General features: G+C 42.0%; 34 protein-coding genes and 2 tRNA genes. 6 read left to right on the forward strand and 30 right to left on the reverse strand.

Annotated features, from left to right (window positions below):
• The 25 genes from Q0Q74_RS08695 to purM form a co-directional block, all read right to left on the reverse strand.
• Positions 1-718 (reverse strand): hypothetical protein (locus Q0Q74_RS08695; RefSeq protein WP_294429997.1); only part of this gene is annotated, 718 nt, incomplete at its 3' end.
• Positions 719-1,003: 285 nt separating this feature from the next.
• Entirely contained in the window at positions 1,004-1,912 is a 909-nt protein-coding gene (locus Q0Q74_RS08700) for a helix-turn-helix transcriptional regulator (protein ID WP_294429998.1), read from the reverse strand.
• A gap of 43 nt (positions 1,913-1,955) precedes the next feature.
• Entirely contained in the window at positions 1,956-3,005 is a 1,050-nt protein-coding gene (locus Q0Q74_RS08705; protein WP_294429999.1) for an ABC transporter ATP-binding protein, read from the reverse strand.
• Between the two features lie 24 nt (positions 3,006-3,029).
• Positions 3,030-4,877 (reverse strand): adenylate/guanylate cyclase domain-containing protein, encoded by a 1,848-nt coding sequence (locus tag Q0Q74_RS08710; protein WP_294430001.1) that lies wholly within the window; start codon positions 4,875-4,877, stop codon positions 3,030-3,032.
• The gene (locus Q0Q74_RS08715; protein ID WP_294430003.1) at positions 4,877-6,979 is read right to left on the reverse strand and encodes a response regulator; all 2,103 of its coding nucleotides are present in this window, start codon (positions 6,977-6,979) and stop codon (positions 4,877-4,879) included. The genes Q0Q74_RS08710 and Q0Q74_RS08715 overlap by 1 nt, the downstream gene beginning before the upstream one ends.
• Complete coding sequence (locus Q0Q74_RS08720; RefSeq protein WP_294430006.1) at positions 6,980-7,837, reverse strand: CheR family methyltransferase; 858 nt, start codon at positions 7,835-7,837, stop codon at positions 6,980-6,982.
• Positions 7,834-8,820, reverse strand: coding sequence for a chemotaxis protein CheB (locus Q0Q74_RS08725; protein ID WP_294430007.1), 987 nt, complete (start codon positions 8,818-8,820; stop codon positions 7,834-7,836). The genes Q0Q74_RS08720 and Q0Q74_RS08725 overlap by 4 nt, the downstream gene beginning before the upstream one ends.
• A gap of 35 nt (positions 8,821-8,855) precedes the next feature.
• Complete coding sequence (locus tag Q0Q74_RS08730; protein WP_294430009.1) at positions 8,856-9,380, reverse strand: hypothetical protein; 525 nt, start codon at positions 9,378-9,380, stop codon at positions 8,856-8,858.
• On the reverse strand, positions 9,367-9,870 hold the full coding sequence (locus Q0Q74_RS08735) for a chemotaxis protein CheW (protein WP_294430010.1): 504 nt from the start codon (positions 9,868-9,870) through the stop codon (positions 9,367-9,369). Before Q0Q74_RS08735 ends, Q0Q74_RS08730 begins: the two co-directional genes overlap by 14 nt.
• Positions 9,867-11,678 (reverse strand): methyl-accepting chemotaxis protein, encoded by a 1,812-nt coding sequence (locus tag Q0Q74_RS08740; RefSeq protein WP_294430012.1) that lies wholly within the window; start codon positions 11,676-11,678, stop codon positions 9,867-9,869. The genes Q0Q74_RS08735 and Q0Q74_RS08740 overlap by 4 nt, the downstream gene beginning before the upstream one ends.
• 29 nt (positions 11,679-11,707) lie before the next feature.
• A complete protein-coding gene (locus Q0Q74_RS08745; RefSeq protein WP_294430013.1) occupies positions 11,708-13,435 on the reverse strand; it encodes a methyl-accepting chemotaxis protein in 1,728 nt (575 codons plus the stop codon).
• 82 nt (positions 13,436-13,517) lie between these two features.
• Positions 13,518-15,710, reverse strand: a complete 2,193-nt coding sequence (locus Q0Q74_RS08750; protein ID WP_294430015.1) for a dipeptide/oligopeptide/nickel ABC transporter permease/ATP-binding protein — start codon at positions 15,708-15,710, stop codon at positions 13,518-13,520.
• Positions 15,711-15,873: 163 nt separating this feature from the next.
• Complete coding sequence (locus tag Q0Q74_RS08755) at positions 15,874-17,469, reverse strand: AAA family ATPase (protein ID WP_294430017.1); 1,596 nt, start codon at positions 17,467-17,469, stop codon at positions 15,874-15,876.
• Positions 17,470-17,555: 86 nt separating this feature from the next.
• Entirely contained in the window at positions 17,556-18,611 is a 1,056-nt protein-coding gene (locus Q0Q74_RS08760; RefSeq protein ID WP_294430058.1) for an ABC transporter permease, read from the reverse strand.
• Between the two features lie 186 nt (positions 18,612-18,797).
• A complete protein-coding gene (locus Q0Q74_RS08765; RefSeq protein ID WP_294430018.1) occupies positions 18,798-19,520 on the reverse strand; it encodes a 1-acyl-sn-glycerol-3-phosphate acyltransferase in 723 nt (240 codons plus the stop codon).
• Between the two features lie 24 nt (positions 19,521-19,544).
• The gene (cimA, locus tag Q0Q74_RS08770) at positions 19,545-21,140 is read right to left on the reverse strand and encodes a citramalate synthase (RefSeq protein WP_294430020.1); all 1,596 of its coding nucleotides are present in this window, start codon (positions 21,138-21,140) and stop codon (positions 19,545-19,547) included.
• Between the two features lie 109 nt (positions 21,141-21,249).
• The gene (queD, locus tag Q0Q74_RS08775) at positions 21,250-21,636 is read right to left on the reverse strand and encodes a 6-carboxytetrahydropterin synthase QueD (protein ID WP_294430022.1); all 387 of its coding nucleotides are present in this window, start codon (positions 21,634-21,636) and stop codon (positions 21,250-21,252) included.
• A gap of 65 nt (positions 21,637-21,701) precedes the next feature.
• A complete protein-coding gene (locus tag Q0Q74_RS08780) occupies positions 21,702-23,867 on the reverse strand; it encodes an EAL domain-containing protein (RefSeq protein ID WP_294430025.1) in 2,166 nt (721 codons plus the stop codon).
• 116 nt (positions 23,868-23,983) lie between these two features.
• Entirely contained in the window at positions 23,984-24,418 is a 435-nt protein-coding gene (locus tag Q0Q74_RS08785; protein ID WP_294430026.1) for a response regulator, read from the reverse strand.
• Positions 24,419-24,445: 27 nt separating this feature from the next.
• A complete protein-coding gene (locus Q0Q74_RS08790) occupies positions 24,446-24,931 on the reverse strand; it encodes a chemotaxis protein CheX (protein WP_294430027.1) in 486 nt (161 codons plus the stop codon).
• A gap of 44 nt (positions 24,932-24,975) precedes the next feature.
• Positions 24,976-26,391 carry a CheR family methyltransferase gene (locus Q0Q74_RS08795; protein ID WP_294430028.1) on the reverse strand — a complete coding sequence of 472 codons (1,416 nt, stop codon included), beginning with the start codon at positions 26,389-26,391 and terminating at the stop codon, positions 24,976-24,978.
• A gap of 19 nt (positions 26,392-26,410) precedes the next feature.
• Positions 26,411-28,798, reverse strand: a complete 2,388-nt coding sequence (locus tag Q0Q74_RS08800) for a chemotaxis protein CheW (RefSeq protein ID WP_294430029.1) — start codon at positions 28,796-28,798, stop codon at positions 26,411-26,413.
• Positions 28,799-28,875: 77 nt separating this feature from the next.
• Positions 28,876-29,496, reverse strand: a complete 621-nt coding sequence (purN, locus tag Q0Q74_RS08805; RefSeq protein ID WP_294430031.1) for a phosphoribosylglycinamide formyltransferase — start codon at positions 29,494-29,496, stop codon at positions 28,876-28,878.
• Entirely contained in the window at positions 29,497-31,746 is a 2,250-nt protein-coding gene (locus tag Q0Q74_RS08810; RefSeq protein ID WP_294430033.1) for a hypothetical protein, read from the reverse strand.
• An 81-nt stretch (positions 31,747-31,827) separates the two neighbouring features.
• A complete protein-coding gene (purM, locus tag Q0Q74_RS08815) occupies positions 31,828-32,925 on the reverse strand; it encodes a phosphoribosylformylglycinamidine cyclo-ligase (RefSeq protein WP_294430036.1) in 1,098 nt (365 codons plus the stop codon).
• A 254-nt stretch (positions 32,926-33,179) separates the two neighbouring features.
• Between purM and Q0Q74_RS08820 the strand changes: the two genes are divergently transcribed.
• The 5 genes from Q0Q74_RS08820 (at position 33,180) to Q0Q74_RS08840 (ending at position 37,748) form a co-directional block, all read left to right on the forward strand.
• On the forward strand, positions 33,180-34,415 hold the full coding sequence (locus Q0Q74_RS08820) for a vWA domain-containing protein (RefSeq protein WP_294430038.1): 1,236 nt from the start codon (positions 33,180-33,182) through the stop codon (positions 34,413-34,415).
• A 49-nt stretch (positions 34,416-34,464) separates the two neighbouring features.
• The gene (locus tag Q0Q74_RS08825; RefSeq protein WP_294430041.1) at positions 34,465-34,947 is read left to right on the forward strand and encodes a hypothetical protein; all 483 of its coding nucleotides are present in this window, start codon (positions 34,465-34,467) and stop codon (positions 34,945-34,947) included.
• 57 nt (positions 34,948-35,004) lie between these two features.
• Entirely contained in the window at positions 35,005-35,451 is a 447-nt protein-coding gene (locus tag Q0Q74_RS08830; protein WP_294430043.1) for a hypothetical protein, read from the forward strand.
• 348 nt (positions 35,452-35,799) lie between these two features.
• Positions 35,800-36,675, forward strand: coding sequence for a hypothetical protein (locus tag Q0Q74_RS08835; RefSeq protein ID WP_294430045.1), 876 nt, complete (start codon positions 35,800-35,802; stop codon positions 36,673-36,675).
• Between the two features lie 59 nt (positions 36,676-36,734).
• The gene (locus Q0Q74_RS08840) at positions 36,735-37,748 is read left to right on the forward strand and encodes a hypothetical protein (RefSeq protein ID WP_294430048.1); all 1,014 of its coding nucleotides are present in this window, start codon (positions 36,735-36,737) and stop codon (positions 37,746-37,748) included.
• Between the two features lie 154 nt (positions 37,749-37,902).
• On the opposite strand, the gene Q0Q74_RS08845 is transcribed toward Q0Q74_RS08840, so the two are convergent.
• From Q0Q74_RS08845 to Q0Q74_RS08865, 5 genes are all read right to left on the reverse strand, one after another.
• Positions 37,903-38,712, reverse strand: a complete 810-nt coding sequence (locus Q0Q74_RS08845) for a hypothetical protein (protein WP_294430051.1) — start codon at positions 38,710-38,712, stop codon at positions 37,903-37,905.
• A gap of 139 nt (positions 38,713-38,851) precedes the next feature.
• On the reverse strand, positions 38,852-39,895 hold the full coding sequence (locus tag Q0Q74_RS08850) for an Rpn family recombination-promoting nuclease/putative transposase (protein WP_294430053.1): 1,044 nt from the start codon (positions 39,893-39,895) through the stop codon (positions 38,852-38,854).
• Between the two features lie 259 nt (positions 39,896-40,154).
• A tRNA-Asn gene (locus tag Q0Q74_RS08855) sits at positions 40,155-40,227 on the reverse strand.
• A 152-nt stretch (positions 40,228-40,379) separates the two neighbouring features.
• Positions 40,380-40,453, reverse strand: a tRNA-Asp gene (locus Q0Q74_RS08860).
• 67 nt (positions 40,454-40,520) lie between these two features.
• On the reverse strand, positions 40,521-42,872 hold the full coding sequence (locus tag Q0Q74_RS08865) for a glycoside hydrolase family 2 TIM barrel-domain containing protein (RefSeq protein WP_294430056.1): 2,352 nt from the start codon (positions 42,870-42,872) through the stop codon (positions 40,521-40,523).
• A gap of 140 nt (positions 42,873-43,012) precedes the next feature.
• Here Q0Q74_RS08865 and thrA point away from each other — a divergent pair.
• The coding region (gene thrA / locus Q0Q74_RS08870) for a bifunctional aspartate kinase/homoserine dehydrogenase I (RefSeq protein WP_367268341.1) at positions 43,013-45,438 on the forward strand (2,426 nt) is incomplete at its 3' end.

Below are 45,438 nucleotides of genomic sequence, written 5' to 3' on the forward strand. Positions count from 1 at the left end.
TCTTATTGATATGCAAGTAATTCCGTGAAAAGGGATTTCTTTTTAACAGAACATCGCCTTTTTCAATTTTCTTAATTTCTTTTTTTGAAAATTCAAGCATATTCTTTAGTTCAGAATAATATGGACTATCTCCGTACAGCAGACATTTTTCACATATAGCAAATCTGTCTGAATCTTCGTATTCCAGGCCGCACAACTTTTTAAGAATTACCGCACCTGATTCAAAGTCGCCACCTGAATTGCCACGTAAGTCAAAAATAATTTTGTCAAAGTCTGACATATTTAGATTCTCAAATTTTCTGACATTTTTCCATGAAATTTCTGAATCAAAATCACTGAAAGAAAAATAAAGCTCCCTTTCTTTTTCAAGTAAAAGCGGCTGTGTCTTACCTAGCGTTTTGAGTTCCTTTCTCCGAAGCAAGTATGTTTCGCCCAGAAAAGAGAATGATATATGATGGTCAGGGATATTTTCAAATGCACCGCATAAAATGCTAAAAAAATCATCGGAATTTAGAATCTTTACATTTCTATTTCTTAGTTCCTGAATTTTTTTATCGATGTCAAATCGCCCCGACTTCTGAATCGCCTCATAACTTATGCAGTAATATCTGAAAATTTCTTCAAGCGAATCTATATCTTCAAGATATTTCTTATGAGACAAATCAGCACCAAAAGCGAATGTTTGAATTAGGAAAAGCAGAAATATAAGTTTTTTCATCATAATATCCCTTTATCAACTTCTAAATCAAAGCAAAGTTTGTACACCAAATAGTTAAGAATTGTACAAACTTTGCGATTTAAAAATTAGCGGCTGTTTAAAAGTCTAGACGGACTTTCTGAACAGTACCCATTACATTAACATCCTGAATGTCCACTCCAAGAAATAGATTTATATAGATTCTAAGTCCACGGAATAAAACACACCATAGCGTTTTACGCAAATTTGGAGAAAAAAGGAAAAAACTTACAAAATTCTTCGAAATTTTTAATTAAATCTTACTTTTCAGAGGTCCAGCCCAAGGTTTTCTTTGCACCACTTTTTTCCGCTGACAATATCATCATATTTTTTCAGTTCTTCCATGATGATAAATGCGTGTTCCAAAAATTTTTTGCCTTCTTCCATTTTTCCAAGTTTCACCAACGCACAGCCCTTATTGAAGATATGATACGGAAACAGGTTGCCGGGGCTGTATTTTATGCATGAATCAATCGCGATTTCGCAGATTTCGAGTGCTTTTGCATCATTGTCCGAAAGTCCATACCAGTTTTCAAGATTGAAGAGAATCACATGGTAATTTTTGGCTTTTTCTTCTTCGCTTACGATTCCTTTTTCAAAATAAGAACGAAGGAATTCCATGATTGAAATTGCATTTTCTCCTTCGCCCAAAGCATATAATGTCCGCGAGATGTTGTTTAAAATCAGGATTTCGTTTCTTGTAAGCAGGCGGGCAAGAGGCAATCCTTTTACATCATAATTCTTAACTGTAAGCCTTAATGCAGAAACATATTGTTCCAAGGCCTTTTTGTCATCTGGAGTTTTTGAATTTTCTGACAAGGTTTTATAAAAAGTATAAAATTGCCGTTCAAAAACATCCATGTCTTTGTCACAATTTTTGTATTCTTCGAGCAAGCCCGCGATTTCAAAGTCAGCCCTGGCAACCATTTCATTTATTCTATACTCAAGGTTTTCGCGATAAAAATCCGCACGGCTCATCGGAATTCCGCTTGAAGGCGTGACCATCCCCATTCTGCTGAACAAAGCTTCAACAAGTTTCCGTCTAGGAAGCTGAGTTCCGCCCTCAATGCGTGAAAGTGTAGAAACAGCACACAAATCAAAACATATATCTTCTTGTGAAATGTTCAGGCGGGTGCGGTACTCCTTAAGAATTGTGCCGATGAGATAATTTTCCATATATTTAAAATTATACAATGGAAAAAATGATTAGTCCAATTTTCTACCCCAGGACACACCTTACCTTATGCCCAGTTGAAATCTCTTTCCATTCGGGGATTTGGGTGCGGCACTCAGGCTTTGCGCGCGGGCATCGGTGTGCGAACGGGCAGCCATGCAGACTTTCCAAAGTTGTTTTGACTTCACCGTTTGAGTTTGAAGAAGAATTGTCGCTTCCAGAGAAAAGTAATTTTGTATACGGATGTGCGGCGTTTTTGTACAAATCGCTTGCAGGAGCTTCTTCGACAAGAAGACCACGGTACATTACGCCGATTGTGTCACAGAAATAGCAGGATACACGCAAATCGTGTGCAATAAAGAGGAAGGAAATTCCTCGCTTTTCACGAATATCCTGTAAAAGATTGAGAATCTGGCTTTGAACCGAAACATCAAGCGCGCTCACAACCTCGTCACAGAACATGACTTGAGGCTTCATAATCAATGCCCGCGCGATTGAAATTCGCTGCCGCTGACCGCCACTGAATTCACTGGGGCGTTTTTCCAAATCGAGCGGGTCAAGGCCGACTTCTTCCATGATTTGAGCGGCCTCTTCATAGGCGGCTTTTTTGCCCGGCCAGATTGAAGAATACTTGTAGCTTGCGGTAAGGATATTGAAAACCGTGAGCCGCGGATTGAGCGAACGAGAGGGGTCTTGAAAGACATATTTGATTTTTTCACGATATTCGCGAAGCTGCTTTCGATTATACAGCAAAATGTTCTCTGCCGATGCGTTAGGGATAGTAGCACCGCCACAGGCGTTGCCGTCAGGCAATGGAGCGTCAGCGGAAGTGCGGATAGCCCGACCGTCGCTTTGCGACGGGAACGCCCTGTAATAAATCGCGCCACCATCGGCCTTGTACATTCTGACCAGCATTCGAGCCGTAGTCGTTTTGCCGCAACCGGACTCACCGACCAGGCCATAGGTTTTTCCGCGTTCGATTCCGAAAGAGACATCGTTCACGGCGTAAACAAATCGGTCGTTTTTGGCGAAGAATCCGGCATCGAGAGTGAATTTTTTTGTAAGGTGCTCGGCTTGAATTATGAAATCAGACATATTTTGATTATACCATATGAAAAATTACTTAGTGAAGAATGCAATCGCACCATCCCAGTTTTGTGGCGGATTTTTGATGAATTCCTCACATCGAGAAATCATGAGCCTTGAAGCCTTGTCGTTTGGCACTGCATTGAGCGACTTGGCAAAATAATTCTTTGCGAGATTCCAGATTCCCTGCTTGTACATGTCCATGCCCTTTATGTAAGCATCTTTGTACGCGGCAGGGAATTCTTCTTCGTTACGGTCAACGGCATAAATCTGGACGGCATTTGCCTTTCCTTTTACGCGGACATCATCAAGATGACGGAAACAGAACGAATTTTCACCGGCATTTTCACGAACACTGTCACTTACAAGAATCTGCGTGCCGTAAGTTTTTGTGAGGCCTTCGAGACGCGAAGCTAAGTTTACATTGTCACCGATGACCGAATAATCAGTTTTATCCTTTGAACCGATTGAACCGACGATTACATCTCCATAGTGAATTCCGATTCCAATATTGAACTTCATGCCTTCTGGAAGAATCAAATCGCCCAAGTCAATAGAAGCAAGTGCTTCACGCATTTCATAGGCGGCCGCGACTGCCCGGCGACAGTTGTTTTCGTAGCTTACAGGAGTGCCGAATTCGGCCATGATTGCATCACCGATGAATTTATCGATTGTACCGCCATGCTTTTTGATGATTTCAACCATCGTAGAAAAATAGCGGTTCAAAAAGGCAACGAGTACATCAGGCTTGTTTTTCTCGCTTATGTTTGTAAATGAGCGGATGTCGCTAAAAAGAATCGCTACGGCACGAGTTTCGCCGACACCGACCTTTTCATCTGCGTTGTCGGCCTGCAATACGAGGCTGTCAATAATCTGTTCTGGAACAAAGCGGCTGAATGCCCGGCGGATGCGCTGCTCAAAGAAAATCTTCTTTTTGGTGATGAGTGCCTTGTCAAAAATGACGGCCGTGTTTCTTACACATGAAAGGAAGAAATTTCGCTTTTCGGTCGTAATATTGCCTTCACTCACGATGTGAACAGTGCCGAATCGTTCGCTTTTGGAAACTGATTTTAAGGTTTCGCTCTCATAGCTTGAAAGCTGAACTTTTGTGCTGTAAAAACGGTCAAGTTCGGGATTGATTCCCAGTTTTTTTGGCACGATATTCACTGAATCATAATTTATCTGTACGCTATTAAAATCAACCTGACAGACTTTTAAGAAGTCAGTGATTTCCTTTTGGCCGATGTTGCCGGAACTGACATAATATCCATGCGGACCGTCATTTTCGAGAATATAGAGTGCGGCAAGAGGAACTTCACAAACTTCCGCAATCAGCAGAAGGAATGATTTTACGATTTCTTCAATGTCTTCGATGTAGTCAACAAGATTCATGAGCTTTGAGAACATCGCGGTCTTTCTGGATTCCCAATGCAAAAGCTCCGTGCTTTTAAGGAAAAGGAATGTGTCATCGAATTTACCCTGCTTTTCGCTCATAAAAGAGTTGTCGAGCTTTGGGGTCGTGATGTCTGCAAGAATTGTAACTTTTTGAAGGAATGAATCCTGATCGAGCCGTATAAAAGATGTAGCACCTGACTCAATCGCATAGATTTCATCAAGAGGTGCCGGGAAATTTGCATACATTCCGATTGCAAGGTCTTCAAAGCAATCCATTGAACGGATAATTCTTACGATTTCAAAACTTCTTGGGCTCTGAATGTCACAGTTTAACAGGAACAAATCCGGCTGAAATTCAAAAAGATAGTAGATGGCCTTTTTACCGTCAGAAACAAACTGAACCGAGTATTGCTTTTTGTCCAGAGTATCGGTGAAGATTTTCTTTAGTGTCGCAGAAGTTTCAAGTATAAGGATTCGTTTTTCCATTATGCCTCTCCTACAAGTTCTTTTATCGTGCTTATAAGTTTTCCTCGTTCAAAATCACCTTTTGAAATGATGGCACTTGCCTTCAGCTGTTCAAATTGCCGAATTACTTCCGGGCTTTGGTCCGCAGAAAGAATCACGACTGGTGAATTAGCGTACTGCTCCATACGGCGCAAATTGTCCAAAAGAACAAGGCCTGTCATTCGCGGCATATCCTTGTCTGTCAGAATAAGGTCGTAAGTACGAGATTTTGCCTTATCCAGACCGTCCAGACCATCATAAGCTGTATCAACAAGGAAACCTGCTCCTTCGAGAATTGATTTTTCAATCTGCCGGGTTGTGTCAGAATCATCGACCACAAGAATATGAGCAATGCGCTTCTGTGTTGCCGCTTCATACTTTTTGATGTCATAGCCGCGCAGTGATTTGAATTTCTTTAAGATGTCAGGCACATGAAGAATCGGAACGATGTCATAATGCTCGTCGAAAACAATTCCCTGCAAAATTGAGAAATTTTTGAAAGCTTTTGGCAGAGGTTTTACTACAAGAGAGACATACTGCTGAACTTCATCGACAATGATTCCGATTCGCTGTTCCATATATTCGGCAATCAAAATTGAATCCGCATCCTGATTGTAGAAGCCCTTTCGCTCACCAAAAAGCGTTGAAAGCGAGAAGCACGGAATAAGCTGACCTTCAAGCTTGATGTAGCTCTGGTTCTGAAGAGTGATATATTCACTTTTCTTTCTATATATAAGGTCAACAATATGCTGCGAGGGAATAAGATATTTGTCCATATTTGAGAATATGAACAATCCCTGCAAAGTTGAAAGAGAAAGCGGGAAATGAAGGATGAATGTGGTGCCCTTGCCTGCTTCACTTTCGATTTTAATGCGGCCCTTGATTTTTTCGACATTCGCCCACACGACATCAAGGCCAACTCCACGCCCCGAAAGCTCCGTCACCGTCTCCTTGGTCGAGAAGCCGGACTGGAACAAGAATTGAGAAAGTTCCCTGTCGCTCATCTTTTTGATTTCGTCAGCACGCTCCGGGTAGAGTTTATTTGCCTTATCACGAATTTTGTCGTAATCCAGCCCCCGACCGTCATCACTGATTCTAAGCTCAATATGCTTTGTTTCACGGGTACAGGTTATGCTTACGCAGCCTTCTTCGCTCTTTCCGGCGGCCTTTCGCTCTTCAGGACTTTCAAGACCGTGATCAAGTGCGTTTCTGATAAGGTGCATGAGAATGTCGCCCAGTTCTTCAAGAATCATCTTATCAATTGCAATGTCCGTCTGCGGAATGTTGCAGTGAACCTTTTTGCCCAAATTCATCGCCTCAAGAGCGATTGTGTTTTCAAGTGGTCGAAGAACGATGCTGATTGGAAGCATTCGCAAATCAAACACCTGCTCCTGAACATTGAAAATCGTGGTTTCAAGAGCGTAAATGTCGCTTTCAAACTGCTTGCGGATTTTTGACAGTTCATGGCTGCTTGTTTTTTCTTCAAACTGCCTTAACTCGTCCAGCTGATGCTTTAAGTGGAATTCGCGCGTAATCATTGAGTCAAACGCTGTGATAATGTCATTGACTCTGGAAAGTTTGATTCTGATTGATTGGATTTCACTTACATTTTCATTGAATTCGTCTTCGTCGTCTTCTTCCGCAAGATTTCCATTCAAACGGCGGATTTCATCAAGAAGCGCGTCTGTATCAATCAGCTCACCGGCGGCAAGTTTATCGCAATACTGAAGATAAATTTCAATGTTCTGCTCGTCAGTTCCTCTTTTTAAAATAGAAGCCGCACAGTCCGTGATTTTATCGGTTACAGCAAAAATCAGTTTTACAAGCCTTTCGCTGTTCTTAATCTGACCGTCTTTTACGCTTTTATAAATATCTTCGATTGCATGAGAAAGTTTCTCAATTGTTGAAAAACCGAGCATTCGTGAATTTCCCTTTATCGTGTGAAGATTACGAAGAAGATTCGTCATAATCTCAGGGTCATTCTGAGTCATTTTAAGATTTATGATGTCTTTGCGCGAAGCTTCAAGAAGCTCCTTTACTTCGCTTACATAACTTTCGGTAATATCAGACGAAACAGCCGCCATCTAAATTACCTCCTTTTTGTGAAAATAGAAAACATTTCCGTCAAAGACTTTCTCCAGTGACGGCGGTATGATGTCAGAATCAAGCTGAGCAATTTCACTGATTGAAACGAATAAAATTCCGCCCGCAGCAAGGCATTTTTCGGCAAGTGTTTTTAAAATTCTTGCCCTAAGTTCAGGACTGAAATAAATAAAGACATTGCGAAGAAAAATTATATTCTGATTTCTTGGAAGAAGCGTGCTGCACGCAGGGCTATCAATCAATGAAAGGTTGAGTTTTTGCGTTCGGATACAGCCCTTGATTTCATCATCAAATTCGATTGTACCGTCATCTTTTTTATACGGAGAAAGCAATGGCTGAAAAATAACACCGTCCACGGAACGCACAGAACTTGGAAGGAACGAGGCTTTTTCGCAATGCCTGAGCACAATGGAATTGATGTCACTTGCCGTAACCGAAACATTCAGCCCGCAGTATTTGGCCAAAAGTGCCAGGGAATAGGCTTCTTCGCCGTAAGAACAGGCCGCACTCCAGATTTTGATTCTGGAAGTTCCGAACATCGACCTCCACATCGGGAAAATTCTGTCTCTTAGAAGCATGAACTGCTTTTCTTCACGGAAGAAATATGTTTCGTTTACAGTGCTTTCATTTACAAATTCGGTGAAAAAAACATCATCTGAAAGTATGCTGTTTTTATAGCCTTGCACGGTAAGATTTCTGGCTGCAATGCGGCTTTCGATATAGGATTTTATGCCTTCACGATGGCTTGCACGCGGCACTATTCCTGTGCGGCTTTTTAAGATTGCGAGAATTGACTCAAATTCATCAGGCGTCAGTTTTATGGGCGTATTCTGAATCATTTTTTCACCAGTTCCAAGATTCGCTTTGAGATTTCGCGCCGTGGCAGAACTTCCCTTGCTCCACCAGCTTCAATTGCCGCTGCCGGCATTCCGAAAACAACACAAGTCGATTTATCCTCGACAATTGTCCAGCCGCCTCTGTCACAGATTTCCTTGCAGCCTTCCGCACCATCCGCACCCATTCCCGTCAAAAGAATTGCCAGACAGTCTTTTTTATAAAATTTTGCCGCTGACCTGAAAAGTTTATTCACGGCAGGTCTCAAAAAGCGTTCGGGTTCCTCGTCGGACAGTTTTAGAAGAGGATGCCCGTTTGCCTCGACATAATCAATTACAAGATGCTTATCGGCAGGAGCCATGTAAACGAATCCAGGTTTTGCTTCTTCACCATTCTGAGCGAGTTTTACATGAAAATTGTGACATACACTCGCAAACCATTCAGACATGGTTCTGTCAGCTCCGACTTCAAGATGCTGCGTATACAGAATTGGAAGAGGAAAATTTTCACCGAGAGACTGAAGCACCTGTGACACGGCAGAAGGGCCGCCTGTAGAAGCTCCAATGCACAGAATCTTAAATGAATCGCTAGGTTCTGAATCTGAAACGCATGTCTCGACGGATGAAACAGGGATTTTTTCGAATTTTTGTATAAGAGAATCAAAGAAAGAGCTGTTGTAGCCGTTAAGCCGTGGCTTTTCGATTGTATCTACCACGCCAGGGAAATTCTCAACTGGAGAGTTTGAATCGTTCATGAGGATAAACGGAATGTGCATCTGCTCAAAAATAAGACGCATATTTTCTGCTTCAACAGAATCGCTGGTATCGGCCCCGGAAATGATTACATCGGCCTTTTCATTAGTGACAAATTGAGCCACCTTTTTGCCATTTGAAAGAGACGCAATGACTTTTATTTCAGGATAATTCCTTAAATTTTGTTCGATAATGGCACGAACTATTGCAGAGCCATCCTCTATTACTACATTCATCCGTTTTCTCCCTTGTTTTGCCTCAAACTCCCGATTTACTCCGATTTTTGTAATAGTCCTGTCGAAAAGAATTTTCTCAACAGTTTGTCTGGCGATATAAGAATTTGCTTTCGCATAAGTTTTTTATTGTTTTCGTCAGGAATGAAACCAAGGGCGCAAATTCCACATTCAAGCATATCCTTTCTGAGCCCTTCAGGAAGCAGGCGCAAAGCAGAAATATCAATCTGACCGCTGGAAATTGAGCTGGTTACAGAAAGCGCAAAATTGCCGCTCATGGGGAAATTTGTCTCTGTAAATTCCTCGATTGCTTCTTTCATCCCGCTGGCGAAATCCTGAATCTTCATTACAAGAACGACATTGCAGTTTTCTTTGGCCTTGCATGAAAATTCGGTCTCTAAAAGCGAACCGATATGAATATGCGGCAAAGTTTCATCGTTGAACTCAATATATGGAAGATCCTTCCTGGCATCAATGTAAATTCCGAATTCAACATATTTGCTTTGAATGAGAAAATCTACGCTGTCGTATGCAATGCATGTGAAATAATTATGAGCTTCCAAGGTCTTTCCTTATGAGTAATTCAAAAGCGTCTGGATTCAAAACAGGAACTTCTTCACAGTTATAGCTCAGTATGCCCAAAAAGAATCCTTCCTCATCGTTTTCAGGAATTAAATTCAGTTCCTTTTCTTCAAGTTCTGCAAAAAAAAGAATGTCCGAAATGTGAATTGAAAGCTGATCATCAGTTCTTTTTAAAATCAAAAAGAGTGGTTCATCGGGAGCCTTTTTGTCATCAACATTAAGCAGACAGCGTGGATTAATCACTGTAAACGGGTCGCCGCGCCTGTTCAGAACGCCTTCAATATAATCAGGCATGAAAGGCAATTTATAAACAGAAACATCACGGATGATTTCAAGAACAGCATTCGACCTGACGGCATATTTTTTACCGGTAATTGAGAAAAACAACCAGGTCACCATGTGCTTTTCAACGACCTGCTCTTCTCCGGCTCCATTCTCCTGAGCAATCTGCTCGATTATTTCTTCGTTCATGCGTTCTCCTGGACTGCAGCGCGTTTTTCACCCTTTTTATCGCTCAATTCTTCGGCAATGTTTTTTAGGTTCTGAGATGACTGAGAAATATGCTCGGTTGCAGAACTGAAATTCTCTACACCGGAAGCAATCTGCTTCAAAGTAATAAGAATCTGCTCGCTCGCCGCCGCCTGCTGCTGAATGATTGTAGTGATTTTACCGGCACTGTCGGCTGTGCTTTCAGATGCATTTTTGATGCTCGTGAAGCGTTCCTCAAGATTCTTTGCGTTATCTACACCTTCCTGAATCTTTTCGGTACCGCTTTGGCTGGCAAGAATCAGGCTGTCCGAAGACTGCTGGATTTCAGTAATGCGCTCCTTGATTTCCTTGGTACCGTCGATGATACCGTCTGCAAGACGACGAATTTCTGTCGCAACGATGTGGAAGTTTCGGCCTGCTTCACCTGCACTTGAAGCCTCAAGTTCTGCATTGAATGCGATGATTTTTGCCTGGTCAGCGACCGAGTTAATCAATGTGACGATATCCCAGATATTTTCGATTTTATCGCCCAGAGAGCGGATGCCAGAAATCGTATTCATGTTCGTAGCGGCAATTTCCTGAAGCTGCTTTACATTTTCTTCAAGATATGCAACACCGTCAGATACATCACCGCTGGTTTTTGTGGCGGCTCCCGAAACATCCTTGATTTTCTGCGAAATATCTTCTGAAAGCGCAGTGTTGTCTTCCATTGTGGCAACAATTTCTTTTACTGCGGCACTCTGATCCTGAGCCGTAGCGGCAGTTTCTTTTGAAGAAACCGCAAGATTCTGAATCTCTTCAAGAATGCTGATTCCGACTTTCTTTTCATTGGAATGAAGCAGCTGAATTCTAAGGCAACTAAAGAATACAAGCACAACAAATACAATAACAACAAGACAGATTGAAGCCGGTCCAATTGCCCCCGCAAGGAATGAGGCAACGGTGTAATCTTTTGACATTACAAGAGTCCAGCCAATTTCCTCAAACGGCTCAAATCCAAACACCGTGTTATCAGTATCGATGAAAGACTCGCCGATTGCTTCAAGCTCATATTCGCGGTTTGCAAAAGCAGGGATGACTTCTGTAATCGGGGTTTTGTTTTCAAGGTGGCTCAATTCTGGGGAACCTGTTGTCTCAAGGGCATTATTGAAAATGTACATTGAATAGTTTTCTGGAAGGTCTGAATAAAGTGAATTTACGAATTCTGAAATTGGAATGCCCGTTCCGATAAGACCAAGAAAATCTCCGTTATAATTGCGGACAATGCAGTTTACCCACATGAAAGTCTGCTTCAAACCGATGTCATAATCTACATTGAAAACATAAGATTTATCGGTATCAATCAGACTTGTGTACCAGACGCTTGTAGGATCATCTTTATCAAGCGTGTAAAGATATTTATTATCTGAATAATATTTAAGGTCTGCGTCATTAATCATGAATGACAGTTTGCTCAAAAACGAATTCTGATAAGCAAGGACTTCCTCAAAAGCATCTTCCCGAACAGAACTGTCCGATGGATCTTCAAAATATTTTACGATTAACGGTGATTTTGCCATCTGCTGTGCAAGTACAAGCTGCTCGTTAAGCCCAAGCTCAAATTTCAGTTTCATATTTTTGCACAGCTGGGAAAGTTCTTTATGACTGGATTTTTCAAAATTCACCCTCGCCCTTTTGCCGATAAAAGCAAAACTGGCAGCAATCAATCCGGCAAGAATAAGAGCAAAAATGATTACCATGACAGGAAACGGCAGTTTTCGTGCCTCATTTTTGATTTTCAAGAATTTCATATTTTCCTCACTTTTCTAAATGGCTTTTTTTACTTACGAAGTTCTTCTGCAATTACCTGAAGTTTCTGAGATGCTTCGGAGATGTTTTCCGTAGCACCACGGAAGCGGTCAACGCCGGAAGCAATCTGCTTGAGAGTCAGAAGAATCTGCTCGCTCGCCACAGCCTGCTGCTGAATAATCGTAGTGATGTCGCCCGCGCTGTCAGCCGTAATTTCGGAAGCATTCTTGATGCTCGTGAAGCGTTCCTCAAGGTTCTTCGCATTTGAAACGCCCTCGCGGATTTTTTCGGTACCGCTTTCACTTGCAATGATGAGAGTGTCGGAAGATTGCTGAATTTCTGTGATTTTCTTTTTGATTTCTTTTGTGCCGTTGATGATTCCGTCAGCAAGACGACGGATTTCAGAAGCAACGATATGGAAGTTGCGTCCTGCTTCACCAGCTTTGCCAGCTTCAAGTTCCGCATTGAAAGCGATGATTTTTGCCTGGTCAGCGACCGAGTTAATCAAGGAAACGATATCCCAGATGTTTTCGATTTTATCACCCAAAGATTTGATTCCTTCGATTGTGTTCTGATTAGCAGTTGCAATTTCATGAAGCTGCCTTACATTCTGCTCCAGGAACGAAACGCCCTCCGCAACATCGCCGCTCGTTTTTTTGGCAACGCCAGATACATCCTGGATTTTTTTTGAAATATCTTCTGAAAGTTCCGTGTTGTCTTCCATTGTGGCAACGATTTCTTTGACGGCCGCACTCTGATCTTGTGCAGTAGAAGCATTTTCTTTGGAAGAAAGGGCAAGGTTATGAGTTTCATCAATAAGACGGATACTGGCAAGATGTTCCTTTTTTCTCATTCGGCTGATGATTAAAGCCGTAATCGTCATGATAACGATGAACAGGATAATGAAGGTAACTGTAAGCAGGATTTTTGTGGCTCTTGAGAAAGAATTTACATCCTTGATGCTCTTTCCAAGAACATAATACCATCCAGTTGTAGGAATCGGGTCAATTCGGAAAACATACTTGATACCGTCAACTTTACCGAAAACAAAGTCATTTTCAACTTCAAGCAGCTTTTCACCAAGTGCGCGGTACTTTCCGTTTTCAATTCTAAGGATATTATCTTCAGCAGTGTAGGTTTCGTGCATGAAAAAATCGCCGCGCGGAGAAAGAATGAAAGACCGGTCCAGCAAATCGCTTTTTACTTCGCCAACAAACATCTGAAGGTCTTCAACAGGGAAGTCAAAAGCAACTACGCCCTCAACCTCATCATCTTTTAAAATTGCCCGCGAAATTGTCATGACCAGACGACCAGAAAGCTCACTTTCATAGACATCTGAATAATAAGTTTCGCCGGAAATATCGACAGCCCCTGTATACCAGTTGCAGGATGTGGGGTCGTATCCATCAGGAATCTCGATATTCGGACCTTTGAAAATGGTTCCGTCAGTCTTGTAACCATAAAAGCCAGGAAGTTCCGGGTAAGCAAGCGACATCTTCTCGAAAACTTCATTTGTTCTTCTGTTGCTGTCATAAAAACCGTCATTGAAATACAATGCCAGAGATTCCGTCATTTTAGCAGGGCCTGCCAGCGTATTCTCAAAATTGAGTATACATTCCCTCATATTTGAATACATGAGCCTGTATGCCTGCTCTTCCGTAAAATTTGAAACAAGGCTTGCTACAACAATTGTTGTTATGATGAAGAACACCGCGACCGCAACACCAATAAGGGTCAGTGCTCTTTTTACAAATGTCATTTTTTTACAACTCCTGTGGAAATACTTTTGCCGACCATTATAACACAAGTTTGTAAAAAGTGAAAAGAATTCTTAATTTTTTTTAAGAAATTGTTTTGTAGCACTCGCAGGCGGGGGTTTTGCATTCTTCCTTTGCGTATTGGCATCTTGGGGCAAAAGGACAGCCTGGTTCAGGATGAGCGGGATCCGTTACACGACCTGGAATCGAAATCAGTTTTTCTGAAGTATAGTGAGTTCCGAATTTCGGACTTGAAGCAAGCAATGCCTTTGTGTAAGGATGCCGCGCATGGTGCATGATTTGCTCACTCGTGCCTTTTTCCATGATCAAGCCGCCGTACATTACAATCATGTTGTCAGAAAGAGAGGCGACAAGTTCAATGTTGTGACTGATGAATATAATAGAAAGATTTCGTGATTTTCGTAAATCAGCAAGCAGAGAGACGATTTGAGCCTGAATCGTGACATCAAGGGCCGTAGTCGGTTCATCGGCAATCAGAAGTTCGCAGCCTTGAGCAAGGGAAAGTGCGATAGAAATTCGCTGAAGCTGACCACCCGAAAACTGATGCGGGAAATTTTTGAGACGCTTGGCCGGATCAGGCAGACCGACTTCATTCAAAAGAGAGACCGTTTTTGCCTCTGCTTCTTCACGAGTGATTTCAGGATTTGAATTTCGGAAAGTTTCTAAAAAGACCGAACCAATGCTCTGAAGCGGATCAAAACTCCTGCCTGGTTCCTGGAAGATTAGCCCGATTTTTTTACCGCGATAAGAGCGGATTTCTTTTTGAGAAAGCGAGGTAAGTTCCACGCCGTCAAAAAAGATTTTGCCTTCAACGCTTGCATTTGACGGATGCAGGGCAGGAATTGCCGTAGTGGTGACAGATTTTCCAGAGCCAGATTCACCGACGATACCAAGAATTTCACCACGATTCATGCTGAATGAAACACCGCGCACAGACTGAATTACAGTCCTGCTCGAACCACGAAGCACCGTGAATGACACACGAAGATTTTCAATGGAAAGCCATGCCTTATTGTCAGTGGATTTACTATTCGAAGCGTTAGGGGGTGTAGCACCGCACGAAGTGCGTTCCGAAGCAGCTTGCTGCGTAGGAATGGAGCGACAGCGGAAGTGAATCGAGCACGACAACGGAAGTGCTCGCGAAAGACCCGACCGCCGCTTGTCGGCGGGAACGCCCTTATTTTTCCATGTCTTAAACACCACATGATACGGGTCGAAATAGTCGCGCAAAGCGTCACCGAGGAAATTGAATGCCAGCGTTACGCCCAAAAGCAAGTAAACCGGCGTTAAGAGCCACGGGAAGTTTTTGAGGTTTGAAAGCGTTGAAATGTCCCGGTTAATCATGCTGCCCCAGCTCACGGCGGGGTCGGAGATGCCAAGACCAAGGTAAGAAAGAGTGGTCTCGCTCATGATAAAGCCCGGAATCGCAAGGGTGGTCGAAACGATAAGAAGACTCGTAATCTGCGGAATTATGTGAGCAAAAATTATGACCGTGGAAGGGATTCCTTCAAGGCCCGCATCGAGGACAAATTCTTCTCGTTTGATTGAATGAACCATGCCGCGCAAAGTGCGTGCTGTGCCCGGCCATCCGACGAGGGAAAGAATCACCGTGATTATCATGTAGCTTGTGCCGGAATCCATTTTGCTGTTGAGAAGTGAGCGCAGGAAAAGAATCAGGTAAAGCCCCGGAATCAGCATGAAAAACTCTGAAAAACGCATGACCAGCCAGTCAGTTTTGCCGCCGTAATAACCAGCAAGGCCGCCGAGCAAAATCGCCAGAACCAGAGAAATTGCACTTGCCACAAAGCCGATTGTAAGCGAAATTCTGCTGCCATAGACCATGCGGCTGAACAAGTCGCGTCCAAGATTGTCCGAACCAAAAAGAAAGACTGGATAAAGCTCGCCAGTCTGTGCATCAGGGAGAGTTCCAAAAAGGTGCCGACTGGAAGAAATAAACCCGAAAAGCTTATATTCCTCACCCTTAACGAAAAATGCGATTTTATGATGAAATTCTTCGCCCCTGACCTTCGCATAACGCCATGTAATCGGATTCAAAACCCGGTATTCGCGTGCAACGATTCCGCGTGAAGTCAGCTCGATGTTTGAAGGATGAAAAGTGCCATCCTCAAAGGTGCGCGTGGGCGTATAAGGAGCCAAAAAAGGCGCAAAAATCATCGAAAGATACAGCAGTACAAGAAGCGTAATTGAAATGATTGCAAGAGGACGGGTTTTTAGATATTGAAAAAGGCGTTTCATAGTAAAATAGAACAGTTCGTAAACCGCACTTTCTTGAAAGTGAGGCAAGTCGAACAGTTTCATTATATCACATATTCGTGGTTTTCTCTAGCCGAAATTGATGATTGGGAATTGTTGCGGGAGAAAAGTTAATTGAGATTTTTTTTCTCCCTCTTAGCATGTTCTATTTCACAAATTTCTCAATCTTACAATCATGTTTTTTTGTGTCCTCATCGTAGCTGATTCCGACAAAAATAATTTCGCCGGAGTAATTCACGAGGCAGTCAAAATATTGCTTTTCCTTGATTTGATTGAGTGCAGTCTGAGCGGATTTATTGTGCTTAAGTTCCACAATCAATGCGGGAGAACCGGCTTTGAGCGGAATGTACACAATGTCCGCAAATCCTTTGCCAGCTGTCATCTCCTTTACGATTGTGTAATTGTTGATAGCGTAAATGAACGCAAGGTAAATCGCGCTTTGTAAAGAATCTTCATTGTTGTAGCTGCGGTTACTTGTGACATGAATGTGACTTACATCAAGGGCTGTGGCAACAGCCTTTTCATTGCAAGCGAGCGTTTCTTTGAGAAGATTTTTTGAAGATTCGATTATTTTGTTTGTCTCGGCATAGTCGGAATCTTTTTTTATTGCATGCTGCCATTCTTTGTAAATCTCACGGTTTGGGATATAGCACTGCTCTTCTTCCGCATCATAAGCAAGATAGCCAAGATGAATAAGAAATGTGAAAGCATCGTCCTTAGTATCGAATTCGGTCATGCTGTTTTTGTAAAGCTCGACATCTACATCAATTCTGGCACCACCTAGCATGGTGATTACATCATCCTTGATTCCATCAAAATTCATCTGAATCTTATCGGAAATAACCTCGTAAGTTGAGGTGTGACTCCAGTAAGAACGGAACTCGCCTGTTACCACAGCATTCACCACTGCTTGCGGATTGTAAATTTCAAAATCCCCAACTTTATAACCATCGTACCAGCTCTTGCACTCATCAAAACTGCAATCGTATTTCTCACAAAGTGCCTTGACCTCTTCAGTGGTAAAACCTGTAAATTCAGCGAATTTGCCAGCATGAAGCATATTGTACTCTTTGAAAGTGTTAAGCTTTGACTGAATTTTATCCTTTATAATAGGAAGAATTCCTGTAAGATATGCAAGAGAAATAGCAGGCTTAAGCTCGGCATTTTTGAAAAGTGAGTTAAGGAATGCGAGATAAATCTCAAATTCTTCTTGCGAAACCTGCTCGCGAACCATTACATCGTATTCGTCGATTATAATGATGAAAGTCTCGCCTTTTTCCTTGTAGATTTTCTGAATGAAACTCGCGATTGAATTGCTCTCTCCAAAATCCATGTCAGTAAATTGCTCGCGGAATTCCTCACAAACTTGATTTTGAACAAATGCAATTACATTTTCTTCTGACCGCTCTTTTGGAGCAACTGTTTTCCAAACAGACATACGAGCGTTTAAATCAATCTTAATTACATTGAATTTGTTGAGATTCTTTTCATAAGAGGCCGTCTTTGAAATCTTGAACCGGGAAAACAACTCCTTTGAATCAGCACCTTTTGAATAGTAGGCGGCAAGCATGTCCTCTGCGATTGATTTTCCGAAGCGACGAGGGCGACTGATACAGACAAATTTGAAAGTCGGGTCATCAAGATAGCGGTTCGTGACATCAATCAGCATAGTTTTGTCAACATAAAGCGACTTTGCCTCTGCGAGAAAATTGTCATTGTTCGGATTCAGGAAAATTCCCATGTGAAAATTATACCACAGACACAAAAGAATTTACAGATTTGCGCAAAAAAAATCCCCGCACCAAACAGCACGGGGAATTCTGTTATTTACCCTTCTTTGCCATATCTGACACGCGGGTCAACAATCGCAAGCAAGATGTCAGAAATTGTCATTCCGGCGAGAACAAGGGCTGAAATGAACATATTGTTTGCAAGGACAAGATTAACATCCTGCTGCATTACGGCATCGTACATAAGACGGCCAATTCCCGGATACGAGAAAATGATTTCAAGAACAAGGCTGCCGGAAAAAAGACCTGCAAGAAGATTCGCACTGCCCGTAATGTAAGGATTAAGCGTATTTCGGAACGCGTGATTTAAATAAACCCGCCGCTCAGAAATTCCTCGTGAACGAAGTGCCATGATGTAAGGCATGCCCATCTGATCGAGCATCGTTGAACGAATCATGCGCATGGTGCCGCCAATTCCGCCCAGAAAAGACGCAAATAATGGAAGAAAAACATGATAATTGTAACTGAATATGAATTTGATTGGGTTTTCAGAAATTGGGAAGTCAGGATATGCCGTCACCGGAAAAAGCCCTGTAATTGAAGCAAAAAGTTGAAGGAGAATCAGAAGAAGGATTCCAGGGAATGCATGGAAGAACAGGGCAAAAAATGTGGCCGCCAAATCCACGCGGGTACCGGCTTTGCTTGAAAAATAAACGCCAAGCAGAAAAGAAAAAATCGTGATGAACACGAGCGAAATTAAATTTAAGACCAGGGAATTAACAATACGGCTCTTAATAAGGAAAGAAACCGGTGCTTTTGAAATGAGTGAAACACCCAAATCATGATGAATAAAAACTCGTTTGAGCCAGCGGAAATACTGAATCGTAAAAGGCTTGTCCAGCCCCATTTCAGCCCTCATTTTTGCAATCTGCTCTTCAGAAAAAACATTGTCCCTTCCGGCACCGCCACCGTGAGATTCTGTCTGGCTCATGAGCTGCTGCTGCATCATCTGGTCAACGATGTCGCCGGGAGCAAGTTCCATGAGCGCAAAAAGACTCCATCCCAAAATGAAGAGAATCACAATCATTGTGACTATGCGTGCAAGTATAAAGGAAAGAAGAGGGAATTTGCTTTTAAAAACACGATAGGGCATGGAGAGGCTGCGAAGCAGGTGCGAAGCACTGAGCGTTAGCGAACCTCGGAACGCCCGACCCGACGAGGTGGTTGAGCCTGCCGAAACCTCCCGGCGGGAATCGCCCAACTGCTCACTGCCAATTGCTGTCTGTTCACTGCTATTTGGTAACTGCTCATTGCTCATTGCTATCCCCCGTTGCAAGTTTTAATTTTCTAATGGTTCGCAAACAATCTTTTCGACCATTGCAGGGATTTTTGCAAGTTCTTCTTTAGAAAGGCCTTCTGTTTCAATCGGGTCGTGAATTATGAGTTTGATGTGCTGGCCTTTTTTGACCCTTTTCTGCCCCTCGTAAATGCGCCAGGTTCCGTCAATCGTGACAGGAACAATCGGTGCTCCCGACATGAACGCGAGCTTAAAACTACCGGCCTTGAACTCATTGTGCGGACCGCCCTTGCTTCGGGTTCCTTCCGGAAAAATGACCTGCGAATAGCCCTTTTTTACGCCATCAGCCGCATCATGAATTGCCTGAACTGACTTGCGCGGACTTTTTCGCTCGATGAAAGTGCACTGAAGCAGCTTCATCCAGTCAGAAAGGAGCGGAACTTTGCCAAGCTCGGCTTTTGCAACAAAAGTCATCGGCTTGTTGATAAAACCAAAAAGAAGCGGAATGTCCATGTAGCCCTGATGATTGCCGATAAATACGACCGCACGGTCCTGAGGCACCTTTTCTTCACCGACAACCTCAACAGTGGCACGCATTACCTTTGTAAAAACGAACCTTGCCCACTGAGGAACGATGCCGAAAACAACTTCATCGCGCTTAGCAATGTCGCCCGCCTTGTCATATTTGAGCGCAAGACGACGGAGTTTATTCTTCGAAAGCATGTATAATGCGATTCTCAAAAATGAAAAAAATGTCGTGAACATAGAATTGCCCCCTTTTTGCCCGGCTTACATCAATTTGCCGAATTTTCGCTCCAAATCTTTAATCAGCTTGTACTCGAAAGAATCGACCAAGGCAAGATAAGAAGCTTCGATAACATCGCTTGAAACGCCCATCGTTGTCCAATGCTCGTCCCCATCGCTCGATTCAATCAAAACACGGACTCGTGAAGCCGTAGCAGATTTTCCGTCAAGAACGCGGACTTTATAATCAGTAAGATGAATCTGAGCCACATTCGGATAGAACTGCTCAAGTGCATTTCGCATCGCAACATCAAGAGCATTGACCGGACCATCACCATCGCCCGCAGTCACAACGACCTTTCCATCAACATCAATCTTGAACTGGGCAAAAGCGCTCTGATCATCAGCGAATCGCGGGAATTCGCCGCTCGTCTTGTAATAATGAAGATTGTAGAAAGGCTGGTACTTTCCGATTGCCTTTCGCACGAGAATCTCAAAGCTTGCATCCGCACCTTCAAACTGATAGCCTTCATGCTCCAAATCTTTGACCCGCTTAACGATTTCGGCGACGACAGGACTTGATTTATTGAGATTTTTGTCGAATTTCTGAACCTTCTCAACAATCATGCTCTTTCCAGCAACTTCGCTCATGAGGAACACGCGCTCATTACCGACGCTTTCTGGTGTGACATGCTCGTAAGCAAAAGGATTTTTGATTACCGCATCAATGTGCATTCCCGCCTTGTGGGCAAAAGCACTTGAACCGACATAAGGCATTCCAGACTCAAGCGCAATATTCGTGATTTCAGCAACGCGCTTGCAAATTGGAGTGAGATTCTGAATATTTTCAGCAGGAATACAAGCGCATTCCATTTTAAGCTGCAAATCTGCAATGATTGTAGAAAGATTAGCATTTCCAGTGCGCTCACCAAATCCGAGCAAAACGCCCTGAACATGAGTTGCACCTGCGTCAACCGCCATCAACGAATTGGCGACCGCACAGCCCGAATCGTTGTGCGTGTGGATTCCAATAGAAGCAACTTTTCCAAAGCGACCGCAAACATCCTTCGCCATGTTGTAGCACTGCATCGGAAGCATTCCGCCTTTTGTCTCACAAAGACACAAAGTTTTTGCACCGCCCTCAACAGCCGCTTCAAGACACTTCATCGCATATTCTGAATTTTCGTTATAACCAGTGAAAAAGTGCTCGGCATCGAAAATGACTTCCTTATTATTTGCGACAAGAAAAGCCACCGTCTCGCGAATCATTTCAAGGTTTTCTTCGAGAGTCGCGTGCAAAATCTCCGTGGCCTGAAAATCCCAGGTTTTACCGAAAATACACACGACTTCAGTTTCTGCAGCCAAAAGACTCTGCAAATTAGCGTCTTCAGAACACTTGATTCCCTTGCGCCTTGTTGAGCCGAATGCCACGATTTTTGAATGCTCAAGTTTAAGCTTCTTCGCCTCGGCAAAAAATTCCATGTCCTTAGGGTTTGAACCAGGATTTCCCGCCTCAATATAAGAAACGCCCAACTCGTCCAAAGCCTTAACAATATTAATTTTGTCCTGAACAGAATAAGAAATACCCTCACCCTGAGAGCCGTCACGCAAAGTCGAATCAAGAATCGAAATCTGTTTCATAAAAATCTCCATGGGGGCTACGGCTATCGCCGTCGGGTGTTCCGCCCTTCGCTAACGCTCATAGCCTTCGGCTACTTCGGGGCTCCATACCCTAGCCTTCGCATTTATTCTAATCAGGCATATATCTTGCCCTGTTAGTGTCTGTCTCAAAAACATCAACCGCGTACAAATATGCCGCTTCACCGTCTGTGCGTTTGAGCGATGGAATCAACTCAATAATTCCATTATAGATGTACACCGCAATCCTCTCTGCACTTGGATTCTGCTCAAAAAAAGCGATGTCATTAAGATTCGTGTGGTCAAGTTTTGCGCATACGGATTTCAACGCCTTTTTCAGCTCACCAAAATCCAAAAGCATTCCACCATCATCAAGATTTTTCCCCTGTACATGGGCATAGACTTTGTAATTATGGCCGTGAAGATTCTCGCACTTTCCGTGATAATCCCTCAAAAAATGAGCCGCTGCAAAATCAGTATTTACACGAACTTGAAACATTAGAAAAGTATAGCAGAAATCTCTGCCTCTGAAAACCACGCAAGCACGGGCATTAAAGCCGTATTTTAAGACGGAATATTGCCACTCACGCTAAGCACAACGACCACAAAAGCAGACACGCTTGTAACCGGGTTAACGGCAATCCGCCGTATGTAGACATGGAATTTTATGCCGGCCTTGAGCCTTTCTTCGATTACAATAGAATCATTATTCTTCATGCAGTTCCGAATGGCCTCAAGGAATGCTGAGCCGTTGTTTTCAAGTTTTTGGGCTATGCGCTCATTCTTTTCGTTACGGATTGGCTTAAAGTAAGTTTTTATGAATTCGCGGTAAGTTCTGTTTCCACGGATAATTCGAAGCTGCTCATTATCATATTCAAGAACTGCCATTGGAAGCGTATTAAAGAAATTTTTGAAGATTTCACCGCTGCCGTTTGCAAGCACCGACAAATCATTAAGATTTATTTTTCCGAGAATAGCAAAATATTCTGATTCCTCAGGGTTTTCAAATCCAATCTGAATTCCCTTGTCATATCGCTCAAAAACCTGTTCAGCCGGAATCGGCTTACAATAGAAGAATCCCTGTATTTTGGTGCATCCGACTTCCCTTAAAAATTCGACCTGTTCTGCAGTTTCAACGCCCTCGACAACCGTATCAATTCCAAGTCCAATCGCCATGCGGATAAGCTCAGTCAGAATGATTTTTGCCTTCAGGCCGTTTTCAAACTGACGCATGAATTTCATGTCGAATTTTATGAGGTCAAAATTGAAATCCTGCAAAACATCAAGAGAAGAATAGCCTGAACCAAAGTCATCCATCCAGACCTTAAAGCCAAGCGACTGGAAGCGTTCAACCTGCGACTTCATATAATCATAGTCACTTCCGATTACGCTTTCAGTGATTTCGATTGTAAGCTTTTCAGGCGGAATTTGTGCTTTTTCAACGCGTTTTTGAATTTCAGCAACGATGTCACAGGTATCAAAATCAGAGCGCGAAAGATTTACTGAAGTAGGCACGATGTACAGCCCTTTTTCAGCCTGTCTCTTCATTTTTTCAAGTATTTGTTCCGTGACAAACAAATCGAGCTTATAAATAAGATTTGCGTCTTCTAGAATCGGAATAAAATCCGCCGGATTCAAAAAGCCTTTTACCGGCTCAATCCAGCGCGAAAGAGCCTCTTCATCGCAAACTCGACCGTTTGCCGCACGAACTATTGGCTGATAGTAGACTTTAAGCCATTTTTCTTCGATTGCGCGGTCTAAATTATCGATGATATATTGCTTCATTTCAGATTTGTGAAGCATTGTCTCATTAAAATAGGTAAAACTTGAACGGTAATTCTGCATATTACTGTCACAAGCCATCATCGCCCTGTCACAGGCAACACTCACGTCAACCTTTTCATGGTTACTGCAATAAATTCCAGTCCTTACAGTAAGACTTCTGCCGTTATTTATCCTTTCAGTTTCCTCAAAGAGTTTTTTAAGCCGTTGCTCAAGGTTTCGTTCATAAGTGCAGACAGAAAATCTGTCCATTCCAAAACGACAGCAGTTGTCATTTGAAAAATGACTTGCCAGCAGTTTTGAGAAGCCCCTGATTAAACTGTTTCCTTCAGCAAAACCATATTTTGTATTAAAGAACTTCATGCCGTTCAAATCAAAGAACAACATTACAGGCGTGTCACCGTCTGCTTTAATTCTATCATATTCAGATTCAGCAATTTTGAAAAAATAAGTGATTGAAGGCAATCCTGTCAGATAGTCGTAATTTGCCTCATTATAAATATTGCTTTTGCGCAGAAGATTTGAATAAGAGCTTGTCAAAAGACCGACATTACCAGTTTCTTCTTCGTTATAATCACCTTCATCAAAATACCAGACGACTGCAAGCCTTACATCATTTTTATAGATATGCTTTCCGTATGCATGAATAATTCTATACTTTCCTTTTACTTTAGAGCGATAAATTACATCATAAGGCTCATCTTTTACAGCAAATCGGACAGCCACCTCAGAGATTCTTGCCACATCCTCAGGATGACAATCACGGTACATATCGTTGTCCATTACAGAATAAACTTCAGCCCTGTCATGAAAATCGAAAATCTCCATAAAGCCAGCCGAAATGACAAGAGCAACAACGCGATTATCTATGAACTGATAAACTGCAAAAGGAATACAACTGTTTTCCATTAAAGAGAATTCATGTTCAGTATATCTATATTTTTCCATGCAATTCCTACAATTATATAACAAAACGCGTAAACTCTAAAACAAGATTTTTACTGCCTTAAAGCTACGCGTTTTGTGAGAAATGATTAAAATCTCTTTACCGAAAATAATTCTGACTATTTCAAGGCCGCAGAGATTCGTTCAAGAACCTTTTTACGGTCAAGCGGTTTTACGATGTAGTTTTTTGCACCAAGAAGAAGAGATTTTTTTACAAGTTCTTCTTTACCCAAAGCCGAAACCATAACTACTCGTGCATTTTTATCAAAAGCGACAATCTGCTCAAGAGCTGTGATACCGTCCATGCGAGGCATAGTAATATCCATGGTTACCAAGTCAACATTCGGACAAAGTTCCTTGTATTTATCAACACCGTCTTTACCATCTACAGCTGTAGCAACGACCTCATATCCTTCACTTGTGAGAATCTGCCCGAGCTGTTTTGCGACGAACATAGAATCGTCTACAACAAGTACACGGATTTTTGAACCGTCAGCATTCATGCCCTCTGGCGGACGCTCATTGATTGAAGGAAAATCCTGTTTAGTTTTCATTTTGGCACTCCTTATCCCTATACAATATTACATGCGCTCGCGGATAGCGACGTTAACTTCAATTTTACCACATTCAGTAATAAGAGGAACGATAAGTGCCTCTACACTGTTTGCAGAACTGCCGCCCAAAGCAGCAATTTCCATTTTTTCACCGGCGAAAAGAGCAGGCGGCGTAAGGTCGAACTTGAATCCAAGTTCATGCAACTTTGTAACAGCCTGTGCCGTGATAAGATTTGCAAGCTCACTGATTGTAGCTTTTGCAAGATCGTCAAATTTGGTGAGTGTTTCACCGTTCATTGCAGAAGCAATATTCAAGGCAGTCTCAAAAGTCATATCGAAAAGAACACGACCTTCAACATCGCCAGCCAGACCGACAAGGGCAGCAACGCCCATTACAGGCATAGCCGTTGATTTGAGATACAAATCACCGCGTGTAACGGTTGCGCCACCAAGCACTTCTTTCAAAATCTGATATGAAGTTTCTACAAATGGGTTAATGTACTCTACTCTCATGAGTTTTTACTCCTGTTAATTATATATTATTTTAGACTTTTTTGCTACTTTTTGCCGAAAATAGTTACTGTTCCAACAGTCTTTGCAGACCAGTTTGGATTTTCTTCCAGAGATTCATTCTGCCCCAAGAACACGATTCCGTTTCCTTTGAGTTTTTCAGAGAAATCAGCAACAATTGTCTGCTGACTTGACTCCGGCAAGAATGACAGTACATCCCTTGCGAAGATTATATCACATGAAGGCAAATTGTTGGTGTTCGCACAATCATGATATTCGAACATAATGCTGTCGCGGATTTCCTGAGTGAAAGTAAAATCCCCGTTAGCTTTTTTCGTAATATATGGTGCATACCAGTCATTTGCGACTTCACCTGGAACAGCAAGAAGAGGTGCGTTAGAAATACTGAGCAAATCAACCTCATGTGCATAGATTCTGATTTTTGACTCAGGATAACGCTTTTTGAGAATACAGGCCAAAGAATAGGTTTCTGCACCTTTTCCACAGCCAGGATTCCATACAACAATCTGTTTTGCGGCATTATCAGGCAAAGCCTTGAAAATAGAATCCGCATAAGTTTTATCCCACCAGGTTCCACTGAACGGTGAGTAGAATTTTTTGAGGAACAAATCAGCATCTGCTGGATTTTGAAGCTGGGTCTTATTCTTGCCCCGTTCCTGCTCCCATTCCTTGTAGCGAACCTGCATCCATTTATCATTGAGGGCAGAAGCCGAGAACTTTCGCATTGAGGCAAGAGAATCAACTACAAAAGAATAGTCAACTTTCTCAACCTTTGGAGCGGCCGGTGCAGCGGCTTTAGCACCCTGCTTTTTTCCAGAAGCAGCTCCTGACGAATTTGCTATCCTGGCAGACATTTCCCTTACAACGGCATTTTCTGAAGATTTATTGTCAGCCTTTGAGCCGAAAATCTTTTCGATGTCAAGAAGGATGTACAGGCGGTTGTTAACTTCAACAACACCCTGAATATATTTGATATTTATGTCACCAAACAAAGGATGAGGCGGATTGATGCTGGATTTCTGAATTCCAACGACCTTGTCAATCTCATCAACGACAACACCGAAAGTAAGCTCGCCGATTGAAACGATGAGCATATTTTCAAGTGCGTCATATTCTCGTTCTGGCATTTCGATATTAAAGAACAAACGCAAATCAATAATCGGAATGATTTCACCACGAAGGTTGTAAACACCAAGAACGAAAGGCAGTGCATTTGGAACATAAGTAAAGCGACCTGCTTTTGCGATTTCCTTTACCTTCATGATGTCGATTGCATAGTCTTTTCCAGCAAGAGAGAATGTGACCATCTTGTAATCGACGACCACCATATTATCCTGCTTGACCGCAGCCGCAACATCAGAGCCTGCAATATTTACATTTCCAAGACTCTCTTTCAGAACTGAGTTGATAGAAGGTTTTTCTGCTGTATTTTCATTTGACATTGAATCTTCTCCTTACTCACTAGTCGCCATAACCCGCATCCTGTCGGGCTTCGATTTCCTGTCGGACTCCCAATTCAAGCAGCTGGCTCACATCAATAATGAGCGATACAGAGCCGTCACCCAAAATTGAAGCACCTGAAATTCCAGGAGACTGGGTGAACTGATCGCGGAGCGGTTTAATGACGACATCTTCTTCACCGATAAGATTATCAACCATAACACCGATTTTCTTATCCTGAGAACCGACAATAACAACAAAGCAATATTCGCCGTCTTCATTTGTACGAATGTTGAACAGGCGGCTCAAACGAAGCACGCTGATGACCTCATTGCGGACATTAAGTACTTCGTGATTGTCGATTGTGTTAATTTCAGATTTTTTAACCCGAACACTTTCAATAACGGAAGCGATTGGAATTGAGTAAACTTCGCGTCCTACACGAACAAGAAGACCCTGGATAATTGCAAGTGTGAGCGGCAAACGGATTGAGAACTTAGAGCCCTTTCCGTGTTCGCTCGTAACCTGAATTGTACCGTTGAGCTTTTCAATCATCGTTTTGACAACATCAAGACCAACGCCTCGTCCTGAAACATTCGTTATTTTTTCTGCAGTTGAGAATCCAGGAAGGAAGATAAGCTGTGCTGCTTCCTGATCAGTAAGAACTTTGCTCGGATGAATGAGCCCCTTACTGATAGCCTTTGCCTTAACCTTCTCAACATTAATACCGCCACCGTCATCAACAACATCAATTACAATGCTGTTTCCTTCGTTTGCAGCTTTGAGAAGAACAGTACCGGTTTCATCTTTGCCTGCATTTTTGCGTTCTTCCGGACCTTCAATTCCGTGGTCAACAGAATTTCGGACACAGTGCATGATTGGATCCATGAGATCGTCAACGACTGTTTTATCAAGTTCGGTATCTTCACCTTCAAGAATCAAATTAACTTTTTTGCCCAAATCTTTCTGCAAATCACGGACAACACGAGGGAAGCGGTCGAAAACCTGACTGATTGGAACCATTCGGATTTTCATTACGCCTTCCTGCAGTTCGCCTGTAATACGGCCAAGATTCTGCGTAGAAGAGTGGAATTTTGAGTTCAAATCCTTGAAACGGTTTTCAAATGCATCAAAGAAATTAGCAATATCACCGAAATCACTTGTAATATTGGCCTTGATGTCTTTGACAGCAACACCATTTTGGATTTCTTCAAGATACTGAGGAAGCTGCTCGAACATTCGGCGAACCTTCTCTTTATAAGAAGAATCAAGCGCCTGGAACTGGATGAGCATATCCGCGAACTGCTGCTGACTCTGGTTGAATGAAGCCTTTGTGATGACGGTTTCTGAAACAAGATTCAACAGGTTGTCGATTCGTTTTGAATCTACGCGGAGAATTGTACTCTGCTGTGCGTGACCAGTTGCCGGTGCAGCCTTTGCGGCAGGTTTTGGAGCTTCTTTTTTGGGAGCTTCAGCCGCCGGTGCTTCTGCTGCTTGTGGTGCCGGAGCCGCTGCTGTCTGAACAGGCTCTGGAGCAGGAGCGGCAACTGGTTCCGGTTGAGGAGCAGCAGGAACTTCTGATGCTGAAAGAGACTCTCTTGCAACAGCATTCTCAAGATTTTTAGCATCAACGCTCAGCGTTACATCGTCAAGGAAAGCCGTATCTTCAAGCTGTTCGGCTGTATTTGACGACGCGACGAAATATGTTACATCTTTGTGGAATTCATCTTCGTAAAGAGCATCAAAATCAGGAATCGTTTTAAGAACCGTACCGCATGCCTTGAGGGCAGCAAAAACCTGAATTCCGCCAACAGAATTCATAGGATTGCTTTCATCGAAAGTGACGGTAACAGACCACAACTGCTGACCTGCTTCGCATCCTTGTTTGAGTTCTGCAAGTTCATATTCAGAAAGTGCAACTGCAGGTGCGCTTTCTGCCGCAGCAGGAGCCGCCTTTGGAGCAGGACTTGCCGCAGGTGCAGGAGCTGCCGCAGCCTTTGGAGCCGCGCCGCCACCAGCAATCATGCCCTTAATTTTTTCGGTAATTTCATCTACGCTTTCACCATAAACAGCACCGTTCTTTCGTTCTTCAAGCATGGCTTTTATAACATCGAGGGCTGTCAAAAGCGTATCAACGATATCTTCTGTAACCTTAATTTTGTCGGAACGAACTTCATCAAGAAGGTCTTCCATGGTGTGTGCAAAGTGCGCAATCTCCGAAAATTCAACGGTCGCCGAATTTCCTTTGAGGGTATGTGCCGCACGGAAGATTTCATCGATAGCGTCATGATTATTAGGGTCGTTCTCGATAGCAAGAATATTGCTTTCGAGATTATCGACCATCATTTCAGATTCTGAGAAGTAGTCTTTTAACAATTCTTCATTGGTTGCGTCAAGATAATCACTCATATAATCTATTTTATCATCAAGATGTCCAAAGTCAAGAAAAAAAGATTATTTTAAAATAATTTTCCGACCGCATTTTCCTATGATTGAGTGGCTAAAAGGCAAACTCCTTCAATCATCGCCTTATGCTCTTCGGGCGCAATTCTTGCATAAAGGGTATCCGGAGTGTCACCGGGCAAAACGGGAACTTTTTTCTGAACAAGAATCTTTCCTGTATCGCATCCGGAATCGACAAGATGAACCGTGCATCCGCTTTCTTTTTCTCCGGCGGCAATAACTGCTTCATGGACATTGTGCCCCCACATCCCTACTCCGCCGAATTTTGGCAAAAGTGCAGGATGAAGATTGATGATTTTGCCCGAATATTCAGTGATGATTTTTCCACCGAGAACCGAAAGATAACCGGCAAGCACAATTGCTTCTATATTGTGCTCCTTACACAGTTCAAGGATTGCGTCACTGATTGCGATTCGTTTTTCATCACGGGTCGCCTGCTCAGCCTTTTCCTTTCCCAGAACAGAAAACGGACTTCGTATTTCAGCAGGAATTCCCGCATTTTTCGCGCGTTCGAGCGCATAGGCATTTTTTGTATTCGAGACGACAAGAGCAATCTCATATGGGCAGTCAGCATGAGCCTTTTCATAGTCAATCAAAGCCTGGAGATTCGTTCCACCGCCACTAACCAAAACTGCAATTTTCATTTATTTCACCTCGCTAAGAAATTTTATAAAATATCTGGCGACCTTATCATTTGGCCGGCCTTCAGAAAGTTTTTCAAATACCGCAAGTGCCTTTTCAGATTCACCTTTTTCAAGCAAAGCCACGGCCTGATTCCAGAAATTTGCGTAGTTCCACAATTTGTCATCGTCATCATCGCGGCTTCCAAGAATTTCATATAAATCGCTCGTTTCTTCAGGTTTTACGAATTTCAAAGGAATAGAACGAAGAATGTAAAAATCACGGATATAATCTGAAGCACTTCCGTTTACAAAGATTCCAGACGCATCACATTGAGAACCTGCCTTTTTAACTCTGAACGCATACTTCCATGAATCATCAAGAATTCTGAAAGATTTTCCTGCAGAAGAACCGATGCAGCCCGCAGAAATCTCAGCGGAATAAATTCCGACCCGGCTTAAAATCTTCTTTTCATTGTGATTTAAAATGAAAAACGCCGTATACAAATCATCACTCATTCCATCCGGTTTTGGAGAAGCAGAATAAAGTGAAATTTCCTGATTAAGCGCAAGGTCAATCTTTTTGATTTCAAAAGCAGTTTTTACGGCCTTGATGCAATGGTCTTCAAGCGGAACTGGCGAGCCGAAAATCGAAAGAATTCGGTCGTTTCGATAAGATTCAACAATTCCGCCGCCTTCAAGTATAAGCAGGGTGATTTTATCAAAATAATGATTCAAAAAAGCGCAAAGTTGATTTTCATTAAAAAGTTTCTTTATATCACGAAAACCGGCAATCGAAAGCGCAAGGATCGTAGCATCTGATTTGTGACCGTCGAGTGCAAAATCAGCAGGAGCTGAAATGATTTTTTTGAGGGAAGATTCCGAAATTCCCTGCTGAAAATGTGCGGCAAAAAAGTTTCTGTCCGAAGCATTCTTTTTGCGACACTTAATGTTCAAAATCAGAGAAAGAAGCACAAGCGATGAAAGCGGAACTGCAAGCCCTGCAAAAATACGGAAATAAAGGAACAGAAATACAAAAGCCGATACCGATAAAAGCAGCAATATAATAGAAAGAAACAGCATTATAAGGTTCCGTTTGATTCTATACGCAACAAGCACAAAAATCAGACAAAGAACAAGAGCCACCGCGAAAGAGAAAAACGGATGCAACAAATCAACAAAATCCGCGCTGAAAATCATGTTCGCAATCACATACGGCACAAGATTTTCCGGGAAATGCTTTTCTGACGGCGAAGGAATAAAATCAGTTTTTAGACCATAATCGGCTACAAGCAGACAGAACGAACCGGCAAGCTGCTCCCGAAGTTTAGCACGCCGCGTTTCAAGCTCCGAAAAAAGATTCCGGCACAGACCAAAAGAATCCTTTATGAACGACGATTCTTCTTCATCAGCCGCCGCCTCAAGCAAAATCCTTTCCTGCTTTCCAGACAAGTAATCCGCCATGAGGACATAAAATTTATTTTTAAGGGAAATTGATTTTCCAAAATCATCCTGACATTCAAGGGCTTCATCAAAAAGAGGGAGCGGATTTTCTGAATTCAACTCACCGAACAGGCCACGCTGAGAAATTATCTCAAGGCAGGAACGGAAATTCATTTCAAGTTCTGAAAAATCGTAAAGTTCATCAGCCTGAATCGACTTAAACTCGTGCCATGATTTTTTCGGAAACTTCAAGACAACAGAACCGTCTTCTGCACGCGGAATTTCAATTTTTCCAAGATTTATTGACGAATTCGTAATCTGAATTTCTGGAAGCTTCAGGCTTTGCAGGACACGGAAAAAAGTCAAATCAGCGTAATATCCATCATTTTTTTTATAAACAAGATGCCGCCGCTGTTTTGAAAGATACGGATTATATTCGGCCGGACTTTTTGTATCACTAAAATCTTTTAGAAAACGCTCCTTTATATTGAAGAAAAAACTTGTTTTTTGAGATTTTACATTGTTTTTTTCAACCAAAGAATCGATATTCTCAAAGTCTTTTTCAAAATCAGATTCACGGCTTACACCACTAGCCCCAAATTCACGCACAATGCGTTCAGCTTTTTCAACTGACAAAAAATCAATAAACGGAGAGTCTTTTGAAGGGGCTTCAAGTTTGACATTCACAAGAACAAGCGGAACCGAAGGCTCGCGCTCCGGAAGAAAATTCTGCATGAACAGTGAAAGTTTAGAATCAGCAGAAGAAAACAAAAAGAGTGAAGAAAGTCCCAAAGAAAGGATAAATGCGAATGCAAAGAAACTTTTTTTCATTGTTAAAGATTAGCGGAAGGAAATCAAGCAATGAGCGGCAAGCGATTAAGAAATGCCGCCACCCATTGCAAATCATTTATTTTAGATTAATTTTGTTGCTTCGTGGCTGCCTTTGAGGTCTTCACCAAGGTCTTTTTCACTAGCCTCGACATGACCGATTTTGTAGGCTTTGAGAGGAACAGCGCCTGCCTTTTTGTACGGCTCTGTCTCAAAACCTGCGGCCTTTTCATTGAAGCGTGCAATGATTGCATCAGCTTCACTTGCCTTTACAGCGAGGATAAAGCCGATTCCCATGTTGAATGTGCCCCAAACGCCCTCTGAATCAGCACCACGGCGGATAAGCTCATCAAAAATCGCTGGCTTTGGCCATGAATCCTTTTTGATGACAGAAACAAGATTTTTGCCCTTTGCGTACATGCGTGGAACATTCTCGTAGAAACCGCCGCCTGTGATGTGAACCATGCCGTGAATTGCAGGTCCGAATGCGCCAAGAACATCCATTACAGGACGAACATAAATGCGGGTCGGTGTGAGAAGAACTTCACCGATTGTTTTGCCAGTATCACCGAAAGGCGCGTTAAAATCAGTAACAAGTTTGCGGACGAGAGAATATCCGTTTGAATGACAGCCGGTTGATGAAAGACCGATGAGCACATCGCCAGCTTCAATTTTTGTACCGGTAATCATTTCTTCTTTTTCACCAACGCCAACGCCAAATCCTGCGAGGTCATATTTGCCTTCATCGTAGAAACCTGGCATTTCAGCAGTTTCGCCGCCAAGCAAAGCACAGCCTGTATCAACACAACCATCGGCAATGCCTTTGACAAGCTCACCAGCAACTTTTGCGTCCAATTTGCCACATGCTACATAATCAAGGAAGAAAGAAGTCTGAACGCCAGAGCAAAGAATGTCGTTTACACTCATGGCAACGCAGTCAATGCCAACTGTGTCATATTTTTTGAGCTGGAAAGCGATTTCGAGTTTTGTACCAACGCCATCGGTTCCTGAAACCATGACTGGATTTTTTAAACCTTTTGGAATCTCGAACATTCCGTTAAAACTTCCCAAATCAGTAAGAAGCCCAGGAATGCGGGTGCGTTTTGCATGAACTTTGTATTCGTTGACAGCATTGTAGCCTTCTTCAACATCAACACCTGAATCTTTGTAATTAACAGCCATTTTTTAACTCCAAAAGGAAAGTGTCTTTGCCAGTTCATCCCGGCAAATCGTGAAATTATTATAATGATTTTAAGGTTTGTAAGCAATTAGAGACGAATTAGAATTTTTATGGCGCGACTCAACTGTCAACGGGCTATCCGTGGTTCCGCTATCGCTACATTCCTCACCCTGTTCGGAACGCTTCGCGCCACTACTATCCCGCGCGGGCATTTTCTCTTTGTTTTTTGCTCAATCATGATTTATAATATTCTTCTATGAAGAGATTTATTGTTTTCCTTTTAATTTTTCTTAGTGTTAGTGCGGCATTCGCAAAAAAGGCGAAAAAACCCGTCGATGATAAAGTTTATGATTTAGCCTTATCGCAGGATGACATTCTTGTTCTCCCTGAAGATGACGGACACCGCGTAAAAGACGGGAACGGCGTTCATCTGTTTGTCAAAAAACTTGGTGACATTCAGAGCGTCCTTCTTCTTTTTGACAGCGGCAATTACAATGACCCGGATTTGTCGCTTCTTAGGGCAAAGGAGTTTAATTCCGTAAACGGCAATGAAGTCCGCTATTCATACGGCTCAAAGTCCACTTTCAGAATGGAACGAACGCCAAACGCCCTGATTTCTTCCACCGTAGAAAAAAACTTCTTTGGAGAATGTTTTCATATCTATATTCCCAAAAAGATGTACTACGGCTATGTGATTCAGGATCAGAATGAATGTGAATTCACCAACGGAATGAGAGTCAGCGTGCGTGCCTTTGCACAAAAATACTGTGACAATGGCGGAAAATTCGCTGACAACCTGCTTAACCTCAATGTCTCAGACTGGAACACAGAAGAATCATTTGGCGAAATTGCATCTGCATCAGGCGGGCGAGTCATTCATGTTCCTTCCGCAGCAGAACTCACAGAAAAACTTGTCAAAGAAATCGATGAACTTAACCCGGCCGAAAAACTTGACCTTGTATTTGCAGTTGACGCAACAGACAGCATGAAAGATGATTTTGCTGAACTCCGCAAAAACTGGCTTTCAAAATTCGAAAAACAGATGAAGAAATTCAGCAGCACAAGAATCGGACTTCTTTTCTACAAAGACTATTGCGATGAATTCAACCAGAACGGCCTTCCGCTCAAAAATTTCGGCTTCGTAAAAAACGCCGACGCATTCTCAAAATCGATTAAAAGCGTTTCTGTTAGAGGTGGAGGCGACCGCGAAGAAGCAGTTTATGAAGCACTTTATACCTGCGCATCTGTCTTCGACTGGAGCAAAGATGCCAAAAAGAAAATCATTCTGATTGGAGACGCACCGCCTCATTCTGATAATCCGGGGAACTTCGAGCACGAATTTGAGTCAATCGCGAAGATGTTCGGAGAAAAGGGAATTCAGGTTGACTGCTTCCTCATTTACGACGCTCCTCAAAAGAAAAAAAGCGCGGACACTGCAACATCAAAACCTACTGAATCAATGAACGCGGATGACAATTCCGATGCAAAATAGCAAAAAGCCTCTCATAAAGGCATTATGTTCCCTGCTGTTGATTTTTCCTGTGTTTTCAGCTAAAGCACAGGTCTTTCAAGGCAGGGAACTTCATTTCAGTTTAGAGCCGGTAATTTCTTTTGAACAAGGAAAACTCGGCGAAATCATTTATTCCTCAGAAATCTATGACAGTTCAAAGAAACGCAGCTATCTTGAATGGGATAGAGACATCCTTCTTTTAGGGGCGAATTTCGGCATTGATTTCAAGAAACTTCATTCCAACCTTTACAGTGCATCAAATCTCTTCAACAAAAATTTCGGTCAAATGACAGATTCTGACTGGCTGAATTCAGAAGACCTCTCAATGAAAACCACCTATTCGGCCGGAGACATTTCCAATTCAAAAAACTATGAATTCACATCAACCTTTGCATATTCATTCGAAACGACCCGCTGGCTTGAATTTTCACCTGTGATTCAATTTCAATACAATTACGATTTTTTTGAAAGAGAAGACAGTGAAGGCTGGTACAGTTCAGACAATAAGCACTGATGGTACGATGAAACCTCGATTCATTATCCGCGCACCTATTGGAACGGCGAGAAATATGTGCACAGCACCCTTGGGGAAATTGATTTATGCCGCCACTCTTTTTACACCTGGTTCGGTCTAAACGCAAAGATAAAGCCCTTCTCCCGCCTAAATCTTGATTTTACAACGCTCCTTTCACCGTTCGCGTATTTTTATTCCGTAGACACCCATCTCGCAATGAAGACAGGAACAAATGAACTTTACGAAAAACATTTCCGCATGATTCAGTTTTCTGATTTCAACACACTTTTAATGTCAGCAAAAGCAAGTTTTATGGTCAATGATTTTCTTGAACTCACTCTAAAAGGAAGCTGTTATTTCACATTTGAGCCAGAACGCGGCACCTGTTACATCGATTTTACCACAGGCGGCCCTCAAAACACATACTACGACACAGAACAGGATTCAGGGGCAAGCCTTCAGATTTTTAGCATACAAGCCGGATGCAAAGTGAAGATTCAATAGCGACCTTGCACTGTATTAAAAAACGCGTAAACAGACATTCAAGAAATCATTTTAAGGATGCCCGTTCTCAAAATGATTCCTTGCTGGAAAACTTTTTATTTCCTTACTTTCAGAAGATCAGTAAATTTGGAATTTAGTAATATTAAATTCTGAATTTACTGTATATTAAATTTTGAATTTAGTGCTTATAAATTCAAAATTTAGTGTATGTAAATTCAGAGTTTAGTGTATGTAAATGTTTACATTACGGCAGGGATGCCGAGCGTTTCTTTATGGAAGTATGTTTGGCACAACGATTAAAAGCAATCTCGAAGTTTGAATTATTAAATTTAAACGAGGGGTTTTATTATGAAACTTTCAAAAATGTTTAAAATTGGTGCTGTAGCACTTATGGTTACTTCATTGTGCTTTGTTGGCTGTAAAGATGAAGATGATGAAGCAGATGTTTTCTCTGGTGGAAAAGTTGACTTCGATAATGCTTATGTCAAAGTTGCTAATGACGGTACAGTAACAAAAGGTACAAAAGAAGACGGAATTGAAAATACAGAATACTACTATCGTGCTTTCAAACAGACAAAAACAAAACATCGTGGTGGAATCTGTGAAATTAAGATTTCACCAAATGTTGATAATGTTAAAGAAGGTGTTGCTGGTTTCGTTTTTGATTTAACAGATGGTAAAACAGAAGACACATATAATTTCTGTATCGTAGCATGTGATTGGAGTGGTTCAAAAGTTAGAACTTATGTTTCGCGCTATTCTGATGTTCTGGTTAAAAACAACAATTTTACAAAACTTACAAACTTTTCAAACATAAACGGTGAAGCAGTTTCAAACGGTAAGGGTGAAGACCAGATTTTGCCGACTAGCGGAACTTGGGAAGAACTTGACACAGCAGGTTTTTCTAAAGCAGCAGACGGAACAATAACTATTGTAATCAAAGCAGGTACAACTTCTGAGCAGACAAACGGTGCATACACTGTCGGTTATTACACAGATGCAGCTACGGCAAAAAGTGATGGTGAAAACAACTTTTCGAATGCAAAGAAGGTTGTTACAATCGAAACAAAATTTACAGGTCGTGACGATGCAAAAACTCAGTCAAAACTTGCATACTATGTAAATATCACACCTGGAAAACACTATACAGCTAATTTCGACTTTTCAAAAACATTTGGCGAGGCTGTTGTTTTTGAAGATGATTCTGAAATTATTTCTGAATAATTTTGATTTTAACTAATTCGTTTTTAGGGGAAGCAAATTGCTTCCCCTGTTTTATATTCATGATAAAAAAAATTACCTTCTTATTACTTTTCATTTTTTTTAGCAGTTCAATTTTTGCAAAAATTAATTTTATTATTGAGCCTGTTTTTACATATTCAACAGGCTTCATAGGTGAAAACATCTATTACCCAAGTTTATACAATGACTCAAAGAAAATAAGCTATCTTAAATGGGAAAGAAACATATTTCAGTTTGGGGCAAATCTTGATTTTTACTATGAAAATTTTCATGCCACTGTATGCGGCCTATCATCACTTTTTAACCAAAAATCAGGAAAAATGTTTGATTCCGATTGGCTTAATCCAGACGATTATACAATGAAAACGCGATACTCAAAAGGAAACAATGAATCCGTTGAAAATTTTAAAACACAAATTATTCTTTTTTACGATTTCAACATTTCCAAGCGATTTGTTTTTTCACCATGTATAACTTTTCAATATAATTATGACTATTTTGAGCGAAAAAAATCTGAGGGATGGTATAGTTCCGATAATAAGCACTATTGGAACGATGAAAGTTCTGTACACTATCCATACACATTTACAAATAATAATGGAAAAATTGTAACTGCAAGACTTGGAGAGATTAATTTTGAAGACAAACTTTTTTTCATTTGGTTTGGTGGAAAAATAAATTTTCAGCCAGTCAAACAATGCAGTTTTGATTTTGCATTACAGATTTCTCCGTACGCTTATTTCTATGCACTAGACACACATATGGCACAAGATAAAAGTTCAAAAGAAATTTATGGCAGACATTACAAAATGATTCAATCATCTCTCTTTAATGCAATGAACATTATCTATGACATAAACTATTATATAAATAGTGTTTTTGCACTTAAACTAGAAATGTCATATTCTTTTATATTTGAAATGAAACGAGGCTCTTGCTATACAGATTTTGTTGGAAGTGATCGTCAAGACTCTTACTTTAAAACTGACCAAAAATCAGTCATAAACTTTGAAAACTATACTATAAGCCTTGGAATTAAAATAAAAACTAGATAACACTTGTATTAAAAATATGAATGACTAGCTTTTACACTGCATGTAAAACAAAACAGGCAGAAGCCCGAAGACCTCTGCCTGTTAAAGAAATCTTGTAAAATCCAAAAGGCATTGAACAGCTATTTACAGCTTTGACCTTTTGGATTAATTAGATTTACTCTTCTACAACCTCGTCTGATGAGTATGTGTCAAGATACTTCCAAGAGCCAGTAAGAGTTTTTCCGGCATAAACATTTGCGTAAACTGCACCGTTCTTCTGACGATCCCCTTTAGAAGTTCCAGCTGCAAGATAGCCAACATCTGCTGCAGGAATAATAGTAGAAGCATCAGCAACAGAAGGCAGAGCATTCTTTTCATATTTTCCATTATAGATATTTACGATGTATGTACCATCATAGTTTCCAGAAGCATCAGTTCCCTCTTTTACATCTACAGTCAAAACAATGTTTCCATCTGCATCTGGAGCCTGTGTCAAAGATTTAGAACCAAGTGCAATATATTCTTTTTCCGTAGCACCATTAGCAGTTGTATTTGCACCTGTCTCTTTCTGTCCTGTTGCACCAAAGTTCTGCAATTGAATGTCAGTAACATTTTTGTACATAGAAACATAAGGTTTTATAACTGAACCGGTATAGTTAAATCCAATAATAAAGAATCGGCGAGGATCTTTTTCTGCACGAGCTGAATTTGATTCCAAGTCCCAAATATACCCCATTGCACCAGCATTTGCACTATCTTTGCTCATTGTCATCTGACAAAGCGAGCCGAGATGTTTGAATGTTGTAGTTTTATAACCTCGGCTTACGGAAGTGCCTTCATTTTTGTAGCTGATAGAATAGTTGTTGTTTGAGCCTGAAAGCATGTTGTTCTCATCATCATCCTCTTCTGACTTACAACCAACAAAGCACAATGAAGTAACCATAAGTGCTACAGCACCAATTTTAAACATTTTAGAAAGTTTCATAATAAAAACCCCTCGTTTAAATTTAATAATTTTCAGTCCAGCATACGCCGAACATCTTTAAAAAATGGTAACACAGTCTTAGAAAAAAAGCTAGTTTTTTTTAAACTTTTTTAAAGTTATTTGAATTTTTTACCGATAATCATTCATTTTTCAACGAGAGGATTTCTTCTATAGAAAGTTCTGTCGCTTTTGCAACCTGCTCAGGAGAAATTCCCATATCAAGAGCTCTTTGTGCAGTGGCAAGTTTTTCTCGGTGCAAATCATCACTCCGTCTGGCGAGTTTTTCTTCTCTCAGGGCAAGTTCTTCTGCTCGCCGCACAAGTTCTTTTTCCCTCTGTTCTTGTTCTCTAGCTTTCTGTTCTTGTTCTCTACCCTTTTGTTCCAGTTCTCTAGCTTTCTGTTCTTGTTCTTTTTTCTTCTGTTCTATTTCTCTATCCTTCCGCTCTTGGGCTGCTTTTGCGCTAAATTCATCCCGCTTCCGGCCTTCTATCTGCCCCTGAATTATCCATCGCCAGCGATCCATGCTGATACCTTCAAGCGCTTTTTCTGCATTCATGATACCCTCCTCAGCGTTCACAAGTTCCCTTATCAACTTCTGTGAATCGGGCTTGTCCGCCATTTTTAGAAATTTACACCATTTGATAGCACTTGGCAAGTTTTTCACACTGGCTAAATCCTTGATTTTCGGGAGTTTAGTAAGTTCCAGAAAAATCACATTAAGTATCCCTGAAAGTTTAGCTCCGTCGCTCAAATCCGTCATAGAATAATGATGTATTGGATTCTTGTTCGTCTTGTCATAGGTAAAATCCATCACGGATATTTGATACACTTGCGGAACCTTCTCCCATTCCTCACCGGTCTTCATCGTCGAACTCGCCAGTCGTGCGGCATAATATTCAGCTCGCTTTCCATAGTCGTATTCACGGTAAAAACTTTGCATTTCAATCTGCGCACAGGCACCATCCGAGAATATACAGTTTATATCGAAATCAATGCCTCTCTGCATATCGTAACAGCGGGCATCCTCATTTTCTATGACCGTCACATGACTTATTTTGCGACCTATGACAGCAGTCAAAAACGATTTTAATGCCATTCTGGATTCCTCTGTTTTTTGAGTGAACATCGCCTTGAAATTCGGATCCAGCCTTGGATTCAATAATCTGATTTCATTGTTTTTCATATACAAACATCTCCTTTTTTTTATGTGAGACGCTCTAAAAAATCCACAAAAAAAATTCTTTAGAAGCACTTGTATATTTATAGGGAATAAAAATCACATTTCGGCAATGTCAAGACAAAAAAAATGTAAAAAAAGAAAAAAACGAGTTAAAAAAAATTCCACAAGCGTATTTCGAGAGAGTTTGTATATTCGCTATTGATTTTTGACGATACGCCAGACAAAAAAAAGAAGGCTCCCAGAGAATTGGAAGCCTTCTGAACGACCCCTGCTGGGCTTGAACCAGCGACACACGGATTAACAGTCCGTTGCTCTACCGACTGAGCTAAGGGATCATTTTGTTCGTTCGGAACGAGTGTTATATTATATGAAAGCCAAAAAACTGTCAAGCGTTTACGAAAAAAAATATTGTTTTTTTTAATTTTTTTTGCCGCATAAAAAGGCAATGGGCGAAAAAAAAGTCTGTCTAAAAAGACAGACTTGCGTTCGGGAGCGAAGGGGCTCGAACCCTCGATCTCCGGCGTGACAGGCCAGCGCGATAACCAGCTTCGCTACGCCCCCAAAGGTTATAAAAATATAACCGAAACGCACAAAATAGTCAATAAGAAGAATGCAAAATTCTTTATTTTTATTGACATTTTACATCAAAATCGATGGTTTGAACCGTATTATTCCAGTCCGTGAAGGTTAGCTTTCCGCTTCCAGCTTTTCCGCATGATTTTATGTAGGTTCCTGCCATGCCACCTTTCATTGAAACTGCTTTTGGACCGATTATTTCAATCGAACCTTCTGCCTGAAGCACTACAGCTTCCTGGCAATAAGGCTGGACATTTCCGTTTTCATCAACTGCCTTCAGACTCACAAATGCAACATCATAAGTGTTTTCTTCTATTAACATGTTGCGTTTTGCCTCGACTTTGAGATTCGTCTGTTTTGCCGGAGTACGAATCACCGTCTTTACGAGATTTCCACCACGATATGCCTCAAACTTGTAACTGACTGATTCGCCGCCCCAGTTTCCGATATATTTTCCGTACAAATCGCGGAGTTTATCAGGATTGGTAACGCCTCGAATCCACAAGCCTAAACCTTTGAGGACATATTTGAACGGCAGCTTGTCCACTCCATATTTTTGAAGCGCAAAAAGCATATCCTTCATTGGAACGGAGTGTTTTTCTTTAATGCCGTCTTCGTCAACAAGCCTGTGTCCGATATAATCATCAATCAGAATCGGGCCATGAGAAAGATTCTTGAAAGGTGACTGTGCGACTGTATATTCTTTGATGAAAATATTGTTTACATACATCTTAACGCTGTCAGCATTTGTGATGATGTAGACATCTCCCCTTGCACCACCGGCATGTTCGCCAATATCCATGCTTGAAGTGATTGAAAGCACATCACCGACGACCTTTGAATCCTGCTGACTCTGATAGACATAAGCCGCAATTTTCGGATTTCGGAACATGTCAAGGACGCCATGATAGCAGATATAATCACCGGAACCGAAATCTTTGTGAGTATTATAGTCGGTCATGCACCATCCGCTTGAACCCGAAATTTCTTCGCGAGCGGCTACTGCATCAAGCACCTTCGCATGACGAAGTGCATGTTCTGTTCTGTGCGGTTCATTGTCAAAAGTCTTTGTCGGGTACATGTGGCCATTGTATTCGGTAATCATGTAGCCTTTGTTAGTTTTAGTGACTTTCTTTTTTGGAAGACAGCCGTCGTTTGTGCCATAAAAGCTGAAATCATTAAAGGTGTAAACATCTTCAAGCAGGTTACTGTGTCTGAGAAATCTGACCCCGCCGGTCGGTCGAGTTGAATCAAGCTCATGAGCAACAGCATTCGTTCTGGTGTAAAATTCATCGTCATCCATGCTTTCGTTGATTCTGACGCCCCAGATGAAAATTGACGGATGATTTCTGTACTGCAAAACCATCTGCCTTACATTTTCAACTGCAAGATTCTTCCATTCTGCGTTACCGATGTGCTGCCAGCCTGGAATTTCCGTAAAAACGAGCAGGCCGATTTCATCACAACGATCAAGGAAATAATGGCTCTGAGGATAATGAGAAGTTCGCACCTCATTCAGTCCAAGTTCGTACTTCAGAATATCCGCATCTTCAATCTGCATGTTTTTTGGCATTGCGTAACCCACATAAGGCCAGGCCTGGTGCCGGTTGAGTCCACGGATTTTGATTTTTTTTCCATTCAAGTAAAAACCTGATTCATCGTAACGAATATCGCGGAAACCAAAGCGTGTTTCCCTTGAATCAAGAAGATTACCCGCTTCATCAGTAAGTTCAGTAACGAGGGTATAAAGATAAGGCTCATCGGGAGACCAGAGTTTGATTTCTTTTTCGGGGTCTGTCGTAAACGGAACATTTTTTGCAGAAATCAGTTTGTTGGAAACCTTGTAAGGAGAGCGCCTGTTTTCGCATGAAAGCTTTACATCAGCGTTATATTCCGTTCCGTGCGTTTTTATGAAAATATCTTCTATATAAACGGGATTTTTTACATCAATGTAAACATCACGATAGATTCCACCGTAAGTCATATAATCAACAACATAACCGAAAGGAGGCTGATTCAGGCTTTCACGGCTGTCAACACGGATTGCAAGGACATTTTCATCACCAGCTGGATTGAGGGAATCGGTCAAATCAACTGTAAAAGCAGTATAGCCGCATTTATGAACTGCAAGGCTCTTTCCGTTGAGGAAAACTTCACTTTCATGAGCGGCACCATCAATGGTCAAAAAAATTTTCTTTTCTTTCCAAGCAGATTCAGTTTTAAAAGTTCTTCGGTAAAGGGCGTTTTTCTGATAAATATCAGTTGAAAAAGCATTGAAAGGTGTGACGGTAAAAGAATGTGGAAGCCGAACAACCTCAAAATTGCCCGTATAATCAGATTTTGTCATTTCGGCCTTAAATTCAGGAGAATAAAGCCATCCGTTATTTAAATAAATTCTAGTCATAAACTCTAGTGTAAGTCAGATTCATCAAAAAGTAAAAGGAAAAATAATAGTGGTATTCGGAAAATTCAGTTTTCGACAAGCCGTTTCTCCCCTCGCGCCATCTAGCAATTGAGTCACACTGTCTTTTTCATTATAATAGTATGAACTTTATTTTAAAAAACGAGGAACTTATGCTAACTCTTAAATTTGGCGGCACATCAATGGGAAGTGCCAAACGAATTCTTGATTCTGCCAGGATTATGATTGGACGAGCCGAATCTGACCGAATCAGCGTTATTGTATCTGCGGTTGCAGGCGTTTCTAACAGCCTTCAGGCAGCGATTGACGGCTGCGTAACCGGCGGGAATGCAACCACCTATGTTGAGAGCATAAGAAAAACACATGTAGAAATCTGCTCACAAATCGAATCTGAATTAAAGGGCTTTGATGCAAAGGAAGTCCTCAAAAAAATCGAAATAAATTTTGTCGAACTTGAAAAACTTCTTGCAGGCGTCGCATCATTTGGCGAATGTCCGAAATCAATTCACTGCCGAATCATGGGAATGGGCGAGCTTTGCTGCGTTCCAATCGTAAATGCAGTGCTTCAGGCTAAAGGTCAGGATGTAATCGTTCTGGACAGCCGAAGATTCATTTTCACCACTGGCAATCAGGCAGAAGGTGATGTTGATTTTGGCAGAACTTCAATCGCACTTGAACCATATCAGGACGGCAAAAAAGAAGGCACAAACAGAATCATCCTCATGCCGGGCTTCGTCTGCTCTTGGAGCGAGCACTACGATGACGAGCCGAAAATGGGCTTGCTCGGCCGAAACGGCTCAGACTTCTCTGCTGCAGTCGTTGCAAGCTGCCTCAATTCAACAAAATGCGAATTCTGGACAGATGTTGACGGAATCTACACTGCTGACCCACGCGTTGTAAGCGATGCAATCCTCGTTGAAGACATGACTTATGAAGAAGCAATGGAACTTTCATTCTTCGGAAGCAAAGTCCTTCATCCAAAAACACTTGCCCCGCTCGCTTCAAAAAATATCGAGGCATGGAGCTTGAACTCACACAACCCGGAAGCACGAGGAACAAGAATCGGTCGCGGTCCATTCGAATCAGAAAAGAACGTTGGGCCGGTACGCGGCATTTCCTGCCTCAAAAACACAGCTCTCATTTCTGTCTCAGGAAGCGGAATGAAGGGTCGCACAGGTTTTGCTTCACGCATTTTCGCAGCTGTAAGCCGTGCCGGAATCTCAATGCTTCTTATTACACAGTCTTCTTCTGAATATACAATTTCGTTCTGCGTAAAGCAGGCAGAATCACAGGCCGTTGAGGACGTACTCAATCAGGAGTTCGCTCTTGAAATCCGCGAGGGCGTAATCAATAAAATCAAAGTTCAGGAGCACACAGCAATCGTCTCAATCGTAGGCGATGGCATGAAGCAGAACTGCGGCGTTGCAGGTAAATTCCTCGACTCCCTTTCTGCACGCGGAATCAACATCCTTGCAATCGCGCAAGGTTCATCTGAACGCTCAATTTCTGTCGTAATCTCAGGAGAATTCGGTGACATCGCAGTAAAAGCCGCTCACCTCTTCTTCTTCAACACAGCTCAGCCAATCGAAGTATTCGCTTTTGGTGCGGGAACAATCGGTGGTGCGCTCATCGACCAGATCCGCGACCAGCACGACAAGCTTCTTGAGCAGAACATCGACATCAAAGTCTACTGTATCGCAACAATCGACGGCATGATTCTCGACGGAAACGGACTCGACCTTTCAAACTGGCGCGAAGATGCCAAAAAAGCGACCGAAGAAGCAAGCGTTGACGAGATTCTTGAATTCGTACGCGACACCAAGCCGCTCAACCCGGTTTTCGTTGACTGTACAGCAAGCTACGACCTTCCAAACCGCTACCTCGACATTTTCAAAGCAGGCATGAGCATCGCAACCCCGAACAAGCGCGCAAACTCAATGAGCATGGAATTCTACCACGAACTTCGCAAAGTTGCGAATGAAAATCACTGCCGATTCCTTTACGAGACAAATGTTGGTGCAGGCTTGCCAATCATCGACACATTACAGAATCTCTTCAACTCAGGCGACAAGCTCACAGGCTTCAACGGAATCATGTCAGGCTCGCTCTCATACATCTTCGGAAAGCTCGACGAGGGCAAAAAGTTCAGCGAGGCTGTAAAAGAAGCAAAAGAATTGCGCTACACAGAGCCTGATCCACGCGACGACCTCAAAGGAACAGACGTTGCACGAAAGGCACTGATTATCGCCCGCGAGTCTGGAATGGACATCGAGCTTGAGTCAATCAAAATGAACTCAATCTTCCCGCCGGACTTCTCAATCGAAGGAACTGTGGATGAATTCATGGCAAACCTTCCAAAAGTAGACGCATACTTCGAAGAAAAAATGGCAAAACTCAAAAAAGAAAACAAAGTTTTGCGAATGGGAGCTTCAATCAAAGACGGAAAAGTCTCTGTCGGTATGCTTGAAGTAGGCCCTGACGACCCGCTTTACGGTGTCCGAGGCGGCGAGAACGCATTCGTATTCCAGACAGCCCGCTACACACCGAT

Origin of the sequence: uncultured Treponema sp. (assembly GCF_946187725.1) — a bacterium.
Lineage (GTDB): Bacteria > Spirochaetota > Spirochaetia > Treponematales > Treponemataceae > Treponema_D.

Bases quoted from the DNA above. Each gene is read 5' to 3' on its own strand.
- Q0Q74_RS08750 (WP_294430015.1), bottom strand. From the start codon at position 15,710: ATGAAACGCCTTTTTCAATATCTAAAAACCCGTCCTCTTGCAATCATT.
- Q0Q74_RS08845 (WP_294430051.1), bottom strand. From the start codon at position 38,712: ATGAAACTTTCTAAAATGTTTAAAATTGGTGCTGTAGCACTTATGGTT.
- Q0Q74_RS08780 (WP_294430025.1), bottom strand. From the start codon at position 23,867: ATGGAAAAATATAGATATACTGAACATGAATTCTCTTTAATGGAAAAC.
- Q0Q74_RS08865 (WP_294430056.1), bottom strand. From the start codon at position 42,872: ATGACTAGAATTTATTTAAATAACGGATGGCTTTATTCTCCTGAATTT.
- Q0Q74_RS08850 (WP_294430053.1), bottom strand. From the start codon at position 39,895: ATGAAAAACAATGAAATCAGATTATTGAATCCAAGGCTGGATCCGAAT.
- Q0Q74_RS08705 (WP_294429999.1), bottom strand. From the start codon at position 3,005: ATGTCTGATTTCATAATTCAAGCCGAGCACCTTACAAAAAAATTCACT.
- queD (WP_294430022.1), bottom strand. From the start codon at position 21,636: ATGTTTCAAGTTCGTGTAAATACTGATTTTGCAGCGGCTCATTTTTTG.
- Q0Q74_RS08810 (WP_294430033.1), bottom strand. From the start codon at position 31,746: ATGAAAAAAAGTTTCTTTGCATTCGCATTTATCCTTTCTTTGGGACTT.
- Q0Q74_RS08710 (WP_294430001.1), bottom strand. From the start codon at position 4,877: ATGGAAAAACGAATCCTTATACTTGAAACTTCTGCGACACTAAAGAAA.
- Q0Q74_RS08735 (WP_294430010.1), bottom strand. From the start codon at position 9,870: ATGAACGAAGAAATAATCGAGCAGATTGCTCAGGAGAATGGAGCCGGA.
- Q0Q74_RS08795 (WP_294430028.1), bottom strand. From the start codon at position 26,391: ATGTCAAATGAAAATACAGCAGAAAAACCTTCTATCAACTCAGTTCTG.
- Q0Q74_RS08715 (WP_294430003.1), bottom strand. From the start codon at position 6,979: ATGGCGGCTGTTTCGTCTGATATTACCGAAAGTTATGTAAGCGAAGTA.
- Q0Q74_RS08725 (WP_294430007.1), bottom strand. From the start codon at position 8,820: ATGAATGTAGTAATAGAGGATGGCTCTGCAATAGTTCGTGCCATTATC.
- Q0Q74_RS08755 (WP_294430017.1), bottom strand. From the start codon at position 17,469: ATGGGAATTTTCCTGAATCCGAACAATGACAATTTTCTCGCAGAGGCA.
- Q0Q74_RS08820 (WP_294430038.1), top strand. From the start codon at position 33,180: ATGAAGAGATTTATTGTTTTCCTTTTAATTTTTCTTAGTGTTAGTGCG.
- Q0Q74_RS08700 (WP_294429998.1), bottom strand. From the start codon at position 1,912: ATGGAAAATTATCTCATCGGCACAATTCTTAAGGAGTACCGCACCCGC.
- Q0Q74_RS08835 (WP_294430045.1), top strand. From the start codon at position 35,800: ATGAAACTTTCAAAAATGTTTAAAATTGGTGCTGTAGCACTTATGGTT.
- Q0Q74_RS08840 (WP_294430048.1), top strand. From the start codon at position 36,735: ATGATAAAAAAAATTACCTTCTTATTACTTTTCATTTTTTTTAGCAGT.
- Q0Q74_RS08785 (WP_294430026.1), bottom strand. From the start codon at position 24,418: ATGAAAACTAAACAGGATTTTCCTTCAATCAATGAGCGTCCGCCAGAG.
- Q0Q74_RS08800 (WP_294430029.1), bottom strand. From the start codon at position 28,798: ATGAGTGATTATCTTGACGCAACCAATGAAGAATTGTTAAAAGACTAC.
- Q0Q74_RS08745 (WP_294430013.1), bottom strand. From the start codon at position 13,435: ATGACATTTGTAAAAAGAGCACTGACCCTTATTGGTGTTGCGGTCGCG.
- Q0Q74_RS08760 (WP_294430058.1), bottom strand. From the start codon at position 18,611: ATGCCCTATCGTGTTTTTAAAAGCAAATTCCCTCTTCTTTCCTTTATA.
- Q0Q74_RS08765 (WP_294430018.1), bottom strand. From the start codon at position 19,520: ATGTTCACGACATTTTTTTCATTTTTGAGAATCGCATTATACATGCTT.
- purM (WP_294430036.1), bottom strand. From the start codon at position 32,925: ATGGCTGTTAATTACAAAGATTCAGGTGTTGATGTTGAAGAAGGCTAC.
- Q0Q74_RS08790 (WP_294430027.1), bottom strand. From the start codon at position 24,931: ATGAGAGTAGAGTACATTAACCCATTTGTAGAAACTTCATATCAGATT.
- cimA (WP_294430020.1), bottom strand. From the start codon at position 21,140: ATGAAACAGATTTCGATTCTTGATTCGACTTTGCGTGACGGCTCTCAG.
- Q0Q74_RS08740 (WP_294430012.1), bottom strand. From the start codon at position 11,678: ATGAAATTCTTGAAAATCAAAAATGAGGCACGAAAACTGCCGTTTCCT.
- Q0Q74_RS08720 (WP_294430006.1), bottom strand. From the start codon at position 7,837: ATGATTCAGAATACGCCCATAAAACTGACGCCTGATGAATTTGAGTCA.
- purN (WP_294430031.1), bottom strand. From the start codon at position 29,496: ATGAAAATTGCAGTTTTGGTTAGTGGCGGTGGAACGAATCTCCAGGCT.